55 protein-coding genes, 4 tRNA genes, 1 rRNA gene, 1 pseudogene and 1 riboswitch (1 of these 62 running past the window's edge) are annotated in these 57,671 nt (G+C 36.9%); of the genes and pseudogenes, 47 read left to right on the plus strand and 14 right to left on the minus strand.

Annotated elements, in window-relative coordinates:
- The 8 genes from G4Z05_RS11185 to dnaA form a co-directional block, all read right to left on the minus strand.
- Positions 1 to 86 (minus strand): 16S ribosomal RNA (locus G4Z05_RS11185); the annotation flags it as partial.
- A gap of 424 nt (positions 87 to 510) precedes the next feature.
- A complete protein-coding gene (gene gyrA, locus G4Z05_RS11190) occupies positions 511 to 2,982 on the minus strand; it encodes a DNA gyrase subunit A (RefSeq protein WP_038538182.1) in 2,472 nt (823 codons plus the stop codon).
- Between the two features lie 72 nt (positions 2,983 to 3,054).
- Positions 3,055 to 4,977: a DNA topoisomerase (ATP-hydrolyzing) subunit B gene (gene gyrB / locus G4Z05_RS11195; RefSeq protein WP_163252025.1), complete on the minus strand. Its 1,923-nt coding sequence runs from the start codon at positions 4,975 to 4,977 to the stop codon at positions 3,055 to 3,057.
- A 62-nt stretch (positions 4,978 to 5,039) separates the two neighbouring features.
- Entirely contained in the window at positions 5,040 to 5,288 is a 249-nt protein-coding gene (gene remB / locus G4Z05_RS11200) for an extracellular matrix regulator RemB (RefSeq protein ID WP_163251971.1), read from the minus strand.
- A gap of 8 nt (positions 5,289 to 5,296) precedes the next feature.
- On the minus strand, positions 5,297 to 6,415 hold the full coding sequence (gene recF, locus G4Z05_RS11205; protein ID WP_163251972.1) for a DNA replication/repair protein RecF: 1,119 nt from the start codon (positions 6,413 to 6,415) through the stop codon (positions 5,297 to 5,299).
- A gap of 16 nt (positions 6,416 to 6,431) precedes the next feature.
- A complete protein-coding gene (gene yaaA, locus G4Z05_RS11210) occupies positions 6,432 to 6,665 on the minus strand; it encodes a S4 domain-containing protein YaaA (protein WP_205597531.1) in 234 nt (77 codons plus the stop codon).
- Between the two features lie 138 nt (positions 6,666 to 6,803).
- Positions 6,804 to 7,940: a DNA polymerase III subunit beta gene (dnaN, locus tag G4Z05_RS11215; protein ID WP_163251973.1), complete on the minus strand. Its 1,137-nt coding sequence runs from the start codon at positions 7,938 to 7,940 to the stop codon at positions 6,804 to 6,806.
- 240 nt (positions 7,941 to 8,180) lie between these two features.
- Positions 8,181 to 9,527: a chromosomal replication initiator protein DnaA gene (dnaA, locus tag G4Z05_RS11220; protein WP_038538164.1), complete on the minus strand. Its 1,347-nt coding sequence runs from the start codon at positions 9,525 to 9,527 to the stop codon at positions 8,181 to 8,183.
- 691 nt (positions 9,528 to 10,218) lie between these two features.
- On the opposite strand from dnaA, the gene rpmH reads away from it, so the two are divergent.
- From rpmH to G4Z05_RS11275, 11 genes are all read left to right on the plus strand, one after another.
- Positions 10,219 to 10,353, plus strand: coding sequence for a 50S ribosomal protein L34 (rpmH, locus tag G4Z05_RS11225; RefSeq protein ID WP_038538161.1), 135 nt, complete (start codon positions 10,219 to 10,221; stop codon positions 10,351 to 10,353).
- A 121-nt stretch (positions 10,354 to 10,474) separates the two neighbouring features.
- Positions 10,475 to 10,822, plus strand: a complete 348-nt coding sequence (gene rnpA / locus G4Z05_RS11230; protein ID WP_163251974.1) for a ribonuclease P protein component — start codon at positions 10,475 to 10,477, stop codon at positions 10,820 to 10,822.
- Between the two features lie 165 nt (positions 10,823 to 10,987).
- On the plus strand, positions 10,988 to 11,728 hold the full coding sequence (gene spoIIIJ / locus G4Z05_RS11235) for a YidC family membrane integrase SpoIIIJ (protein WP_374718396.1): 741 nt from the start codon (positions 10,988 to 10,990) through the stop codon (positions 11,726 to 11,728).
- Positions 11,725 to 12,351, plus strand: a complete 627-nt coding sequence (gene jag / locus G4Z05_RS11240; protein WP_163251975.1) for an RNA-binding cell elongation regulator Jag/EloR — start codon at positions 11,725 to 11,727, stop codon at positions 12,349 to 12,351. Before spoIIIJ ends, jag begins: the two co-directional genes overlap by 4 nt.
- A 308-nt stretch (positions 12,352 to 12,659) precedes the next feature.
- Positions 12,660 to 14,045 carry a tRNA uridine-5-carboxymethylaminomethyl(34) synthesis GTPase MnmE gene (gene mnmE / locus G4Z05_RS11245; protein ID WP_163251976.1) on the plus strand — a complete coding sequence of 462 codons (1,386 nt, stop codon included), beginning with the start codon at positions 12,660 to 12,662 and terminating at the stop codon, positions 14,043 to 14,045.
- 49 nt (positions 14,046 to 14,094) lie between these two features.
- Complete coding sequence (gene mnmG / locus G4Z05_RS11250) at positions 14,095 to 15,984, plus strand: tRNA uridine-5-carboxymethylaminomethyl(34) synthesis enzyme MnmG (protein WP_163251977.1); 1,890 nt, start codon at positions 14,095 to 14,097, stop codon at positions 15,982 to 15,984.
- A gap of 21 nt (positions 15,985 to 16,005) precedes the next feature.
- Entirely contained in the window at positions 16,006 to 16,722 is a 717-nt protein-coding gene (gene rsmG, locus G4Z05_RS11255) for a 16S rRNA (guanine(527)-N(7))-methyltransferase RsmG (RefSeq protein ID WP_163251978.1), read from the plus strand.
- A gap of 120 nt (positions 16,723 to 16,842) precedes the next feature.
- Positions 16,843 to 17,706, plus strand: a complete 864-nt coding sequence (noc, locus tag G4Z05_RS11260; protein ID WP_163251979.1) for a nucleoid occlusion protein — start codon at positions 16,843 to 16,845, stop codon at positions 17,704 to 17,706.
- Positions 17,707 to 17,995: 289 nt separating this feature from the next.
- On the plus strand, positions 17,996 to 18,757 hold the full coding sequence (locus G4Z05_RS11265; protein WP_163251980.1) for a ParA family protein: 762 nt from the start codon (positions 17,996 to 17,998) through the stop codon (positions 18,755 to 18,757).
- On the plus strand, positions 18,750 to 19,601 hold the full coding sequence (locus tag G4Z05_RS11270; protein ID WP_163251981.1) for a ParB/RepB/Spo0J family partition protein: 852 nt from the start codon (positions 18,750 to 18,752) through the stop codon (positions 19,599 to 19,601). Before G4Z05_RS11265 ends, G4Z05_RS11270 begins: the two co-directional genes overlap by 8 nt.
- Positions 19,602 to 19,704: 103 nt before the next feature.
- Positions 19,705 to 20,418 (plus strand): DUF554 domain-containing protein, encoded by a 714-nt coding sequence (locus G4Z05_RS11275; RefSeq protein ID WP_163251982.1) that lies wholly within the window; start codon positions 19,705 to 19,707, stop codon positions 20,416 to 20,418.
- A 43-nt stretch (positions 20,419 to 20,461) separates the two neighbouring features.
- On the opposite strand, the gene yyaC is transcribed toward G4Z05_RS11275, so the two are convergent.
- On the minus strand, positions 20,462 to 21,079 hold the full coding sequence (gene yyaC / locus G4Z05_RS11280; protein WP_038538131.1) for a spore protease YyaC: 618 nt from the start codon (positions 21,077 to 21,079) through the stop codon (positions 20,462 to 20,464).
- Positions 21,080 to 21,297: 218 nt separating this feature from the next.
- Between yyaC and G4Z05_RS11285 the strand changes: the two genes are divergently transcribed.
- From G4Z05_RS11285 to rlmH, 27 genes and pseudogenes are all read left to right on the plus strand, one after another.
- Positions 21,298 to 22,149 (plus strand): mechanosensitive ion channel family protein, encoded by an 852-nt coding sequence (locus tag G4Z05_RS11285; protein WP_240465366.1) that lies wholly within the window; start codon positions 21,298 to 21,300, stop codon positions 22,147 to 22,149.
- A 13-nt stretch (positions 22,150 to 22,162) separates the two neighbouring features.
- Positions 22,163 to 22,357: a DUF951 domain-containing protein gene (locus tag G4Z05_RS11290; RefSeq protein WP_038538125.1), complete on the plus strand. Its 195-nt coding sequence runs from the start codon at positions 22,163 to 22,165 to the stop codon at positions 22,355 to 22,357.
- 85 nt (positions 22,358 to 22,442) lie between these two features.
- Positions 22,443 to 24,449, plus strand: a complete 2,007-nt coding sequence (locus G4Z05_RS11295) for a molybdopterin-dependent oxidoreductase (RefSeq protein WP_163251984.1) — start codon at positions 22,443 to 22,445, stop codon at positions 24,447 to 24,449.
- Positions 24,450 to 24,614: 165 nt separating this feature from the next.
- Positions 24,615 to 25,715, plus strand: coding sequence for a redox-regulated ATPase YchF (ychF, locus tag G4Z05_RS11300; protein ID WP_163251985.1), 1,101 nt, complete (start codon positions 24,615 to 24,617; stop codon positions 25,713 to 25,715).
- Positions 25,716 to 25,879: 164 nt separating this feature from the next.
- A complete protein-coding gene (gene rpsF, locus G4Z05_RS11305) occupies positions 25,880 to 26,167 on the plus strand; it encodes a 30S ribosomal protein S6 (protein WP_038538118.1) in 288 nt (95 codons plus the stop codon).
- A gap of 62 nt (positions 26,168 to 26,229) precedes the next feature.
- On the plus strand, positions 26,230 to 26,727 hold the full coding sequence (gene ssb, locus G4Z05_RS11310; protein ID WP_163251986.1) for a single-stranded DNA-binding protein: 498 nt from the start codon (positions 26,230 to 26,232) through the stop codon (positions 26,725 to 26,727).
- A gap of 60 nt (positions 26,728 to 26,787) precedes the next feature.
- Positions 26,788 to 27,027: a 30S ribosomal protein S18 gene (rpsR, locus tag G4Z05_RS11315; protein ID WP_321175697.1), complete on the plus strand. Its 240-nt coding sequence runs from the start codon at positions 26,788 to 26,790 to the stop codon at positions 27,025 to 27,027.
- 133 nt (positions 27,028 to 27,160) lie between these two features.
- A complete protein-coding gene (locus G4Z05_RS11320; RefSeq protein WP_327990077.1) occupies positions 27,161 to 28,105 on the plus strand; it encodes a YybS family protein in 945 nt (314 codons plus the stop codon).
- Between the two features lie 26 nt (positions 28,106 to 28,131).
- The gene (locus tag G4Z05_RS11325) at positions 28,132 to 30,105 is read left to right on the plus strand and encodes a DHH family phosphoesterase (protein ID WP_163251988.1); all 1,974 of its coding nucleotides are present in this window, start codon (positions 28,132 to 28,134) and stop codon (positions 30,103 to 30,105) included.
- Positions 30,102 to 30,551 (plus strand): 50S ribosomal protein L9, encoded by a 450-nt coding sequence (rplI, locus tag G4Z05_RS11330; RefSeq protein ID WP_163251989.1) that lies wholly within the window; start codon positions 30,102 to 30,104, stop codon positions 30,549 to 30,551. The genes G4Z05_RS11325 and rplI overlap by 4 nt, the downstream gene beginning before the upstream one ends.
- A 179-nt stretch (positions 30,552 to 30,730) precedes the next feature.
- Entirely contained in the window at positions 30,731 to 32,083 is a 1,353-nt protein-coding gene (gene dnaB, locus G4Z05_RS11335; protein ID WP_163251990.1) for a replicative DNA helicase, read from the plus strand.
- Between the two features lie 405 nt (positions 32,084 to 32,488).
- Positions 32,489 to 33,781 carry an adenylosuccinate synthase gene (locus tag G4Z05_RS11340; RefSeq protein WP_163251991.1) on the plus strand — a complete coding sequence of 431 codons (1,293 nt, stop codon included), beginning with the start codon at positions 32,489 to 32,491 and terminating at the stop codon, positions 33,779 to 33,781.
- Positions 33,782 to 34,267: 486 nt separating this feature from the next.
- Positions 34,268 to 34,343 (plus strand) — tRNA-Lys (locus G4Z05_RS11345).
- Between the two features lie 12 nt (positions 34,344 to 34,355).
- Positions 34,356 to 34,427, plus strand: a tRNA-Glu gene (locus tag G4Z05_RS11350).
- Between the two features lie 65 nt (positions 34,428 to 34,492).
- Positions 34,493 to 34,569, plus strand: a tRNA-Asp gene (locus G4Z05_RS11355).
- Positions 34,570 to 34,612: 43 nt separating this feature from the next.
- Positions 34,613 to 34,685: transfer RNA gene (locus G4Z05_RS11360), tRNA-Phe, on the plus strand.
- Between the two features lie 325 nt (positions 34,686 to 35,010).
- Positions 35,011 to 36,462, plus strand: coding sequence for a M23 family metallopeptidase (locus G4Z05_RS11365; protein WP_163251992.1), 1,452 nt, complete (start codon positions 35,011 to 35,013; stop codon positions 36,460 to 36,462).
- A 557-nt stretch (positions 36,463 to 37,019) separates the two neighbouring features.
- Positions 37,020 to 37,730 (plus strand): response regulator YycF, encoded by a 711-nt coding sequence (yycF, locus tag G4Z05_RS11370; protein ID WP_163251993.1) that lies wholly within the window; start codon positions 37,020 to 37,022, stop codon positions 37,728 to 37,730.
- Positions 37,731 to 37,736: 6 nt separating this feature from the next.
- On the plus strand, positions 37,737 to 39,566 hold the full coding sequence (gene walK / locus G4Z05_RS11375) for a cell wall metabolism sensor histidine kinase WalK (RefSeq protein ID WP_163251994.1): 1,830 nt from the start codon (positions 37,737 to 37,739) through the stop codon (positions 39,564 to 39,566).
- Positions 39,563 to 40,885 (plus strand): YycH family regulatory protein, encoded by a 1,323-nt coding sequence (locus tag G4Z05_RS11380; protein WP_163251995.1) that lies wholly within the window; start codon positions 39,563 to 39,565, stop codon positions 40,883 to 40,885. The genes walK and G4Z05_RS11380 overlap by 4 nt, the downstream gene beginning before the upstream one ends.
- Positions 40,872 to 41,669, plus strand: coding sequence for a two-component system regulatory protein YycI (locus G4Z05_RS11385; protein ID WP_163251996.1), 798 nt, complete (start codon positions 40,872 to 40,874; stop codon positions 41,667 to 41,669). The genes G4Z05_RS11380 and G4Z05_RS11385 overlap by 14 nt, the downstream gene beginning before the upstream one ends.
- A gap of 7 nt (positions 41,670 to 41,676) precedes the next feature.
- Positions 41,677 to 42,471: an MBL fold metallo-hydrolase gene (locus G4Z05_RS11390; protein WP_163251997.1), complete on the plus strand. Its 795-nt coding sequence runs from the start codon at positions 41,677 to 41,679 to the stop codon at positions 42,469 to 42,471.
- A gap of 138 nt (positions 42,472 to 42,609) precedes the next feature.
- A pseudogene (locus G4Z05_RS11395) lies at positions 42,610 to 43,136 on the plus strand (hypothetical protein).
- A 57-nt stretch (positions 43,137 to 43,193) separates the two neighbouring features.
- Positions 43,194 to 43,793, plus strand: a complete 600-nt coding sequence (locus tag G4Z05_RS11400; RefSeq protein ID WP_163251998.1) for a dihydrofolate reductase family protein — start codon at positions 43,194 to 43,196, stop codon at positions 43,791 to 43,793.
- A gap of 280 nt (positions 43,794 to 44,073) precedes the next feature.
- Positions 44,074 to 45,306: a S1C family serine protease gene (locus tag G4Z05_RS11405; protein ID WP_163251999.1), complete on the plus strand. Its 1,233-nt coding sequence runs from the start codon at positions 44,074 to 44,076 to the stop codon at positions 45,304 to 45,306.
- Between the two features lie 160 nt (positions 45,307 to 45,466).
- Complete coding sequence (locus G4Z05_RS11410) at positions 45,467 to 45,625, plus strand: CxxH/CxxC protein (RefSeq protein ID WP_163252000.1); 159 nt, start codon at positions 45,467 to 45,469, stop codon at positions 45,623 to 45,625.
- 101 nt (positions 45,626 to 45,726) lie between these two features.
- Positions 45,727 to 46,206, plus strand: coding sequence for a 23S rRNA (pseudouridine(1915)-N(3))-methyltransferase RlmH (gene rlmH / locus G4Z05_RS11415; RefSeq protein ID WP_163252001.1), 480 nt, complete (start codon positions 45,727 to 45,729; stop codon positions 46,204 to 46,206).
- A 62-nt stretch (positions 46,207 to 46,268) separates the two neighbouring features.
- Here rlmH and G4Z05_RS11420 read toward each other — a convergent pair whose 3' ends face one another.
- From G4Z05_RS11420 to G4Z05_RS11440, 5 genes are all read right to left on the minus strand, one after another.
- Entirely contained in the window at positions 46,269 to 46,583 is a 315-nt protein-coding gene (locus G4Z05_RS11420) for a DUF342 domain-containing protein (RefSeq protein WP_163252002.1), read from the minus strand.
- 217 nt (positions 46,584 to 46,800) lie between these two features.
- Positions 46,801 to 47,193 carry a hypothetical protein gene (locus G4Z05_RS11425; RefSeq protein ID WP_163252003.1) on the minus strand — a complete coding sequence of 131 codons (393 nt, stop codon included), beginning with the start codon at positions 47,191 to 47,193 and terminating at the stop codon, positions 46,801 to 46,803.
- A gap of 279 nt (positions 47,194 to 47,472) precedes the next feature.
- Positions 47,473 to 48,171: an ABC transporter ATP-binding protein gene (locus tag G4Z05_RS11430; protein ID WP_163252004.1), complete on the minus strand. Its 699-nt coding sequence runs from the start codon at positions 48,169 to 48,171 to the stop codon at positions 47,473 to 47,475.
- Positions 48,171 to 49,289, minus strand: a complete 1,119-nt coding sequence (locus tag G4Z05_RS11435; RefSeq protein WP_163252005.1) for an ABC transporter permease — start codon at positions 49,287 to 49,289, stop codon at positions 48,171 to 48,173. The genes G4Z05_RS11430 and G4Z05_RS11435 overlap by 1 nt, the downstream gene beginning before the upstream one ends.
- Before the next feature lie 174 nt (positions 49,290 to 49,463).
- Positions 49,464 to 49,982, minus strand: coding sequence for a PadR family transcriptional regulator (locus G4Z05_RS11440; protein WP_163252006.1), 519 nt, complete (start codon positions 49,980 to 49,982; stop codon positions 49,464 to 49,466).
- A gap of 1,058 nt (positions 49,983 to 51,040) precedes the next feature.
- Here G4Z05_RS11440 and G4Z05_RS11445 point away from each other — a divergent pair.
- The 9 genes from G4Z05_RS11445 to G4Z05_RS11485 all read left to right on the plus strand — a co-directional run.
- Positions 51,041 to 51,589: a flavodoxin family protein gene (locus G4Z05_RS11445; protein ID WP_163252007.1), complete on the plus strand. Its 549-nt coding sequence runs from the start codon at positions 51,041 to 51,043 to the stop codon at positions 51,587 to 51,589.
- Positions 51,590 to 51,826: 237 nt separating this feature from the next.
- Positions 51,827 to 52,393 carry a biotin transporter BioY gene (locus G4Z05_RS11450; protein ID WP_163252008.1) on the plus strand — a complete coding sequence of 189 codons (567 nt, stop codon included), beginning with the start codon at positions 51,827 to 51,829 and terminating at the stop codon, positions 52,391 to 52,393.
- Between the two features lie 54 nt (positions 52,394 to 52,447).
- Positions 52,448 to 53,914, plus strand: coding sequence for an AMP-binding protein (locus G4Z05_RS11455; protein WP_163252009.1), 1,467 nt, complete (start codon positions 52,448 to 52,450; stop codon positions 53,912 to 53,914).
- A complete protein-coding gene (locus G4Z05_RS11460; RefSeq protein ID WP_163252026.1) occupies positions 53,910 to 55,004 on the plus strand; it encodes an acetyl-CoA C-acyltransferase in 1,095 nt (364 codons plus the stop codon). The genes G4Z05_RS11455 and G4Z05_RS11460 overlap by 5 nt, the downstream gene beginning before the upstream one ends.
- Positions 55,001 to 55,396 (plus strand): hotdog family protein, encoded by a 396-nt coding sequence (locus tag G4Z05_RS11465; RefSeq protein ID WP_163252010.1) that lies wholly within the window; start codon positions 55,001 to 55,003, stop codon positions 55,394 to 55,396. The genes G4Z05_RS11460 and G4Z05_RS11465 overlap by 4 nt, the downstream gene beginning before the upstream one ends.
- Positions 55,393 to 55,740 (plus strand): MaoC/PaaZ C-terminal domain-containing protein, encoded by a 348-nt coding sequence (locus G4Z05_RS11470; RefSeq protein WP_163252011.1) that lies wholly within the window; start codon positions 55,393 to 55,395, stop codon positions 55,738 to 55,740. Before G4Z05_RS11465 ends, G4Z05_RS11470 begins: the two co-directional genes overlap by 4 nt.
- A 299-nt stretch (positions 55,741 to 56,039) precedes the next feature.
- Positions 56,040 to 56,141, plus strand: a riboswitch (TPP riboswitch).
- A gap of 146 nt (positions 56,142 to 56,287) precedes the next feature.
- Positions 56,288 to 56,974, plus strand: a complete 687-nt coding sequence (gene tenA / locus G4Z05_RS11475) for a thiaminase II (RefSeq protein WP_163252012.1) — start codon at positions 56,288 to 56,290, stop codon at positions 56,972 to 56,974.
- Entirely contained in the window at positions 56,971 to 57,567 is a 597-nt protein-coding gene (locus tag G4Z05_RS11480; protein WP_163252013.1) for an ECF transporter S component, read from the plus strand. Before tenA ends, G4Z05_RS11480 begins: the two co-directional genes overlap by 4 nt.
- Positions 57,545 to 57,671, plus strand: partial view of an ABC transporter ATP-binding protein gene (locus G4Z05_RS11485; protein WP_163252014.1) — the start only. It continues 1,463 nt past the right edge of the window; the window shows 127 of its 1,590 coding nt (coding positions 1–127); it begins with the start codon at positions 57,545 to 57,547; its stop codon lies off the right edge, out of view. Before G4Z05_RS11480 ends, G4Z05_RS11485 begins: the two co-directional genes overlap by 23 nt.

Below are 57,671 nucleotides of genomic sequence, written 5' to 3' on the forward strand. Positions count from 1 at the left end.
AGCAAGCTTCTATTGGTCCGCTCGACTTGCATGTATTAGGCACGCCGCCAGCGTTCGTCCTGAGCCAGGATCAAACTCTCCAAAAAAGTTGATTAGCTCATAAAATTAACGTTGGCTTCGTTTCGATAGAAACGAATGTTGTGATTTATTGACGTTTTTGGTTGTTTAGTTTTCAAAGATCAATTTTTTTATCGCTCAGAAGCGACTCTATTAATATATCACCGTTTCTAGTGGAAGTCAACATACTTTTTTCATTTTTTTTATTAAAATTAAACAAACACTTTTGCTGCCCTTCATATAGTACTTTCCAACTCAAATAAAGGAAAACAATTACATTCAATTTAAAAAATTATATGGTGAGAAGCCAAGGGCTGACGTCTCACCGCTAAGCCACTTGTATAACCATTTTCAAGTCGATGAGTTACTTTTCTAATCTTATAAAAAAAGGAACACTTAAAGTGCTCCTTTCAAATAAGCTCTCCACCCTCGGAAATACTGCGGTTTTCAATATTATTGGTCACTTGTGTTTTCTTGATCTTCTTCCTTCTCTTCCTTTTCTACCTTAGCTACTGTCGCGACAGATTCATTTTCACTTTCCTTCAGGGTAATAAGCTTCACACCTTGAGTGTTTCGGCCTAATTGAGAAATTCCCGCAACATCAATACGGATTAACACACCACTTGTGGTAATGAGCATTAAATCTTCTTCGCCCGTTACCGTACGTACAGATACAAGCTCTCCATTTTTCTCAGTTATATGGCATGTTTTTATTCCTTTGCCCCCTCTTCCTTGAATCCGATATTCAGAAGCAGGGGTCCGTTTTCCATATCCATTTTTCGTAACAATTAGTATATCATTATTTTCTTCTAATACTTCCATGCCAACAACTTCATCATCACTGTCAAGAGTAATCCCCTTGACTCCCGTAGCCGTACGGCCCATGGAGCGAACTTCTGTTTCAGCAAAGCGAATCAGCATACCTTTTTTAGTTCCAATAATGATATCCTTATTTCCATCTGTTAAGCGAACAGATATTAATTCATCACCTTCACGAAGATTTAGAGCAATTAAGCCATTATTACGGATATGAGCAAAAGATGACAATGGAGAACGTTTTGAAATCCCATCTTTAGTAGTAAAGAATAGATACCAATTATCAACAAATTCCTCAACTGGTATGATTGCGTTAACCCATTCTCCCTTTTCAATTCCAAGTAGATTTATAATCGGAATTCCTTTGGCTGTCCGGCTAAATTCAGGTATATCATACCCTTTGGAACGGTATACTTTTCCTTTATTCGTAAAGAACAAGATTGTATCATGGGTAGAAGTCGTGATTAAATGTTCAACAAAGTCATCTTCATTTGTTCCCATTCCCTGAACACCACGTCCACCTCGTTTTTGGGCACGATAAGTGGAAACAGGAAGACGTTTGATATAGCCGTTATGAGTTAGAGTAATGACAATATTTTCACGAGGAATTAAATCCTCATCTTCAATATTTTCAACTCCTCCTGCGGCAATTTCTGTACGGCGTGTATCATTATAACGCTCTTTTATTTCTAGCAGTTCTTCACGGATAATATCGAGAATTTTTTCTTCATCTGCGAGAATCGCTTTTAATTCAGAAATTAACTTTACTAGACTTTGATATTCTTCTTCAATTTTCTCTCTTTCCAATCCGGTTAAGCGCTGAAGGCGCATATCAAGGATCGCTTGTGCCTGTTTTTCTGATAAATTAAATTCTCTCATTAATCCTTCACGTGCAATATCAGTCGTTTGTGAGTTACGGATTAATGTTATCACTGCATCTAAATGGTCTAGTGCAATACGCAAACCTTCCAAAATATGTGCGCGCGCTTCCGCCTTACGCAATTCAAACTCTGTTCTTCTGCGAATAACAACCTTTTGATGATCTAAATAATGCAACAAACATTGCTTTAGAGTTAACACTTTCGGCTGACCATTCACAAGCGCCAATGTGTTAATTCCGAAACTAGTTTGCATGGCTGTTTGTTTGTATAAATTATTTAACAGCACATTCGCGTTTGCATCTTTCCGTACTTCAATAACAATCCGCATACCCCTGCGGTCGGATTCATCACGTAAATCAGTAATTCCATCAATTTTTTTATCACGGGCTAACTCAGCAATTTTTTCAATCAGCTTTGCTTTGTTGACTTGATATGGTAATTCCTTAACAATAATAACTTCTTTACCATTTGATTTTTGCTCTATTTCCACCTTGGCTCTTAATGTGATGGAGCCACGGCCAGTATCATATGCTTTACGAATACCGCTGCGTCCAAGGATAATCCCACCAGTAGGAAAGTCAGGACCAGGGATAATCTCCATCAATTCCTGTGTGGTAATCTCAGGATCACGGCTCACTGCTAAAACCGCGTCAATTACTTCGCCGAGCTGGTGAGGAGGGATATTAGTCGCCATACCTACAGCAATTCCAGTTGTTCCATTTACTAATAGGTTAGGGAATCTTGCTGGCAATACTACAGGTTCCTTTTCCTCACCATCATAGTTATCTTGATAATCAATTGTATCTTTGTTAATATCTCTTAATAATTCCATGGAAATTTTGGACATTCTCGACTCAGTATATCGCATCGCAGCAGCAGCATCACCGTCAACAGAACCGAAGTTTCCATGACCGTCAACAAGCATATACCGATAGTTAAAATCTTGGGCCATCCGAACCATTGTTTCATAAACAGCCGAATCACCATGAGGGTGATATTTACCGATAACATCCCCAACTATACGGGCTGACTTTTTATATGGTTTGTCTGCATGTATTCCAAGATCATGCATAGCATAAAGAATACGTCGGTGAACCGGCTTTAACCCGTCACGAACGTCCGGAAGAGCCCGTGAGACAATAACACTCATAGCATAGTCAAGGAAGGAAGACTTCATTTCCTGACTAATATTAATCTCTTTTATTTGAGAATTTGGTGTATCAGCCATATTTGGTACCTCCTTTATGGATTACCAAAAAGAAAAAGGAGGATAGAAAGCTCTACCCTTTTTTTCCCTTTGTTATATATCTAAATTCTTTACATATTGAGCATTCTCTTCAATAAAATTACGGCGCGGCTCTACCTTTTCGCCCATTAGCATATCAAAGGTTTCATCGGCCTCAATTGCATCCTCAAGACTGACCTGCAACATCGTTCTGTTTGCTGGATCCATTGTTGTTTCCCATAACTGTTCCGGATTCATTTCTCCCAACCCTTTATACCGCTGAATATTAGGTTTTGGCTGGCTAGGCAATTCAGCAAATATCCGTTCCAGGTCCTTTTCATTATAGGCATATTCAACTCTTTTGCCTTGTTGTACTTTATAAAGTGGCGGCTGTGCAATGTAGACATAGCCTGCTTCGATAATTTTTCTCATATAACGATAGAAGAATGTTAATAATAGTGTCCGAATATGGGCACCATCAACATCCGCATCGGTCATAATGACAATTTTATGATAACGTGCTTTAGAAATATCGAAATCTTCACCAATTCCTGTTCCAATAGCAGTTATCATAGCTCTTACTTCATTATTGGAAAGAATCTTGTCAAGTCGGGCTTTTTCTACATTGAGAATCTTACCTCTAAGCGGCAAAATTGCTTGGAATAAGCGATCACGGCCTTGCTTAGCAGAACCTCCAGCTGAATCACCCTCAACGATATATAATTCGCTTTCAGCAGGGTCTTTAGAAGTACAATCGGCTAATTTCCCTGGTAAACTTGAAACCTCTAAGGCACTTTTTCTTCTTGTTAATTCCCTTGCTTTTTTGGCAGCAATTCGGGCACGAGCTGCCATTAAACCTTTTTCAACGATCTTTCTTGCAACTGTTGGGTTTTCTAGTAAAAACTTTTCGAAAGAACTTGCAAAAATCGTGTCTGTAATGGCTCTAACTTCAGAATTACCAAGTTTGGTCTTAGTCTGTCCCTCAAACTGCGGATCTGGGTGCTTAATTGAAACAATTGCCGTTAATCCTTCGCGAACATCTTCACCTGATAAATTTGAATCATTTTCTTTAATGAGCCCATTTTTGCGGGCATAATCATTAATAACCCTTGTTAAGGCTGTTTTAAAGCCTGATTCATGGGTACCGCCCTCATAAGTGTGAATATTATTGGCAAAAGAATAAATATTATCAGTATAGCCATCATTATATTGAAGGGCTACTTCTACACTAATTCCGTCCCGTTCACCCTCCATGTAGATTGGTTCTTCATGGATAACTTCCTTCGTACGGTTTAAGTGTTCTACATAGGATTTAATTCCGCCCTCGTAATAATACTCATTATGTTTATTTTCCACTCTTTTATCTTCAATCGTAATTTTTATTCCACGATTAAGGAAAGCAAGTTCACGCAATCGAGTAGCAAGAATGTCATAATCATATACTAATGTTTCAGTAAAGATTTCTCCATCTGGCTTAAAATGAGTAATCGTCCCCGTTTTGTCAGTCTCTCCGATTACCTTCAAGTCGGTAACTGGAACTCCCCGTTCATATTTTTGATAATGAATTTTTCCCTCACGATGAACAAACACTTCCAAATAGGTAGAGAGAGCATTAACAACAGAAGCACCCACACCATGGAGTCCTCCAGATACCTTATAACCCCCGCCACCAAATTTACCGCCGGCATGAAGAACAGTCATGATAACCTCCACCGCAGGGCGGCCCATTTTTTCATGGATACCGACCGGAATCCCACGGCCATTATCTTTTACCGTAATGCTGTTATCTTCTCCAATTGTGACATTGATTTCGGTACAGTAACCCGCAAGAGCTTCATCAATACTATTATCTACAATTTCCCAAACGAGATGGTGGAGACCTTTACTGCTTGTTGACCCTATATACATCCCGGGTCTTTTTCGGACAGCTTCAAGCCCCTCCAACACTTGTATCTGATTAGCATCATATGCTTGTTCCTGTACGGCTTTTTGATCCATTGTCACTTATTTCACCTGCACTTTCTGCCTTATGAATCTATAGTTTTAAAAAAATAATCATATTAAAATTCTTGTAAATACATTTGGCTGGAACGTTTTTTTAACGTTCCTGAGGCAATCGGGGATAAATAGATCTTATCAACGGTAATCACAATTGATTTGGTTCTTTTTTTGGACAGGTTAATAACCTCTTTTTGGTGATAGTGAAAGAATTCTTCCATCGACTCTGAATTTTCCGTGCTATCTTTATCTAGTATAGCAATAATATCTTTTAACCTAATATTAAGATCTTCCCCGATATGAATATACATATAGCACCTCAATCACTTTTCTTAATATTGCCGGATGTAACTACAAATGTAGAGGCTTCTTTTAATGTTTGATGATCAATTCCGTCAACACTAGTCGTTGTAACAAAGGTTTGTACCTTTCCTTGAATCGTATTTAATAGGTGTGATTGGCGATAATCATCTAATTCTGATAATACATCGTCCAACAGAAGAATTGGGTATTCACCAATTTCCGCATGAATTAATTCAATTTCAGCTAGCTTAACAGATAGTGCTGTTGTTCGCTGCTGACCTTGAGATCCAAATGTCTGAACATCTCTTTCATTGACATGAAACACGATATCATCCCGGTGGGGGCCAAAAAGTGTGGTCCCACGTTCAATTTCCCTGAATCTAACCTTTTCAAATTTTTCTATAAAACTTGTTACCATTTTCGACAAATCTTGGCCTTCTAATACCTCAACAGACGGTTTATAGTTTATTTCAAGCGTTTCTAACCCTCTTGAGATTCCTTGATGAATGGGCTTTGCCCACTTTTCAAGTAATTGGAGAAATTCAAATCTTTTTGAAACAATTTTCACAGCCATTTGGATAAATTGTTCCGTTAAAACCTCAAGCATGGTTTGATTTGTTTCCCTTTTGCTTTGCAGCATTTTTAAAAAATGATTGCGCTGTTGTAGTACTTTTTGATATTGACTCATATCATGTAAATAAACAGGAGAGATCTGTCCGATTTCCATATCAATAAATCGTCTTCGGACCTGTGGGCTTCCTTTTACAAGGTTGAGATCCTCTGGAGCAAACATGACTACGTTCATATTTCCAACATATTGGCTTAACTTTTGTTGTTCAATATGGTTTAATTTTGCCTTTTTGCCTTTTTTGGAAATGACCAATTCTAATGGCAAGGCACTGTGATGTTTTTGGACCCTTCCCTCTATTTTAGCATAATCTTCATCCCAACGAATGAGATCTTTGTCATTTGAAGTCCGATGGGATTTGGCCATAGCTAAAACATAAATCGACTCCATCACATTTGTTTTTCCTTGAGCATTTTCACCTAGGATGACATTAACTTTATTCTCAAATTCAATCGACAATTCAGGGTAATTCCGGTAATTTTTTAAAACAAGTGATTCTATAAACATGTAAAGTCGTCCTTTATTAGTCAGTAATCAGAAACTCCCCAAAGCCAGGAATTTGGACTATATCTCCGGAACGTAGTTTTCTTCCTCTTCTTTGATCCTGTTCACCATTTATGAACACTTCATGTTCACTTAAAAACCATTTGGCCATTCCGCCAGTTTGAATCACATCTGCGAGCTTTAAAAACTGTCCCAATGTAATAAACTCGGTATCTAGCTTTATTTTCTCAGGCACTTTTTCACCCACATTCATCTAATAATTCTCGTAAAGTCTCAATACTTTATTTTACTAAATTTTCATCCTTAATTCAAAAATTAACAATAAAATTGCAAAGAATGCCGCCTAGAGTGAGGCGGCATATAAAAAAATTTATATAAATTTTATTTAAAATTAATAGGTTCTTACAGGCAAAATCAGCTGTAATATCGTATCATCATGTAGCGGACGGATTAGGAATGGACGCATAGCTCCAGTAAAGCTGATCCGGATATCCGTTCCTTCCAAAGCTTTTAAAGCATCCATCATATATTTCGCACTAAAGGATATTTTTAAGTCCTCTCCTTCAATTGCCTCACTTTGAATTTCTTCAACGACTTTCCCAATTTCAGGTGAATTAGAGGATATTTCGATAATACCATGATCAATTGTAGAAAGCTTAACGACATTATTTCTTCCTTCCCTTGCAAGGAGAGATGCACGATCAATCGCCTGAAGAAATTCCTTCGTATTTACGATTACGTCTGTTTTACTTTCTGTCGGAATTAATCTTGAAGTATCAGGGTAATTTCCTTCTAATAATCTAGAGAAGAAGAGCAAATGTTTCGCTTTAAATAGAATTTGATTTTCTGTAATGACAATATCGATTAATTCATTATTATCATCGATAATTTTGCTTAACTCATTTAAGCTTTTTCCAGGAATGACTACGTTATAAGATTCGTTATTTTCAGCTTCAATTTTTGCCTTTCGGAGGGCAAGACGGTGGCTGTCTGTTGCAATACAGGTTAATTCTCCATTTTCAATTCTCCAGTTTACACCTGTCAAGATTGGTCGAGTTTCTGAAGTAGATACTGCAAAATGAGTTTGACGGATCATTGCTTTTAATAAATCCGTTGGAATATGGAATTTATTATTTTCTTCTATTTGTGGTAGGTGTGGATATTCTTCTGCGTCAAGGCCAATCAAGTTAAACTCTGATTTACCAGAACGAATCACTGTTTGTAGTGAACCTTGTACTTCAATTTCCACTGTATCAGTAGGAAGCTTCTTTACAATTTCACTAAAAAATTTTGCTTGGAGAACAATTGATCCAGTCTCTTTAATTTCAACAATTTCATTGCCTTCTTCTTCTTTGGGAATAAATGATTCAATAGATATATCAGAATCACTACCAGTTAAAGTGACTCCTTCATTTGTTGTAGTAATTTTAATTCCTGTTAAGATCGGAATGGTTGTTCTAGTTGTGACAGCCTTCATTACATCTTGAACACTTTGAACCAGACGGTCTCGTTGGATTATAAATTTCATGTTTAAATCCTCCGTTTTTGGCATATTTTTTAGTGGAAATACATATAATAATTTTTTAAAAAAAGTAGAAGTACTAGTAGGAGTTGTTAACATGTGGATAACTCCTTTTTTTAACGGAAAGACAGCCTATCCACATGTGGACAGACTGTGCACATATCGAAAAAAGTTATTCACATGTTAAACAAATGAAAAGCGCCGTGGCTTTATGCTTCTAGTCGACAGCAGCCAGACACTTTATGATTAAATTTTTAACATCTCATTCAATTCTTTTAATTGTTTTTGTAGTTGGGCATCAGATTGAAGGAGCTTAGAAATTTTTTCATGAGCATGGATGACTGTTGTGTGATCACGTCCTCCAAATTCTTCTCCTATTTTAGGTAAAGAATAATCCGTTAATTCACGAGATAAATACATGGCAATTTGACGTGGAAAAGCAATCGACTTTGTCCGCTTTTTCGCTTTGAAATCTTCTAGTTTCACATTAAACAGTTCTCCAACAGCTTTCTGAATATCATGAATGGTAATAACCTTTGGCTTTGAACTTGGAATAATATCTTTAAGTGCTTCAGCTGCTAAATCTGCATTAATATCTTTGTTAATTAATGAGGAATAGGCAACCACACGGATAAGAGCTCCTTCAAGTTCACGAATGTTGGAATCAATTTGATTAGCAATATAAAGCATCACTTCGTTTGGAATATCTAAACCTTCTGCTTTTGCTTTTTTTCTTAAAATCGCAATTCTTGTTTCAAGGTCAGGAGGAGTAATATCCGTTATTAATCCCCATTCAAACCTAGATCGCAAGCGGTCTTCCAATGTAGGAATTTCTCTTGGTGGCCGGTCACTAGAAATAACAATTTGTTTGCTTTCTTCATGCAAACTATTAAACGTATGGAAAAATTCCTCTTGTGTTGATTCTTTTCCAGCTAAAAACTGAATATCATCTATTAGCAGGACATCGACATTTCGGTATTTATTACGAAAGCTTTCAGCTCGATTGTCACGAATAGAGTTAATGAATTCATTTGTAAATTTTTCCGACGATAAATAAACCACTTTAGCGGAAGGATTATGATCTAATACATAGTGGCCAATGGCATGCATTAAATGTGTTTTACCTAAGCCGACTCCACCGTAAATAAAGAGCGGATTATAGGCTTTTGCCGGTGCTTCGGCTACAGCAAGTGATGCTGCATGGGCAAAACGGTTTCCGGAACCAATTACAAATGTATCAAATGTGTATTTTGAATTTAATATATTTGAAGGAAATTCAATGTGATCATCATCTTTTTTTACTTTTTTCGGAGGAGTTGGGATATCAAATTCCTCCTCTTTTTGATTTTGCGGAATGATGAATTTTACAGATAATTCTTCCCCCGTAATATCATAAAGAATTCCAGAGATTAGCTTAGAGTATCGTTCCTCCAGCCAGTCACGTGCAAATTCATTTGGGGCTGTTATGACAAGCAGATCACCTTGAAGGGAATGAGCCTTGGTTGATTTTAGCCATGTATCAAAACTGGGCTTGCTTATTTTTTTTTCAATCTTTGCAAGTGCTGCATGCCAAAGATCCGCAATATTTTCCAACTAGTTTCCCTCCTTTTTTTAGCCTATAACAATATCTATTTTGTGTTTTCCGCTTTACTCCCTAGAAAATATGATTATTAATGGAGTTTTGCTTTTATCAATCATTTTATTCGATAAAAGTTATCCTAAAATAATATTACTATCTAAAGAGTAGAACCTATGAATTTATAAATATGCATAACAGTGATTGTGGAAAACATATAATAAGGAAATAATGTGGAGTTTCGACAATATCCACTACTTGTGGACAAGTTTTTACAGAACCTCGGAATAACTTACTAACACATTATCCACATTCTGTGGATATCGAAATTTTAGAATAAAGTTATTAAGAGTGAAAACACAAATATAATATCAAATAATAGTTAGGTACGCAATGGTTTTTCAAAGTTTATCCACAAGTGTCGCAACGTGTGAATAAAAATTGTCCACAGGTTGATAGTTTGTGAAAAACCTGTCAATATGTTGTGTGGATATTAAAAAATATGTCGATTTTTTATCCACATATTTTTTGAAGAATTTACATAGGGAATTGTTAATCAAAGAGCAGTATATTTTCTCTAAAAGGAAAACTTTGATAGTTAGATATGAGAGGGAACAAGGTTGACAATTTTAAGCAGACATCTTTATAATAAATAAGACTGTCAATTTGTAATGAATTGAGGGCTATTCCTCTAGGGAGGTGTCATATATGAAAAGAACGTATCAACCAAATAAGCGCAAGCATAGCAAAGTTCACGGTTTCCGTAAACGTATGAGCACAGCAAACGGACGTAAAGTTCTTGCGCGCCGTCGTCGTAAAGGAAGAAAAGTATTATCAGCTTAGACCACTGAAACGTCTCAGTGGTCTTTTTTCGCATTAGTACGTGTTATATATGGATTGTTTGCTAAAAATGTTGATTAGAGCAAAAAGTGTAGGACTCTAAATCGACTGAAGGTGTTTAAAGATGAGAAAAGAGTTGAGAATTAAAAAAAATCAAGACTTTCAAGCGGTGTTCCAAAAGGGACGTTCGTTTGCCAATCGACAATTTGTTGTCTATTCATTGGAAAAAGAGGGACAGGATGCTTTTCGAATCGGCTTATCAGTCAGCAAAAAATTGGGGAATGCCGTAACAAGGAATCGAATTAAAAGATATATTCGACAATCTATTTTTGAACTCAAGGATCAACTAAAACAAGGATATGACTATGTAATTATTGCCAGAAAACCAGCTGCAGAAATGGATATGTCAGAGGTAAAAAAAAGTCTGTCTCATGTACTGAAGGTTGGCAAGGTTTTAGAGAAAGATAAATAGGCGATAATTAGGATGAAAAACAAGTTATTTTCCTACTATAAAGAGACAAGTTTCTATATCACATGTTAAAATATTTTTGAAATTATTCTTACATAAACAGTTTTAATTATAGATGCAAGGAGGAAAAACTGGTTGAAAAAGCGAATATTACTTATATTTGGGATTATGTCAGTACTGCTTTTAGCTGGCTGTACAGAAGTAAATAAGCCAATAACGGCTGAAAGTACCGGGTTTTGGAATGAATATATCGTTTATCCATTATCTTGGCTCATTGTGAAGTGTGCGGAATTACTTGGAGGCAGTTTTGGCTTTTCGATTATCGTTGTCACAATACTTATTCGGTTAGCTATATTGCCTTTGATGATTAAGCAGACAAAAAGTTCAAAAGCCATGCAGGCTCTTCAACCGGAATTGCAGGCACTTCGTGAAAAATATAGTTCTAAAGATGCTAAAACACAACAAAAACTGCAGCAAGAAACGATGGCACTTTTCCAAAAGCATGGGGTTAATCCGATGGCTGGTTGTTTCCCTTTATTAATTCAAATGCCGATTTTAATTGGTTTTTACCATGCGATTATGAGAACGAGGGAAATTGCCGAGCATAATTTCTTATGGTTCGATTTAGGGGAAAAGGACCCACTCTTCTTATTGCCAATTATCGCTGGTATTACAACTTTTATCCAACAAAAAATGATGATGGCTGGCACGACAAACCAAAATCCACAAATGGCCATGATGGTTTGGATGATGCCGATTATGATTGTCATCTTTGCTCTTAACTTCCCGGCAGCCTTATCATTGTATTGGGTAATTGGTAATATTTTTATGATTGTTCAAACTTATTTTATTAAAGGTCCGGAGCTAAAGGCACAAGCTGCCGGCAAAGCGGGAGGAGCAAAAAAGTGAAACAGGTCACTGCTACAGGACAAACCGTCGAAGAAGCAGTAAAATCAGCTTTAGCTCAATTAAAAACGACGAAAGACCGCGCAGAAGTACACATTATCGATGAAGGGAAAAAAGGGATTTTTGGCATTTTTGGTTCACGTCCGGCTGTAGTCAAAGTTACACTCAGCCTTGATCCGATCGAAGAAGCGACGAAGTTTTTAAAACAAGTAAGTAGCCAAATGGGAGCGCCAGTTGAAATTGAAGTAAAACGTGATGGTAAACAGGTGCATTTTATATTAAGTGGTGAGAAAATTGCTCTTTTGATCGGAAAGCGTGGCCAAACGTTAAATTCGCTTCAATATTTAACACAGCTGGTTATCAATCGCCATTCCGATCAATATTTAACGGTGATACTGGATGCGGAAGATTATCGAAACAGAAGAAGTGAAACCCTTATCCAGTTAGCGAATCGCTTAGCTCAAAAGGCGATTAAAACAGGACAAGATGTTGCACTTGAGCCTATGCCATCCTATGAGAGAAAAGTGATTCATACTGCTTTAGCCGATAATAAACAAGTAAAAACCTTATCAGATGGAGTTGAACCGCATCGACATGTGGTTATCTCTCCAGTGAAAACGAAATGATATGAAACATTAAACATCCTATCGATCGATAGGATGTTTTTTTGTACTTTCTTAAAGTGAAATGAACCGAGGAAGATTGGCTTCCTGAAAGTTTATTAGAGAAATTACAGTCTGTGAATAACTTTTACTGCGTATTTTGTTTTATTGTTATTCACATGTGGATAAGTTAAAATAGTACAAGGAATTTTGTTCGTTGTGGATAGTCAAGGTTTGTTTGCTCCAAAGAGGAGAATTTTTATGGTATTCTATTTCTTTGAGACGAAAAAATCATTTATTATAGATAGATTGTTATATGTGAGGTGAAGAAAATGGACTTTGATACAATTGCCGCGATCTCGACGCCCATGGGCGAAGGAGCAATTGCGATCGTCCGTTTAAGTGGAGATCAAGCGATTCCGATTGCGGAGAAATTATTTAAAAGTAAGAGCGGCAAAAAGTTATCAGAGATGGCAACCCATACTATTCACTATGGCCATTTGGTCGATCCGAATAGTGGTCAAGTGATAGAAGAGGTAATGCTCTCTCTAATGAGAGGACCTAAGACTTTTACAAAAGAGGATGTAGTTGAAATAAATTGCCATGGTGGAATTGTATCAGTGAATCGTGTGCTTCAGCTGGTATTAAATCATGGCGCAAGGCTAGCAGAACCTGGAGAATTTACAAAACGAGCATTTTTAAATGGCCGAATAGATTTATCTCAGGCTGAGGCAGTTATGGATTTAATCCGTGCTAAAACAGACCGGGCAATGAATGTGGCACTAGGACAAATGGAAGGACGACTTTCGAAGCTCATTCAAAGACTACGGCAAGAAATCTTGGAAATACTCGCCCATATTGAGGTCAATATTGATTACCCGGAGTACGATGATGTAGAAGAAATGACCCATACGATGTTGTTACCAAAAGCAAATCATGTTCGTGAAGAAATAAAGAAACTTTTACAGACATCGCAGCAGGGAAAGATCTTGCGCGAGGGTTTATCAACGGTCATTGTAGGACGGCCGAATGTAGGGAAATCTTCATTATTAAACAGTCTTGTCCAGGAAAATAAGGCGATTGTGACGGATATCCCTGGTACAACCCGTGATGTCATTGAAGAATATGTCAATGTACGCGGTGTTCCACTAAGATTGTTAGATACTGCCGGGATTAGGGAAACAGAGGATATTGTTGAACGAATTGGCGTGGAACGTTCACGTCAGGTGTTAAAAGAAGCAGATTTAATTTTGCTAGTGTTAAATTACTCTGATGAATTGACAAAAGAGGATGAAAATCTTTTTGAAGCTGTTAAAGGAATGGATGTCATCGTCATTGTCAATAAAACCGATCTTCCTCAGAAAATTGATTTGGAGAGGGTAATGGAATTAGCAAGTGATTATAAATTGGTTACTACCTCGCTAAAAGAGGACCAAGGTGTGGATGAACTAGAAGAAGCTATAGCTTCATTATTCTTTGAAGGTTCGATTGAAGCAAAGGACGTTACCTATGTCTCTAATAGCCGCCACATTGCACTATTAAACCAGAGCTTAAAGGCAATTGAAGAGGCCATTGAAGGCGTGGAAATCGGCACTCCAATAGACATTGTACAAATTGATTTAACAAGAACATGGGAATTGCTAGGGGAGATTATTGGTGATAGTGTCCACGAAAGCCTAATCGACCAGCTCTTCTCGCAATTCTGTCTAGGAAAATAGGAAAAGTTTGATGTAATGCTTCCGATTTGGGCTAAAAAAGGAGGAAATTATGCAATACGAAGCAGGAAATTATGACGTCATTGTCGTTGGTGCCGGTCATGCAGGTTGTGAGGCTGGCCTTGCGGCGGCAAGACTTGGCGCTAAAACTTTAATGATTACCATCAATTTAGATATGGTGGCCTTTATGCCATGCAATCCATCCGTTGGCGGACCAGCAAAGGGGATTGTAGTCCGCGAAATTGATGCACTTGGTGGTGAAATGGCTAAAAACATAGACAAAACTTTAATTCAAATTCGGATGCTGAATACCGGAAAAGGTCCGGCAGTCCGTGCATTAAGAGCGCAAGCAGATAAGTTTGCTTATCAGCATGAAATGAAAAAAACACTAGAAGATGAAAAAAATCTGACATTGATTCAAGGCATGGTTGAGCAATTAATTGTTGAAGATGGAGTATGTAAAGGGGTTATTACTAAAACGGGTGCTATTTACCGCTCAAAAACCGTTGTTATCACAACTGGTACCTTTTTACGTGGAGAAATTATTATTGGAGAATTAAAATATTCGAGTGGACCGAACAATCAGCAACCATCTATCAAGCTATCCGAACATTTAGAACAGCTAGGCTTTGAATTAGTTCGTTTCAAAACAGGAACCCCACCTAGAGTAAATAGTAATACCATTGACTACAGTAAGACAGAAATCCAGCCTGGCGATGAAGTGCCTAGAGCTTTTTCTTATGAAACGACTAAATTTATTACTGACCAACTGCCATGCTGGCTAACTTATACAAATGAGAGAACCCATCAATTGATTGATCAAAATTTGCATCGTTCACCGATGTTTTCTGGGATGATAAAAGGAACGGGGCCGCGATACTGCCCATCAATTGAGGATAAAGTGGTACGTTTTAATGACAAGCCGCGCCATCAGATTTTCCTTGAGCCAGAAGGAAGAAATACGAAAGAAGTGTATGTCCAGGGCTTATCTACGAGCCTTCCGGAAGATGTGCAGCATCAAATTGTTAGAACTGTACCTGGACTTGAAAATGCACAAATGATGAGACCGGGATATGCGATTGAATATGATGCTATTGTGCCAACTCAGCTTTGGCCTACTTTAGAGACAAAAATTGTTAAAAATCTTTATACCGCTGGGCAGATAAATGGAACGTCCGGTTATGAGGAAGCGGCTGGACAAGGTTTAATGGCTGGGATCAATGCTGGATTAAATGCCCTTGGCCGTGATCAGGTAATATTAAGTCGCTCAGATGCCTATATCGGAGTCTTAATCGATGATCTCGTTACAAAGGGAACTAATGAGCCGTACCGTTTATTAACTTCAAGAGCGGAATACCGATTGTTGCTTCGTCATGATAATGCAGATTTAAGATTGACTGAAATTGGTCATAAAATTGGTTTAATTAGTGAAGAACGTTATCAAGCTTTTCTAGCAAAAAAAGCTGCTATTGAGACAGAAATTGAAAGACTTCGTTCAGTTATCATTAAACCAAAGCCAGAGGTCCAAGAATTAATTAGAAGCATTGGCGGAAGCGAATTAAAAGACGGTATCAGGGCTTCAGATTTATTAAAACGACCTGAGATGTCTTATGAATTATTGGAAACACTCACAAAATCTGAAGTCGATTTAGATGACGAAGTAAAGGAACAAGTCGAAATTCAAATTAAATATGAAGGTTATATAGATAAATCATTACAGCAGGTTGAACGAATGAAGAAAATGGAGGATAAAAAAATCCCCGAAAATATTGATTATGATGCCATTTCGGGATTGGCAACCGAGGCTAAGCAAAAATTAAAACAAATTCGACCATTATCGCTGGCCCAAGCCTCCAGAATTTCCGGAGTAAACCCAGCTGATATTTCGATTCTACTTGTTTACTTGGAACAAGGGCGGATTGCACGAATTGCCAACGATTAAATGAGTGAGGAAGAGTTCTTAATGAATGTTGAACAATTTGAAACTAGTCTAAGAGAAAAGGGGATTTCCCTTACCAGTACTCAAATGGTGCAGTTTGAAAAATATTTTGAGACTCTCGTTGAGTGGAATGAAAAAATAAACTTAACTGCTATCACTTCAAAACCAGAAGTTTATTTAAAGCATTTTTATGATTCTCTCTCAGCAGCCTTTTATTTTGATTTTGCCAAACCGTTACGTTTGTGTGATGTAGGGGCAGGTGCCGGGTTTCCGAGCATTCCCTTAAAAATTGTTTTTCCAGAATTGCAATTAACCATTGTTGATTCACTGAATAAACGGATTACTTTTTTAAATCATCTTGCGGATGTCTTATCCTTAAGTAATGTTCAATTCATTCATGACCGGGCGGAAACTTTTGGAGTAAACCCAGTTTATCGAGAAAGTTTTGATGTTGTTACAGCAAGAGCTGTCGCCAGAATGTCGATTTTAAGTGAATTTTGTCTTCCTCTTGTGAAGGTAGGAGGACACTTTGTAGCATTGAAAGCATTACATGCAGAAGAGGAGTTAAAAAAGGGACAAAAGGCGATTACAACTTTAGGTGGGAAAATAGAAAATAAATATACCTTTACATTGCCCATTGAAGAAAGTGAACGTACCATCATCGTTATTAAAAAGGAAAAACAAACACCGAAAAAATTTCCTCGGAAACCGGGGACACCGGCGAAGTCACCAATTGAGTAATTCTTACATTTGCGGCTTAGCAGTACTAACAATTTAGGGATAAAAATGTTATCCTAGGCAGGAAGAAACTATTTGAATAGAGAATAAGTATAAGGGAGTTTCCTTAAGGTGGTGTTGGGGATGAAAAATTCGTTTACACGCTTTTTTGGCTTTGGCGATAAGGGAGATCAAACAATAGAGCTAGAAGAAGAGCTGAATATAAAAAGAAACGACGAAATTAAGAAAATACCAATAAATCAAATAGTTCCTAACCGTTTCCAGCCTCGAACAGTCTTTGATGAAGAAAAAATTGAAGAATTATCACGAACCATTCATATACATGGAATTATTCAACCAATCGTTGTTAGAGAATTTGCTGCTGGCAAATATGAAATTATCGCCGGAGAACGCCGCTGGCGGGCTATGAAAAAATTAGGATGGACAGAGGTACCTGCCATCGTTAAAAATATGACAGATACAGAAACGGCTTCTGTCGCATTAATTGAAAATCTGCAGCGCGAAAACTTGTCCCCCATTGAGGAAGCCATTGCATACGGAAAGCTGCTGGAGCTTCATAACTTAACCCAAGAGGCGTTGGCTCAACGACTTGGGAAGGGACAATCTACAGTGGCAAATAAGCTACGTTTGTTAAAATTGCCGCAACCAATTCAAGATGCGTTATTAAATAAAGAGATTACAGAAAGACATGCCCGTGCTTTAATACCTTTGAAGGATCCGGAAAAACAAATAGCATTGTTAACGGAAATTATGGAGAAGAATTTAAACGTTAAGCAAACAGAAGAACGGGTTGCAAAGTTATTACAGCCAAAAAAAGAAAAGCAGAAACCGAAACGAAAGGCGTTCAGCAAGGATATGAGAATCGCAGTCAATACCATCCGCCAATCACTATCAATGGTATCAGACAGCGGAATTACGCTTGATTCTGAAGAAGAAGAATTTGAGGATTTCTATCAATTTACTATTCGAATTCCAAAGAAAAAATAAAAATAACGGAATCTATAAAGAGGCTGACAATGATGTCAGGCTCTTTTTTGTAAGGGAAATTAAAATAATTGCCTGAATTTACTCTTCTTTTTTATTTATTGGGAAATTCAACGGGTTTGTTGGATTATTTTTTGAAAAAAAACAACATCCTTTTTATTTCATGTTAAAATATAGGAATGGAATTTAAATTTTTTTACTAGATGGACATCGACCAATTTAGGAGTCATCTAAATGAAAATACAAGTTTTTGAGAATTATATTATGGAAGAATTAAAGGGTAGGTGACATCGTGGGTAAAATTCTTGCAATCGCGAATCAAAAGGGCGGAGTCGGCAAAACGACTACCTCTGTCAATCTGGGCGCCTGCTTAGCATATATTGGGAAGCGTGTCTTACTTGTGGATATTGATCCACAAGGAAATGCGACAAGTGGGGTAGGAATCGAAAAGGCAGAAGTAGACCAATGTATTTACGATGTTTTAGTAGATGATGTAGAAGCGAAGGATGTTATAAAGTCAACGGCAATAGAAAATTTATATGCCATACCGGCTACCATTCAACTTGCAGGAGCAGAGATTGAATTAGTTCCAACCATTTCAAGAGAAGTTCGATTAAAACGTGCTCTTGAAGAAGTGAAGGACCAATTTGATTACATTATTATTGATTGTCCCCCTTCTTTAGGTTTATTGACAATCAATGCGTTAACGGCATCTGATTCGGTGTTAATACCTGTTCAGTGTGAGTATTATGCATTGGAAGGGTTAAGCCAGTTATTGAATACGGTAAGACTTGTACAAAAGCATTTAAATCAAGAATTAAAAATTGAAGGCGTTTTATTAACCATGTTGGATGCTCGGACAAACCTTGGCATTCAAGTGATTGAAGAAGTAAAAAAATATTTTCAGGATAAAGTGTATAAAACCATTATCCCAAGAAATGTACGTCTAAGTGAGGCTCCAAGCCATGGGGAACCAATTATAAGCTATGATGCAAAGTCCCGTGGAGCAGAGGTATATTTAGATTTAGCAAAGGAAGTGGTTTCGAATGGCTAAAGGTTTAGGAAAAGGCTTGAATGCATTTTTTAATATGGAAGCCAGTAAAGAAGAGATAGTCCAAGAAATTAAATTAAAGGATTTGCGTCCCAACCCTTACCAGCCTCGAAAACATTTCCAAAAAGAAGCGATTGATGAGCTAAAAGCGTCCATCATAGAGCACGGTATATTACAGCCCATTATTGTTAGAAAAACGATAAAAGGGTATGAAATTGTGGTTGGTGAGCGACGCTACCGTGCAGCTAAAGAAGCGAAGCTTGAGTCTATTCCTGCCGTAGTACGTGAACTGTCAGAACAGCAAATGATGGAGCTAGCTGTCCTTGAAAACCTTCAACGTGAGGATTTAAATCCTATCGAAGAGGGGGCTGCTTATCAAGCGTTAATGGACAAGCTGAAACTGACCCAAGAAGAAGTGGCGAAGCGCTTAGGGAAAAGCAGACCGCATATAGCGAATCATATCCGTCTCTTGTCCCTCCCTCCTGCTGTTCAAGAATTAATTTCATCAGGCAAAATTACTATGGGACATGGTCGTGCCTTACTTGGATTAAGGCAAAAAAACAAGCTTTCTCAGGTAGTAGAAAAAACAATTAAGGAATCACTAAACGTACGGCAATTAGAAAAATTGATTCAGCAGTTAAATGAAAATGTTTCACGTGAAACAAAAAAGCCTGAAAAGAAAAAAGATATTTTTATTCAAGAACAAGAACATACTCTTCGTGAGCGTTTTGGTACGACAGTAAATATTAAAAAGAATAAAAATAAAGGAAAAATTGAAATTGAATTTTTCTCTGACGAGGATTTAGAACGCATTTTAGGTTTATTGGGGCAAAAGGAAAACGTATAAGCCATCTAATGGATGGTTTATTTTTTTTAGTAAATTTATTCATCATATATGACTATTAAACGTCTAAAAATTTTTGAAGGGTATAAGAAAAGGAGAAAATCCAATGTTTTTATTAGGGACGCTTGTAAATGGTTTATTCATTATTTTTGGAACGCTAGTCGGTAAATTATTTAACCGTATTCGGGAAGAGATGAAAACAACGGTGATGCATGCCATCGGCTTAGCCGTTATAGTGTTAGGATTACAAATGGGGCTTAAAAGTGAAAACTTTTTAATTGTCATTATCAGCCTCATTACTGGCTCTGTTATTGGTGAACTACTTCAGCTGGAAGATAAACTAAACAAGCTAGGAAAATGGCTGGAACAAAAGATTGGTTCCAAAGGTGAGTCACGGATTTCGGAAGGATTTGTTACGGCTACCTTAATTTTTGTGATTGGAGCAATGGCCATTATTGGGGCATTGGATAGTGGGATTCGTGGTGACCATGATGTGTTATATACAAAAGCGATTATTGATGGATTTACTGCCTTAGTATTAACAACTACATTGGGAATAGGAGTTATATTTTCATTTATCCCGGTTGTACTTTATGAAGGTCTCATTGCTTTATTTGCCACACAGATTGACCGAATTGTCCCAAAAGTTTTATTGGATCAGTTTATTTTGGAAATGACGGCTACTGGTGGAATTATGATTTTTGCTATTGGTTTAAATCTTACAGGATTGACGAAAATAAAGGTTGCAAATTTGCTGCCGGCGATTTTAATGGTTGGGATTATTGTAACCATTCTTTATCATTATCAGCTATATTTGTAAGTAAGACAAAAAAGAGCATTCGCTAAATGGTTGCGATTGCTCTTTAATTGGTATTTTCTTCTTCCACCCAGTTTATTTCTGCCCAGCGCTGTTTTTGGTATAGTAAACTAGCATGGTAAATTCCATTTGCAATTGTTTTTGCCATTTTCATCACTAGACTTAATCGGGTATTTTGTAAAACAAAAAATTCCATAAACCCGCTGACATTTACAATTCCGGTAATATGTATTTCCCCTACCGGCGGCAATTCTTTGTTTACTCCAGCACCAGGTCTTACAGGTCCATTCCCTAACTGAATGGCTCCTACATTTTTTAAACGACCAAGGCATGCATCAATGCCAATAATAAATGGATCATGGTGTTTGGCATGTATTTCTTTTAGTTTCTCTTCAAGGTTAACAGCATGGATTGGTTCATCTAATGTTCCGTATACATAAAAGGAGTTGAGCCTTTTCTCCTCCAGCAATGTTCCAATTAGTGGACCTAATGAATCGCCAGTTGAACGATCTGTTCCAATACAAACAAACACAATGGGACGGCTTGTAACAGATATAGGTAAATGAATGAGTAGCTCCTCTGCTAGATTCTCGGCCGCGTGGAGCTCATCGTGCATAATTTGTGTTTTTGTTTTCTTGTTAAAAACCATTGCTTTCAGATTCATTAAGCCCACTCCCTAAAAATAATTGCTAAATTATGCCTTAACAGTATACGGAAAAATTAGGGAAACTATACATGGTGGAGACAAAAAAGATAAAAAACAGATTTCTATCCACTGTTAAGAAAAATTGATACAATAATGGTTAAATGTAAAAGTAGAAAGTAGGTGTGTGTATGGTGTTATCTGAAAAAACTTTTACAGAGAAGGGCATTCAAAAACTGATGAATAAATTACAAGATGAAAACCTTTGGTTGAATATCGGTGAAGGTATTCTTAAAATTGTCATTATCTTGGTTATTGCCAATGTACTAATTCGTCTAGGAAAGGTAGCGATTCATAACATATTTAAAATAAGAAATCTTACCCCATTAAATACATCCACAAGGCGAGAGGATACACTGGCAAGACTTTTAGAAAATATCCTTACTTATGTGGTTTATTTTATTGCTTTTATGATGATCCTTTCTGTATTTCATATTGATGTTAAGGCATTGCTTGCCGGGGCTGGGATTGTCGGTTTAGCTGTTGGTTTTGGAGCACAAAGTTTGGTTAAAGATGTGATCACAGGATTCTTCATTATATTTGAGGATCAATTTTCTGTTGGTGATCATGTCAGAATTGGTGAGTTCGAAGGAACTGTTGAAACAATAGGTCTAAGGACGACAAAAATAAAAAGCTGGACAGGTGAGGTCCATATTATTCCAAATGGAAATATACTTGAAGTGACTAATTTTTCTATTAATAATAGTATTGCTGTGGTCGATATTAACATTCCATACGAAGAAAATATTGATGAGGTTCAAAGGATTATTAATGAACTATTGGACACAATGCCGGATCAATATGAAGAATTAGTTAATCGACCTGAGTTATTGGGTGTACAGATGCTTGGACCAACAGAAGTCACATTACGGGTAACTGCAGAAACATTGCCAATGCAGCACTTTGGGGTTGCGCGTAAAATGAGAAAGGATATTAGACTTTACTTAGACCAGCATGGAATTCAGATTCCTTATCCAAAGATGGTTATGTATTCTAAGGATTCAGTAGATACAAAACAAATGGGTGTATAAGGAGTGATCTTTAATGGAAAAGGAATTTGGTCTATATGATATCGTTGAGATGAAAAAGCAACATCCATGCGGAACTAATCGTTGGAAAATTATTCGTATGGGAATGGACATTCGAATTAAATGTGAAGGATGTCAGCACAGTGTATTGATTCCAAGAAAAGAATTTACGCGAAAAATGAAGAAGATTTTAGTAAAGCATGAAGGATAAGACTTCATGCTTTCTTTTTTTATGGAAATTGTATTATTCTTATTAGAAAAGTAAAGATTGATCCGTTTTTTATGGGGGTGGAGTTGTGGCTTATGTAAAGAAAGCGGCCTGTCCTTTGAATTGCTGGGATAGCTGTGGATTAATGGTAACTATAGAGAATGACCGAGTTATAAAAGTAGAAGGTGACCCAGACCATCCAATTACGAAAGGGAAAATTTGCGGCCGGGGGCGAATGCTGGAGAAACGGACAAATTCAAAGCTACGTCTTTTGCACCCTATGAAAAAAATAAACGGTACTTTCAAAGAAATTTCTTGGGAGCAGGCTTTAGACGAAATTGCTGATCGATTAAAAGAAATAAAAGAATGCTACGGCACAACAGCCGTTTTACATAGTCATGATTATGCGAATAATGGGATATTAAAAAATTTGGACCAGCGCTTTTTTAATTGCTATGGAGGAGTAACGGAGCTTTATGGTTCACTGTGTTGGGGCTCTGGAATTGAAGCTCAAAAATGGGATTTCGGGAATGCTTTAAGCCATGAACCGGAGGATATCTTTAACAGTAAAAATATTGTTGTATGGGGCAGAAACGTAGCCCGAACCAATATGCATTTATATGAAAAACTGTTGGAAGCCAAAAAAAGAGGCGCCAAACTGTTTGTCATTGACCCCATTTACCATGCCACGGCCAAAATTGCCGACCAATTTATTTCCATTAAACCAGGAATGGATGGAATTTTAGCTGCAGGAATTATGAAAGAAATGCTTCGGCTCGGCTTGGAAGATCGCACTTTTATTGAGCAATATACCTATGGATTTCAAGATTTACTGAAGCTCCTTCATAGTATTTCGCTCGAAACTGTCTCTGAAATGACAGAAGTGCCATTGGAAGTTATCACTCAATTAGCTGGTGTTTATGCTGATAAGCCTGTCTCCACTTATATGGGACTTGGGTTGCAACGCTATAAAAATGGTGGGAATACCATTCGATTGATTGATGCACTTGTTGCAGTAAGCGGAAATATTGGGGTTCCTGGAGGTGGAGCAAACTATGCGAATCTTCAGGTGGGACAAAGCTTTGCTTATGATCAATTAACCCTGCCGGAAAGGAGACAAAATCATCGCTTGTTTTCTATTATGAAGCAGGCGGAGGAAGTGCTCTCAGCTAGGGATCCTGAAATTAAAATGATTATGGTTACTTGTGGGAACCCCATCACTCAGGTTCCGGATTCGCGAATGGTCAAGAAAGCCTTCAAATCCGTAGAAACCCTTGTTGTCATGGACCAATATATGACGGACACAGCAAAACTTGCAGATTACATTTTACCAGTCACAACGGCGTTTGAAGAAGAAGATTTTTATTTCTCATCCATGTACCATCATTATGTAAATTATGGACCAAAGCTTGTGTCTGCTCCAGGAGAAGCAAAGCCTGATTTGTGGATTTGGACACAGCTAGCTAATCGTCTTGGTTTTGGGAAGGACTTTGATTTTTCTCGGGATGAATGGCTGAAAATGACATTGAAACCTTTAGAACAAATGGGACTTACCCTTGAAAAATTGAAACAAAAACACACATTCGAACTACCGGTTTCAAAAGTTCCATGGCAAGATCGAAAGTTTCAAACTCCTACAGGTAAATTTGAGTTTACGTCCATCCTTGGACAACAAAAAGGAAAAACAGGTTTATTAACATTGGCTGTTCCGGATGAATCGAAATGGTCTAATCCATCATTAGCAGAACAATATCCATATAACCTGTTGACCATCCATCCGATGAGATCTAATCATTCGCAGAACTATCATTTATTAAATGGTCATGTAAAGCTGAAGGTAGAAGTCGCTGAAAATATTGCTCAAAATCTTGGCTTGCAAAATGGGGACTATGTAAGGGTATGGAATGACCGTGGTGAAGTTAAAGGCTATGTCTCTGTTTTAGGAACGCTCCATCCTGATACAATTAATATTGATGAAGGAATTTGGGAGGAATTCGGGGGTCCTGTTAATAATTTGACATCTAGTAGAGAATCTGATAATGGACTTGGAAGTACACTATACGATTGTCTTGTCAATCTTGAAAAAGTGAACTAGACTGGTGCTGCTTGGTGCCAGTTTTTTTTCTATATCATAGACATGTTCCCATTCTAATTTTCCTTGTTTTTTTGGCCGCCAATGCCTATAATTGTGAAAGACTTGTATAGTTATGATTCGATAATCATTTTAAGATAGATTTATTTTTTCGAGGAGTGAACGTGAATGGCTTTAACAGCAGGTATTGTAGGTTTGCCGAACGTTGGCAAATCCACATTGTTTAATGCAATTACCCAGGCGGGGGCAGAATCGGCCAATTATCCTTTCTGTACGATTGATCCCAATGTCGGTATTGTAGAAGTACCAGATCCCCGCTTACAAAAACTAACAGAATTGGTTCAACCAAAAAAGACCGTGCCAACCACTTTTGAATTTACAGATATTGCTGGAATTGTAAAAGGGGCAAGTAAAGGAGAAGGGTTAGGAAATAAGTTTCTTTCTCATATCCGTGAAGTAGATGCTATCTGTCAAGTGGTTCGTTGCTTTGCTGATGAAAATATTACTCACGTAGCTGGAAAGGTTGACCCGATTTCCGATATTGAAACGATTAATTTGGAATTAATTCTGGCTGACATGGAATCGGTTGAAAAGCGTATAAGCCGTGTTGAAAAATTAGCCAAGCAAAAAGATAAAGATGCCGTTGCTGAATTTGAAGTACTCTCTATGTTAAAGGATGCTTTTGAAGCAGAAAAACCAGCACGGTCTGTGGAATTTACAGATGAGCAAATGAAAATTGTTAAAAATTTGCACCTTTTAACGATTAAACCTATGCTTTATGTGGCTAATGTCGGCGAAGAAGATGTGGCCGATCCATCTTCAAACGAATATGTGCAAAAGGTTCGTGAATATGCTGCGAAAGAAAATTCTGAGGTTATCGTTGTATGTGCAAAAATTGAAGAGGAAATTGCCGAGCTTGATGGAGAAGAAAAACAAATGTTCCTTCAAGAATTAGGTATTGAGGAATCTGGTTTGGACCAATTAATTCGTGCAGCATATAGCCTGCTTGGACTGGCTACCTACTTTACTGCTGGTGTACAAGAAGTTCGCGCTTGGACGTTTAGAAAAGGAATGAAGGCACCTCAATGTGCCGGTATTATTCACTCCGATTTTGAACGAGGATTTATCAGGGCAGAAACGGTTTCTTTTGATGATTTAGTAGCTGCGGGAAGTTATAATGCTGCAAAAGAAGCAGGAAAAGTCCGTCTGGAAGGAAAAGACTATGAAGTACAAGACGGCGATGTTATGCATTTCCGTTTTAATGTATAATTTTTTAAGAGCTGACAGATTTGTCAGCTTATTTTTTTCAAAACAGGGCAATCCTGTAATGAGCATTGCTTTTCCTATTATGTTATGTTATACTTTCATCTTGTGAGTAATGAAAATTGCTCCTTGCCCAATCGGGCCGTTTAGACCAAAAGGAGGTGACTGTGATGAATAAGTACGAAATCATGTACATCATCCGTCCAAACATTGAAGATGAAGCAAAGAAATCTCTTGTTGAGCGTTTCAATAACATCCTTCTTGAAAATGGCGCGGAAGCTGTTGAAACGAAGGATTGGGGTAAACGCCGTCTTGCTTACGAAATCAATGATTTTCGTGATGGATATTATCAAATCGTAAAGACTACTTCTTCTGCAGCAGCAGTACAAGAATTTTCTCGTCTTGCGAAAATCAACGAAGATATCATTCGTCATATCGTAATTAAAGAAGAAGAATAATTTGATGGATTTAAATAAATGTTTCACGTGAAACAGTTCCAAGGGAAAAGGAGTTGATTCTGATGCTGAATCGTGTCGTGCTTGTTGGCCGTTTAACGAGAGACCCTGAACTGCGTTACACACCGAATGGTGTTGCTGTTGCAACTTTTACATTAGCAGTAAACCGTACGTTTTCTAATCAACAGGGTGAGCGCGAAGCAGATTTTATTAATTGTGTTGTTTGGCGTAAGCCTGCTGAAAACGTGGCTAACTATTTAAAAAAGGGAAGTTTAGCCGGTGTAGACGGTCGTATTCAAACCCGTAACTACGAAGGACAAGACGGTAGGCGTGTATATGTAACAGAGGTTGTTGCAGATAGTGTTCAATTCCTTGAACCTAAAGGGGCATCCAGCGGCAATAGAAGCAACGATTTTTACGGTGCTCCTCCAATGGAACCACCGTTTGGTGAAGGCAGTCAGAATCAACGACAAACTTCAAACCAAGGTTATACAAGAGTGAATGATGATCCATTTGCTGGAAGTGGTCAAATTGACATTTCCGATGATGATCTTCCATTCTAAGTATTGGATAAATGATAGTTCGGTTTAAATATTTTTGATTTTATTATTAAAGGAGGGAATATCATGGCAGGACGTAAAGGTGGACGTGCAAAACGTCGTAAAGTATGTTACTTTACAGCTAACGGTATTACTCATATCGATTACAAAGATGTGGATTTACTAAAAAAATTCATCTCTGAGCGCGGTAAAATCTTACCACGTCGTGTAACTGGTACTAGCGCGAAATATCAACGTAAACTAACTGTTGCTATTAAACGTGCTCGTCAAATGGCATTACTACCATTTGTTGCAGGTGAATAATAAGCTGGATAAGATGAAAAGTGAAAAGGCAGTCGGGTGTTCCCGATTGCCTTTTTTACTTGTAATTGTTTGTATTTCAAATTTTATCTATACTAAAATAAAAAATAGGATACCTTACTATAGAGGTGAAGATGTGAAAAATGTTCGTAAGCTGACAGAAGGTGCGATGCTGTTGGCCGTTTTTACCGTTCTTTTATTATTAACCATTTACATACCAGTTGCCGGGGCGGTCGTCAATTTATTTCTCGCCATACCGTTTATTTTGTTTGCTACCAAATATGAGGGACAATGGACCATTGTATTTTTGATTGCATCCATCCTCCTTTCTACCATCGTTGGTTCCTTAATTTCCATTCCTTTGGTATTAATATATGGGATCACGGGGGCTGTTATTGGCTATTTAATTAGAAAAGGGAAAGATAGAAACATTATATTTATCGTAAGTACCCTAGTTGTACTGGTTAACATTATTGGGGGCTATGCTGTAAGTGTCGCTTTTTTTAATATTAATTTCATTAATGATATGATTCATATGATGAGGGAATCTTTGAATTCTTCCGCAGAAATATTAAAAAATTTTGGCCAAGAAAAAGAAGCGACAAAATTGATTAAGCGATTTAATGAAGGATTAGATTTTGTTCATACTTTGCTTCCAACCATATTTGTTGCGATAGCACTTTTCATTGCCTTATTGATTCAATTGGTCTCCTTCCCTATTATAAAAAGATTTGGGATAAAGGTAGAAAAATCTATATCTTTCAAGGATATATGCCTGCCAAAAAGCACGCTTTTGTATCTACTTATTACTTTGTTGGCTAGTATGTTAATCAGCCCGGATAAAGGAACCTTTCTTTTTACGATTTTACTAAATCTTACCTATTTACTGCTATTATTAATGATTTTTCAAGGATATACATTTTTGTTTTATTATTTTGATCATATAGGGATATCAAAGCCTATTGCTATTGTGTTAGCAATTGTCTCTTTCATGATACCGGTATTTCTTTATATAATAGGGATATTAGGTATAATTGATTTAGGTTTTAATTTACGAAAACAGATTGTAAAAAAAGAGTAATAACTATTGTTTTAGGAGATGAAATAATGCCTGCCTATTTAGAAAAGCGGTCTATCCGTTATCCCTTTTACGGGTTAATTTTCCTTACGATTGTACTGCTCATCGTTCTCTCTTACTATAATTGGATTATAAGCCTAGCAGGTCTATTATTAATAGTTCTCCCTGTCTATTACATGGTTACCATTGATAATCAACAAAGGAAGGAAATGGAGGAGTATATTTCTACTCTTTCTTATCGGATAAAAAAGGTTGGCGAGGAAGCTCTGCTTGAAATGCCAATTGGAATTATGCTAATTAATGACGAGTATGATGTTGAGTGGACCAATCCATATCTAGCTTCCTTTTTTGATGAGGATACATTGGTAGGAAAAACTTTATATGATGTGGCGGACAGTTTGATTCCGTTAATCAAGCAGGAAGTAGAAACGGAGATTATTACCCTTCATGACCGGAAATTTCGCGTCATACATAAACCGGAAGAGAGACTATTATACTTTTTTGATGTAACGGAACAAGCAGCAATAGAAAAAATGTATCAGAATGAACGGACTGTAATCGCCATTATCTTTTTAGATAATTATGACGACCTCACACAGGGCATGGATGACCAAATGCGAGGCAGCGTTAATAACCTTGTCACATCTATTCTTAATAAATGGGCTCATGAAAATGGAATTTTCCTAAAACGGATTTCTTCTGAACGATTTATAGCCGTTTTTAATGAAGAAATTCTCTATAGTCTCGAAAAAGGAAAGTTTACGATACTTGATGAAGTAAGGGAAATGACCGCCAAGCATAATGTTTCTTTTACCCTTAGTATAGGGGTCGGGACTGGAGTTTCCTCCTTGCCAGAGTTAGGTTTACTGGCTCAATCTAGTCTTGATTTGGCACTTGGTAGAGGTGGAGACCAAGTAGCCATTAAGCTCCCTAACGGTAAAGTGAAATTTTATGGTGGAAAAACAAATCCAGTGGAAAAAAGAACAAGGGTTAGAGCAAGGGTCATTTCACATGCACTAAGAGATTTAATTATAGCCAGTGATAAAGTCATTATTATGGGACATAAAAACCCTGATATGGACTCTATCGGTGCAAGTATTGGGATTTATAAAGTAGCAGAGCTGAATCAAAAAGATGCTCATATTGTGGTAAATATGAACGAAATAGATAACTCTGTGAAACGCCTGATGGATGAAATTCGTCATCAAGAAAAACTAATCTCACGATTTATAAGTCCTGAGGAAGCATTAGAAATTTCTACGGAGAAAACATTGTTAGTGGTAGTAGATACCCATAAACCTTCATTGGTGATGGATGAAAGATTACTAATGAAAATTGATAATAAAGTCGTCATTGATCACCATCGCCGTGGAGAAGACTTTATTTCAAACCCTCTGCTTGTGTATATGGAGCCTTATGCCTCCTCTACTTCGGAGCTTGTTACTGAATTTCTTGAATACCAGCCAAAACGGGGTAAAATTGAAGTGATAGAAGCTACCGCTCTTCTAGCAGGAATTATTGTTGACACGAAGAGTTTTACCTTAAGAACAGGTTCACGGACATTTGATGCTGCTTCTTATTTACGAGCTCATGGGGCAGATACGATACTAGTTCAAAAGTTTTTGAAGGAAGATGTAAATACATTTATTAAACGTGGTAAATTGATTGAATCTGTCTACTTTTATCATGAAGGAATAGCCATAGCTACAGGTCGTGACGATGAAGTGAATGATCAAGTGATCATAGCTCAAGCAGCAGATATTTTGTTAACGATGGATGGAGTTCTTGCTTCATTTGTTATTGCAAAAAGAGGCGAAGATGTAGTTGGTATTAGCGCACGCTCCTTGGGTAATGTCAATGTACAAGTGATTATGGAATCCTTGGAAGGCGGGGGCCACTTGACAAACGCGGCGACTCAACTGAACGGTCTAACCATTGAGGAAGCAGAAATGAGATTAAAACAAGCCATTGATGATTATTTAGAAGGGAGTAAAAAGGAATGAAAGTAATTTTTCTTAAAGATGTAAAAGGGAAAGGGAAAAAAGGTGAAATAAAAAATGTAGCCGATGGTTATGCTCAAAATTTTTTATTTAAGCAGGGTTTAGCGGTTGAAGCAACAAATGCTAACCTCAGCACGTTAGAAGCTCAAAAGAAAAAACAAGAGAAACTAGCGGCAGAGGAACTTGCAGAGGCAAAAAAACTGAAAGAAAAACTAGATAGCCTTACTGTGGAAATCTCTGCTAAAGCAGGAGAAGGTGGCAGACTATTTGGATCCATTACAACTAAGCAAATTGCTGAGGAATTGCAAAAGAAGCACGGTATCAAAATTGATAAGCGTAAAATGGAATTGCAAGATGCAATCCGTGCGCTTGGCCACACGAAGGTTCCAGTAAAGTTACATCAAGATGTAACGGCGACATTAACCGTCCATGTTAAAGAAACAAAATAAACACACAATCAAAAAGATCTGGAAAATAAACACCAGTTCGAAATTTATCATTACATGATAAAATAGAAAAAGTAATAGATGGAATGTGATCGGTCTAACTGGTCACATTTTTCTTTGTAAGATATGATAATTTTATAGGAATATAAATCATCCTCTATCTTTTAGGAGGTTTTGATAAGATGAGCGATTTATTTGCCGACCGTATGCCTCCGCAAAATATTGAGGCTGAACAAGCGGTATTGGGAGCTATTTTTCTAGAGCCCTCTTCCCTTACATTAGCATCGGAAATCCTGATCCCAGAGGATTTCTATCGTGCTGCCCATCAAAAAATCTTTCATGTAATGCTTAAACTTAGTGATCAAGGGAAAGCTGTTGACCTTGTTACGGTTGCTGAGGAACTGGCAGCGACGAAACTACTTGAGGATACAGGTGGGATTGTTTATTTAAATGAATTGGCAGGTTCTGTTCCAACGGCTGCCAATATCGAATATTATGCTAGAATCGTAGAAGAAAAATCGTTGCTTAGAAGATTAATCCGTACTGCAACGAATATTGCTTCTGATGGTTATACCCGAGAAGATGAAGTTGAAACTCTTTTGGCGGAAGCCGAAAAAAGTATTCTGGAAGTAGCACAGCGAAAAAATGCTGGTGCCTTTCATAATATTAAAGATGTTCTCGTCAGAACGTATGACAATATAGAATTTTTGCATAATCGGGTCGGCGATATTACAGGAATTCCTACAGGTTTCACCGAGCTGGACCGAATGACTGCCGGTTTCCAGCGAAATGACTTAATTATTGTAGGTGCCCGCCCTTCTGTTGGTAAAACAGCGTTTGCGTTAAATATTGCTCAAAATGTGGCCATTAAGGCTGGCGAGAATGTTGCGATTTTCAGTCTCGAAATGGGTGCCGAACAGCTTGTTATGCGTATGTTATGTGCGGAAGGAAATATTGATGCCCAAAGGCTTCGTACAGGAACTTTAACTGATGAAGATTGGGGAAAGTTGACGATGGCTATGGGTAGTTTAGCAAATGCGGGGATTTTTATTGATGATACACCTGGTGTCCGTATTAACGATATCCGCTCAAAATGCCGTCGCTTAAAGCAGGAACATGGATTGGGTATGGTATTAATTGATTATCTTCAACTGATTTTAGGAAGCGGAAGGCCTGGTGAAAACCGTCAGCAGGAAGTTTCGGAAATTTCTCGTGCGTTGAAGCAGCTGGCACGTGAATTGGAGGTACCTGTTATTGCTCTTTCTCAGCTATCTCGTGGAGTTGAGCAGCGTCAGGATAAACGACCGATGATGTCGGATATTCGTGAATCTGGAAGTATTGAGCAAGATGCGGATATTGTTGCCTTTTTATATCGTGATGACTATTATGATAAGGAATCGGAGAATAAAAATATAATTGAAATCATCATTGCCAAACAGCGTAATGGCCCAGTTGGTACTGTACAACTAGCATTTGTAAAAGAATATAATAAATTCGTTAACTTGGAAACTCGTTATGAGGTCCCTGGTGCATAAAATGAAATAGTAAGGAGTCTGTCATAGATAATGACGGACTCCTTTTTTGTAAGCAACTTTTTGTGACTTTGAGAATGGTTTAAAGAAAGCATCTGACGACGGCATGGCTTTGCTTTCCTCCCTACGATCAATTTACATTGAATCACGTCAGTCTCTTCGTGTTTCTTTGAAGTGAACAATTTAGCTCCATCATTCTTTGCATGACCAAAAGTGACTGAATTAGACTATGCATGGGTGACGAAGGAATTTGTGTATTTATTAATAGAGTCAGAGTTTTATACGAACATATTTTAATATAATCATATAAAATGTTCGTGTTTTATTGACTTTTTAGCAGGAGAATTGATAAACTTATGTAAGGAATCAATGAAATTATTGTCTGTTACATTATCGGAGGTGCCTTTCATGTCATCAGTAGTGGTTGTTGGTACACAATGGGGAGACGAAGGAAAAGGGAAAATTACGGATTTCCTTTCTGAGAACGCAGAGGTTATTGCCCGCTATCAAGGTGGTAATAATGCTGGTCATACTATTAAATTCAATGGAGAAACGTATAAATTACATTTAATTCCTTCAGGGATATTTTATAAGGAAAAGATTTGTGTTATTGGGAATGGAATGGTTGTTGACCCGAAGGCACTAATCAAAGAACTTAACTATTTACATGAAAAAGGAATTACAACAGATAATCTACGCATCAGTAATCGAGCCCATGTAATTCTTCCATATCATTTAAAATTAGATGAAGTAGAAGAAGAGCGAAAAGGCGCAAACAAAATTGGAACAACGAAAAAAGGAATTGGTCCTGCCTACATGGATAAGGCTGCGCGTGTCGGTATTCGAATTGCTGATTTGCTTGATCGCGAATTGTTTGAAGAAAAGCTTGTCCGTAATTTAGAGGAAAAAAATCGTTTATTTGAGCGGATTTATGGAACGGAAGGGTTTAAGGTAGAAGATATTTTGGACGAATACTATGAATATGGTCAGCAGATTAAACAATATGTGTGCGATACATCAGTTGTATTAAATGATGCACTTGATGAAGGACGACGTGTTCTTTTTGAAGGAGCACAAGGTGTTATGCTTGATATTGACCAAGGTACTTATCCTTTTGTCACTTCTTCCAATCCTGTTGCAGGTGGTGTGACCATCGGTTCTGGAGTTGGTCCGACTAAAATCAATCATGTAGTAGGGGTATGTAAAGCTTATACAACCCGTGTCGGTGATGGTCCATTCCCAACTGAACTACATGATGAAATTGGTGATCAAATTCGTGAAGTGGGCCGCGAGTATGGTACAACAACAGGTCGTCCTCGTCGAGTTGGCTGGTTCGACAGTGTGGTTGTCCGCCATGCCCGCCGTGTTAGTGGTTTAACCGATCTTTCACTTAACTCCATTGATGTGTTAACTGGCATTGAGACATTAAAAATTTGTACAGCTTATCGTTATAATGGAGAGATTATTACCGAATATCCGGCTAATCTTAAAGTATTAGCACAATGTGAGCCTATTTATGAGGAGATGCCTGGTTGGACAGAAGATATTACTGGTTGTAAATCATTAGATGAACTTCCTGTGAATGCGCGTCATTATGTAGAACGTATTTCTCAATTAACAGGGATTCCATTATCAATCTTCTCCGTCGGTCCAGACCGTAACCAAACAAACGTTGTCCGCAATCCTTGGAGACAGATTTAAAATAGCTTAAAATAAGAATGAGGGGCTCCTCTTCTAAAAGAAGAGCCCTTGTTCCTTTTCAAGGACAAAATTAAAGGAGTGGTTTTATCATTAGAATTAGGATGAAAAAGGTTATTTGTACAAAAAAGTATAGGTGTCTTATGAGAAAAAAATTTTTAAGAACAATTCATTTAGATTGAATTGTAAAAGAGCCTTCTAAAGAAATTTTTTCTCTTTGTTATATGGATATGAACGATTATCTAACAAAAAAACTACTAAACAAAAAAATTAAAAAAAAGTGTTGCCAAAGAGAAACTATCATGATATTATAAAAAACGTCGCAACGATAAGGCGTAAATGATCCATTAGCTCAGTTGGTAGAGCAACGAGCAAAGCCTCTATGAGATACAGCGAGTTGTACACGCCGAGCTGCTTCTTGAATAAGCATACCTGAGGCAGGGACATCTGACAAACGCTTTTCATAGATTAAGGGTTTATTTTAAATAGGAGCCATTAGCTCAGTTGGTAGAGCATCTGACTTTTAATCAGAGGGTCGAAGGTTCGAGTCCTTCATGGCTCACCATTTTCCTTAATTGGCCCCTTGGTCAAGTGGTTAAGACACCGCCCTTTCACGGCGGTAACACGGGTTCGAATCCCGTAGGGGTCATCGGCGAATGGCGGTCAGCAAAAGACAGGCAAGACCGGTCTACTTGTTGACTGCCATATAAATACGGTTTGGTAGTTCAGTTGGTTAGAATGCCTGCCTGTCACGCAGGAGGTCGCGGGTTCGAGTCCCGTCCAGACCGCCATTTTTCTTACATAGAATTTAAATTTAAAAAAATATATAAATATGGCTCAGTAGCTCAGTCGGTAGAGCAAAGGACTGAAAATCCTTGTGTCGGCGGTTCGATTCCGTCCTGAGCCATCCCTAAAGAAGCTTGTTTTATACAAGCTTCTTTTTTTTCAATTTTGGAAAGTATGGTTTAAATTTTGAGAAATGTCTAGCGCTAGTATGTATATTTTATGGGTATTTTTACCTGTATTTCAAAGATAAAACAGGTAAATGTAACTAACGTGTTTCAAAAAATGTAGGAACATGTCATTAATAATACACTTTTATTACATTATAAAGACTATGAATCTTTTTATATTAAACTATGATACATTATAAAAGGCTAAAATTCTGGTCAAACCCTTATACAATTGGAACATGAAATGGAAAGAGGTTTACCGTGGTTTAGGAGGATAATATGTTTTTCTTCAAGAGAGAAACAAAAGCAAAGAAATTTTTCTGGCTTAAAACAATGGTCGCTTCAGCAGTGCTAGCGTCAGTTATTACTTTTACCAATGGGCCTACCGCTTTAGCTGACTCGGCTGATGAGTCAACGATCTACCATGTCTACCTTAATGGTACATATATTGGTAAAGTTACAGATAAAAAAGTGATTGAACAAACGATTGCTGAAGGAGTAAATACAAGTAATGATCTGAATAAATTTTTGGATAGTAAACTTAGACAGCAAATAGAGTATATCCCTGAACAAATTTTTAGTTTATCTGTCAATAACAATGAAACGGTACAGACTTTAAAAGATAGTTTTCAAATTCAAGTTGAGGCTGCCGCTATTTTGATTGATGGCCAGCCTGTAGTATATTTGGAAGATCAAAATCAGGCAGAAGAAGCCATTAGGAATCTTAAACTTCAATATGTATCTGAGGATCAGTTGAAGGAGTATGAGGAGCGCAGTGGCTTGGACAAAAATACAATGCCTCCATTGGGAGAAAATGAAACGCGCATTTTAGACATTCGTATATCGAAAGAAGTTTCAATAGATACACGAACGGTTAAACCGGAAAAAATTATGTCTCCACAAGATGCCGTTACCTTTTTACAAAAAGGTGCGTTAGAAGAGATAAAATATGTGGTTCAAGAGGAAGATGTTCTTGATTCTATTGCTCAAAAGCATGGCTTGGAAATGGAACAATTACTAGCACTAAATCCGGGAATAACAGAAGAAACCACTTTGCAAATCGGACAAGAATTGAATGTTACTGTACCGAAACCTTTTGTCGACGTAATTGTGGAAAAAGAAACAAACTTGATTGAGGAAGTACCATATCCTCAAGAAATACTTGAGGATTCATCCCTTCCAAAGGGACAGACGATAATTGAGCAGGAAGGTCAAAATGGATCACGATCTGTTAACTATTTAATTTTTGAGCAGAATGGGGTAACTGTTAAGAAAGATGTTACGTATGAAAAAATTCTCCAGCAGCCTATAAAAAATATAGTAAAAAAAGGAACGAAGGTCATTTCTTCTCAGGGTGAGGGAAACTTTGCTTGGCCGGCAGTCGGCGGCTACATTTCTAGTAAAATGGGGCAACGTTGGGGAAGATTGCATAAAGGAATCGATATTGCAGGACCAAGCGATCGAACGATTAAAGCGGCAGATAATGGTGTGGTAGTTTCTGCAGGTTGGAGCGGAGGCTATGGAAATAAAATTATTATTGATCATAAAAATGGCTTCCGTACGTTATACGCTCATTTGTCTTCTATTAAAGTTAGTGTTGGTCAAACAGTTTCAAAAGGATCTTCAATTGGAATTATGGGTTCAACAGGGAATTCAACAGGAACCCACCTTCATTTTGAAGTTTATAAAAACGGTCGTCTAGTCGATCCGCTAAACTACGTCAACCGATAATGGTCTCTAGTTACAACTAGAGACTTTTTCTTATGAGAAAAGACAATCTGTGTTCAACTTGATTAAATAGCTAACAACGGAGAGCACATTTACTCTCTTTTCCATGATTGGTTATTTTTAGAGTTTTTAATATCTCAGTTGGAGATCACACAAGGAGCATTAACATCGCACAACCGAAAGCGACAGCTTTTGGGAGGAGGCTTTACGCCGCTGGACAGGGTGCTTCCGCTTTTCTATTAAGATAAGAATGTGTATTTAGGACTTAGAGAATTGTCTAGCTTCAGCACCCTAGCGGCTAGAATCCTTCGGTCTCCGCCCTACGATAAGTCAACATCGAATCGCATACGCTTTTCGTGTTTCCTATATCTCAGTTGGAGACCTCCATGCTTTACGCCGCTGGACAGGGTGCTTCCGCTTTTCTATATGACATAGACGATTGAAAAAGACAAATACTAGTAGATGAATTTATGATATAACAATGGTAAAGTAAAATAGAATACGTGTGAGATTCAATTACTTTTTCATAAAATAGATTTATTAAAAAAGGAGCAATGGTTATGGATAAGAAAATTCTCGTTATTGATGATGAAAAACCAATTGCGGATATTTTACAATTCAACCTGAAAAAAGAAGGTTATGATGTATATTGTGCTTATGATGGAAACGAAGCTCTCCGTTTAGTAGAGGAAATACAACCTGATTTAATTTTATTAGATATTATGTTGCCGCAAAGAGACGGAATGGAAGTCTGCCGTGAAGTCCGTAAAAAATATGATATGCCTATTATCATGCTGACAGCAAAAGATTCCGAAATTGATAAAGTGCTTGGGCTGGAACTTGGGGCAGATGATTATGTGACCAAGCCATTTAGTACAAGGGAATTAATTGCCCGTGTAAAAGCGAACTTACGCAGGCATCAGCAAGTTACTACGCAACCAGAAACAGAAAATGAAACAAACGAAATTGTCGTTGGCTCACTTGTGATACATCCGGATGCCTATGTCGTATCCAAGCGTGGAGAGACTATTGAATTGACACATCGTGAATTTGAATTACTTTACTATTTGGCGAAACATATTGGCCAGGTAATGACAAGAGAGCATTTGCTTCAAACCGTTTGGGGGTATGACTATTACGGTGATGTTCGTACTGTAGACGTAACAGTTAGACGACTTCGTGAAAAAATTGAAGACAATCCAAGCCATCCAGCATGGATTGTAACACGTCGAGGTGTCGGTTATTATCTACGGAATCCTGAACAGGAGTAATGACTGGTGAAAAAAGTTGGTTTCTTTAGCTCGATACATGTAAAGTTTGTCATCATCTATGTCCTCCTTATACTTGTGGCCATGCAAATTATCGGTGTTTATTTTGTCCGACAGCTGGAGGAAACATTAAGGACCAATTTTCAAACATCTATAAAAGAACGAGTGAATTTGCTTGCCTATAATATAAGAGAGGAAATGGAAAAGCAAAGAACACAAGATGATCCCACACTTGAAGAAGATATTAGAAAAATTCTTAGGGATTTTGATGATGCTGGGGATATATCGGAAGTTATGGTCATTGAAAGCAGATCTCTCAAAATACTGGGAACTTCTCATCCAGGAAATCAAGGAGTCGTTGGTCAGAAAACAACTGAGCTCCGCATTAAGCAATCAATGGTATTAGAAGAGGATTTAAGTGCCATTGAAATGGAGCCCCATGGAAGAAATCGGATTTGGGTCCTTTCTATCCCGATAAAATCTGGAAAAAAAGTGATAGGGGCTATTTATTTAGAGGCAAAGATTGAAACGGTGTTTGAACAGATGAAAACCATAAATGGAATTTTTGCCACTGGAACAGCTATTGCCTTATCCATTACGGCACTTCTTGGCATTTTACTTGCCCAGACTATTACTAGACCGATTGCTGATATGAAAAAACAAGCGATGGCCATGGCGAAAGGAAATTTTTCTCGTAAAGTTAAAGTGTATGGAAATGATGAAATCGGAACATTGGCAATCACTTTTAATAATTTAACCAGAAAGCTTCAAGAAGCGCAGGCAATGACAGAAGGAGAAAGAAGGAAACTTTCCTCTGTTCTCTCTTATATGACGGATGGTGTTATTGCTACTGATCGAAAAGGACGAGTCATTTTGATTAATGAACAGGCAGCAGAAATGCTGAATGTTTCACGTGAAACAGTCCTGTCCCAACCGATTGTGTCTTTATTAGATTTAGATGATACGAATACCTTTGAAGACTTGTTGGAAGAAAAGGATTCTTTAATTTTGGATTATAGTACGAAAACGAAAAATTATATTCTTCGGGCCAATTTTTCCGTCATTCAAAAGGAAACAGGGTTTGTTAATGGTTTAATCTGTGTCCTTCATGATATTACAGAGCAGGAGAAAATTGATGCCGAAAGAAGAGAGTTTGTGGCCAATGTTTCTCATGAACTTAGGACTCCATTAACAACGATGAGAAGCTACCTAGAAGCATTAGCGGACGGAGCTTGGCGAGATGAGGAGCTTGCTCCAAACTTTTTGGAAGTAACAAGGACAGAAACGGAACGTATGATTCGACTGGTTAATGATTTGCTCACCCTATCAAAAATGGATAGTACGGATTATCAAATGAAAGTGGAATGGGTGAACTTTATCAAATTCTTCCATCGAATTATTGACCGGTTCGAGATGACAAAGGAACAAAATGTCACCTTTCAACGAAATCTTCCTGATCAAGCGATGTTTGTAGAAATTGATGAAGATAAATTGACGCAGGTTTTATACAATATTATTTCCAATGCTCTTAAGTATTCTCCGGAAGGCGGTCAGGTCACCTTTTCTGTTGAAGAACGAGGAAAATGGATGGTTGTCAGTGTATCAGACCAAGGAATGGGGATACCTAAAAAAAGTATTGGGAAAATATTTGATCGATTTTATCGCGTAGATAAAGCAAGAACCCGAAAAATGGGTGGTACGGGGTTAGGACTTGCTATTGCGAAAGAAATTGTGGATGCTCATGGAGGAAACATCTGGGCGGAAAGTGAGGAAGGAAAAGGAACGACGATTTCTTTTTCTTTGCCATATGAGCGAGCTGAAGAGGATGAATGGTCATGAGATATGAAAATATTAAATCCGTTATCTTAACCATATTAGTATTGGTCAGTATTTTATTAACATGGAATCTATGGACCTATCAGCCTAATTACGATACGATTGAAAACCGTCCGTTTGTCGAATCAGTTACGTTAAGTGATGCAAAAGAAATTGATAAAATTATCCGCCCTGACCGTATTTTATACCATATGAAAAATGAGCATTACGGTACGAATAATACACAGAAACTTGATGCCGTCATCAAGGAATTAACGAAATGGACATTTTTTGATGTGAAAAATTATACGGAGAAGGTAGAAAATATTGACGATCTCATTCATTTAACTGGAAATGCTGAAATTATATTTCCAGGTGAAGTTCCTATTGAATTATATCGAAGAGTACTGAATATTGAGGGGAAAAAAGTTCCTTCCTTTAATTTTAATCGAATTATTATTAGTGTAGATAATTCAGGAGGAGAGAATGGGGTTGTCTACTTTGTTTCTACAGAAAATCAGGAAGTCTATATCAGCCATATATCACCCGCTAATTTAAGCGAGTTTAACCGTAATTTTTATAAGAAAGCGTACCAGTTGCCCCGTTATTTTGCGTACAAACTTTCTGAGGAAACAACATTATTCCTACCAGAAAGTGAAAAGGAGATGTTAATTTATAAATTCTTGCCTGTTACTCTAAATTCAGAGGAATTTAAGGAGGCACTTTTCAGAGATCCAAGTTTTGTTCAAAAAAACACAACTGGACAAATAGAAGAATTTACGAATGATTCAAGTAAAATGACTGTTGACAGTGATAGTAACATTCTTTCCTATGTCAACCCTACTGCTGATGATGATTATGTAGAAGATTCCTATGAATTAGTCAAGCGGAGTATTGATTTTGTCAATGAACATGGTGGGTGGACAGACTCTTATCGCTATGTATATAAAAATGAATATAGTGCAATAACCATATTTCGGCTCTATACCGATGATGGATACCCTGTTTTTCATGACCACGGACTTTCGGAAATCACTGAAGTATGGGGGCGAAATGAAATTTGTCAATATAAACGACCCAATATTTCGCTTGAGCTTCCATTAACTACGGAAATGCAAACGGTGAAACGTCCTTCAGGGCACAAGGTTTTGGAATTTCTTAAGAACCAACGTAACTTTAAATCCGAACTTTTAGAAGACATGGTTTTAGGCTACCGGATGGATAGGGATTCTAAGGATAATCGATTAATCGTTTTGGAGCCTGCCTGGTTTTATCGTTATGATGGCACTTGGAGACAAATTACGATGGAAGACCTAGGAGGTCTTAAACATGGATTGGAGTAAAATAAAAACAATATTTATTATTACTTTTCTTATTTTAGATGTATACCTCCTCTTTCAACTCATGAAAATCCGGGATGCCAATAAATACGAGATTATGACCCCAACTTCTATTGAGGAAAAGTTGAAGAATGATGAAATTAAATTTAAGGATCTTCCAAAGACGGACATTAAAGCACAATACTTTAGTGCAAAACCCAAAATTTTTAATAAAGAAGACTTGACCAAGTTAAAAGGACAAGTAGTCAAGATTAATGAAACAGGTACATCCATTAATTCCGAACTGGAAAAACCCATACAGTTAGGTGAAAAATTTGAACCGGCTGAGCTTGCTTCTTTTGTAAAGGAAAATATCCTTTATGGCGACCAATATCAATTTGGGGAAAGAAACGAAAAAAAGAACACGATCATTTATTATCAGCAATACGACAATGTTCCTTTGTATAAAAATATTAACGGAATGATTGTATTTTATTATAATGCCGACAATCAGATCGTTTCTTATCAACAAACCTATCTGGAGGAATTTGAAAAGCTGACAGAAAAGGAAGTGGTTCTTCCACCTTTAAAAGCGATGGAAACTTTACATCAAAAAGGGGAGCTACAGCCTAAAAGTGAGATTACAAAAGTTGAACTTGGGTATTCTACCCGGATTCAGTTGGCTGCATCGCAAGTATTGGCACCAACGTGGCGTATTGTGGTTAATGATGAAAAAAGCCTTTTTGTTAATGCATTTGAGGGCAAGATCATTGATTTTAATAGTGATGAAAATATAAATGTGGAGTGAATAATGTATGTCTTTACGTTATAGCATTCTGGCAAGTGGGAGTACGGGAAACGCACTGTATGTTGAGTCTGACGAACACTCCTTCCTTGTGGATGCAGGTTTAAGCGGCAAACAAATGGAGCAGCTTTTTCAGCAAATAGATCGGGATATCAGCAAGCTTTCTGCTATATTTGTCACTCATGAGCATAGTGATCATATTAAAGGAATTGGTGTCTTGGCCCGAAAATATAAATTGCCTGTATATGCAAATGAAAAAACATGGAAGGCGATGGAGAGCTCAGTAGGCGTAATACCGACTGAACAGAAGTTTGTTTTTAATATGGAAACTGTTCAAAGCTTCGGATCCGTAGATATTGAATCATTTGGTGTCTCCCATGATGCGGCTGAACCAATGTTTTATATTTTCCATCATTCCGGAAAAAAGCTTGTTCAAATTACGGATACCGGTTATGTAAGTGACCGAATGAAAGGCATTATTTCCAATGCGGATGTTTATATTTTTGAATCTAATCATGATGTCCATATGCTACGGATGGGAAGATATCCTTGGAGTATTAAACGACGTATTCTTAGCGATGTTGGACATGTTTCCAATGAAGATGCTGCACTGGCAATGAGTGATGTGATTGGGGACAGGACAAAACGAATCTATCTTGCCCATTTAAGTCTTGATAATAATATGAAAGACTTAGCGAGAATGTCGGTAACGCAAACATTAAAATCCCGTGGGATTATTGTTGGTGAGCAATTTGAGTTATATGATACCGATCCAAAGATCCCAACTATTTTAACAGCAGTTTAGTAGAAAAAGTGAGCAGATGAATGAATATCTGCTCACTTTTTTTGTTATGGTTCTGTTAAAGGTAAATGTTGATATTTGTACCTTTCCCTAATCTTGATATAATCTACATAGGAACAAATATTCGGGGATGTAGTCTAGGTGAGCAAAGCGTTTAGCCACTTGTTAAAGTATATCGACAAATTCCCACACACTAAAAAAGAATAAGTATATTAATGGGTTAAACGCTATGTTGAACCTTCTTCTTCTGCTAATGGTCCGTTAATTAATGTAATGAGAGAAACTCGTTTTAAGGAAGGGTTCGAGCGCCCACGGAATCGTATATGTTGTGGCAAAACTTTCATTGACACAACCAACAATGTCTTTGTACCGTACATGAAAAGGCAACGAATGGATTCCATTCGTTGATGGTATGTTCAAAGGATGTTCCCTGTTGCTGATATCGTAGAGGTTATTTGGGTTACGCTTTTCTATTGGAGGCACAAACTGTTAACGCCATTTTGAAGGGATCGTTGAAATTTAAAGGTGTGGCTACAAAATATCTCGATAATTACCTTGCTTGGTTTTTATTTGTTAATAGTCGTATTAATGAAAACATATTAACGCCTTTTGTTTTTGAAATGAAAGATACTTATAATAGCCTACGATTATCTAAATTCGTTGAGTAATTCTTATTCAACGGGGCAGAAGAAACAAAAATCTAATTGATAAAAGGATGAAGAGCTTTGACAAATAACGTAAAACAGAGAAGAATCATTTTAGATTTAGCCGTTTCTTTAGATGGATTTATTGAAGGGAAAAATGGAGAAGTTGATTGGTGCATTATGGATCCTGATATGGGGTTCACTGATTTCTTGAATCAAATTGATACTATTTTATATGGGAGAAAAAGCTACGATTTATGGGGACAATATGTTCCAAAAAATGAAGAGTCTGATACCGAAAAGGAAATTTGGAAATTGATTCATAGTAAAGAGAAATATGTGTTTTCCAGAACACAAAAAGAGTCTGATAATCAAGCAATATTTATAAATGATAATATTCTTGAAGAAATAAATAAATTGAAGAAAAAGTCTGGTAAAGACATCTGGCTATATGGTGGAGCAAGTCTCATTACAACTTTTATAAATTTAGGGCTTGTTGATGAATTTAGATTATCTATTCACCCTGTTGTTTTGGGAGAAGGAAAACCGTTGTTTATTGATATAAAACAGAGGATAAATTTAAAAATGGTTAGTACAAGAACGTTCTCTTCTGGAGTTGTTCAAATAATTTATCATTGGAATAGTAAAAATAATATCTATCATTCCAAAGATATAATGTAATAAATATTATAAGGCAATACTCGACAGTAGTTGTCGCTTATTCAAACAAAGGGGAAACCCATTATTTGTGGCTTTCCCTTAATATTATAGAATTGAACAGAGCCTTTGTTATAAAAAGAGAAGGAAGAACATGTCAATTTATTAAAAATATATGAACAATCTCGTAAGTTTTATGTAAAAAAATGCAATTTTTAAGTATTTTGTTTAGGAATGAGTATAATTGTAGGTATAAGGCCAAACTAAAAATTAGTCATTGTTTCAAAAGAGAGGAATGATTCAAATGGGGTATTATGATGATCATTCACCTAATCGCTATGAGGAGAAAAAAGGGAAAAAGGGAGGCTATCTAATTGCCAGTTTAGTTGGAGCTATTCTTGGAGCTTTGCTTGTTATCCTATCAATACCTGCTCTTTCCAAAATAGGAGTGATTCCTTATCACGTGGAACCGGATCAATCAGAAATAGTATCAAATACAAATACGAACCAGCCAGGTGTAGTAAAGCAGGTAGCCTATGATGTAAAAACAGATACAACGACTGCCATTGATAAGGCAGCCGATGCTGTTGTCGGAATTAATAATATCCAATCATCTAGGTTTTGGTTTGATAATAATACAAATTCAGAAGAGGCTGCTGGTACAGGTTCAGGAGTTGTTTATAAAAAAGAAGGAAAAGAGGCGTTTGTTGTTACCAATGCTCATGTAGTGGAAGGAGCTACTAGATTGGAAGTAAGCCTCTCAGATGGTACCAAGATTCCTGCCGAGCTACTAGGTAGTGATATTTGGACAGACTTGGCTGTACTAAAAATAGATGCAAGTAAAATTAAAAAGGTTGCTGAATTTGGTGACTCGGATACATTAAATATGGGTGAACCAGTGATTGCTATAGGAAATCCACTTGGACCAACATTCTCAGGTTCCGTCACTCAAGGGATTATTTCTGGACTTGAACGGGCTATTCCTGTGGACATTAATCAGGATGGGGTTGTCGACTGGCAGGCAGAAGTTCTACAAACAGATGCGGCCATTAATCCTGGGAATAGTGGCGGTGCCTTGATTAACATGGCTGGTCAGGTTGTCGGTATTAACTCCATGAAAATTGCTCAGAATGCAGTGGAAGGTATCGGTTTATCCATTCCGATAAATTCAGCAAAACCCATTATTAGTGACCTTGAAAAGTTTGGAACGGTTAAGAGACCCTATATGGGAGTCGATTTAAAATCTGTAGATGAAATACCAGCCTATTATCAGAAAGAGGCATTAAAACTTCCAGATGACGTTACTTATGGGGTCGCCATTCGTCAAGTTGTTCCAGGATCACCAGCTGCAGCGGCTGGATTGCGGGAACTGGATGTAATGGTTGAATTGGACGGGAATAAAATAAATGATGTGATTGAGCTTCGTAAGCATTTGTATCAGAAGAAAAAAATTGGAGAAAAAATGGAGGTTAAATTTTACCGAGACGGTAAGCTCCAAAAAACGACTATCAAATTGGCAAGTGATCAAACAGAATAACGTGATTGACGGGGAAGGTGATTCACTCACTTTCCTTTTTTCTTATGGTATGATAATGAGGTTCATGTTAAGTGTATGACCTATCAGTGAGTCGTTTAAAATATTAAGCAAATACAACAGATAAAGTATGAAAGAGTTTGGTTGTTTGGAGGGATGGAAAATGATTTATTGTTGTGAGGAACATGTAGGAGAAGCATTAGATACCATTGTGGAGCAATATGAAACTTTTCCAGTTTTAAATAAATTGGATGTGGATAATTTATTCACAAGCTGTGAATATTGCCAAAGTAGGGCTATATATATTGTGGCGAACAAGTGATTTCATACAATATGTGGACAAAAAATGTGAATATGTGGATAACTATTGTGGATATGTTGTTTGTAAGCTGTTTGTAACAAAAAAATAAAGGGTTGTGGATTGTGAATATCTCTATTATTACCGTTGGAAAATTAAAAGAAAAATATTTAAGGCAGGGAATTGAGGAGTATTTAAAACGGCTATCTTCTTATGCCAAAGTTGAAATTGTGGAAGTGGCGGATGAAAAGGCTCCGGAGGAACTGAGTGATCTAGAAATAAAACAGGTCAAACAAAAAGAAGGCGAAAGAATTTTAGCGAAGATTAGTCCTGATTCGCATGTTATTGCTCTTGCGATTCAGGGGAAAATGCAATCATCTGAAGAATTAGCAGAGACATTGGATAAACTGGCCACCTACGGAAAAAGTAAAATTACTTTTGTCATTGGCGGATCATTAGGGTTAAGTGATGAAGTAATAAAAAGGTCAAACGAGCAGCTATCTTTTTCGAAAATGACTTTCCCTCATCAATTAATGAGACTTATCTTGGTTGAGCAAATTTATCGGGCTTTTCGAATCAATCGAAATGAACCGTACCACAAATAGAGGTAAAAATTGTTGAAGATAAGGTGGTAATTCTTTATCGGAAGCGGGTATTGATAACCGTTTCAAGATATAACAAATGGATAAGTTACCTTTGAATCTATAGAACCAAATTGGATTGCAATCTCATTTTTTTCTGATTCTAATTCTCCTTTTTCATTGGAAACTTTCTGTAAACTTTCTTGCAGCATACCCACAGGGAGAGTGTTTTTCTCAAAGGCTTCCATATACTTTGCCTGTAATTGTTCAATTTCCTTTAACCGTTTTTCAATCTCTACTAGTTCTTTATTAAGTTGGCTTATCAAATGAGCGGAAAAGATTGTTAAAATATTTTTGTAGTAGTCAAAAGATTTACATATTTTGGTGAAAGTTAAAGACACTGGTATTAATAAACCAGTGTCTATTTTTTTGCCTTTTAAATCACTACGGAGAACCGTATCATAAGTAAATTCGATTTATAAAAAACACTTAGAACGTCTATAAAATAACGTTCTAAGTGGTCTTATGTTTAATCGTTTTGTTTAGATAAGGATCATTTACTAAGCTTATCTTAGCAATAGGATTCTCTAAGCTTCTTGACTCGCATTTATTAACAAGTTAATCTTCTTTTTCCACAAAAAATGTCACTAAAACAAATAGTAAAAATGCGAGTAATAGAAGCGTTCCGCCAATGATAAATAATATCATGACAAAAGTGTCGTTTAGGTTCAATGGATTTAAGTTGTACATCCACATACCAAACGTTAAGCCAAAAGCACCGAGCATGGATAAAATTGCATGTGCTGTTACTAACTTTTTATATTTTACACGGTATACTTTATAGAAAATTCCCCAGGCAAAAACTGATAGCCAGCAAACAAGTAACATGTGTGCGTGAATAGGTCGCAATGAATAATCCATGTTGCCTGACATTTTTGAGCCTAAAAATACACCGATTAAACCAAAGATCGCCGCAAAGCGAATTAAACGAATACTCCATTTTTGTTCCATTATTAATATCCTCCTATGATTGAGTATGTATCTGTTCTAAGCGTTAATATAATAGGTTCCAGCTGGTAAGTCTCTCTGTTTTATGACTATATAAGAGGACTTAAAAATGCTTACTCTTTCCCCTTTCCCCATTTACAAACAACCCCCTACTAATTAAAAGCAGGGGTATTGTTAAAAGTAAATTATTATTCATTTGGTGCTAAAGTCGAATCAACCTCTGAAATATTGATTACTCTCCCCAAGACCGGGGATTTTTGTTCAGTGTAATTTGGATCTGTATTAGCCTCTTGATAAACTGAAAGAATCATCAAGTTTAAGTTTGCCATCTTCCATTTGATACACTTTATCGCAGTATTCCAGCATCCGTTCGTCATGGGTGACCATAATCGCTGCTTTGTTTCTTGTTTTTGCTTCTTTAGCTATGAGTTGAACCACTTCATGGGCGTTTTTCGAATCAAGACTTGCTGTTGGTTCATCTGCCAGAATAATAGAAGGATTGTTTATAAAAGCTCGAGCAATTGCGACTCGTTGGCGTTCTCCTCCAGATAATTGTTCAGGTAATTTTTCCAGCTTTGCTGCTAATCCGAGGCTTTGTAATAATTCTTTAGCGTATTCCTTATCTTCCTTTACAAGTTTTCCTGACATTCTTTTCACTACAAGTAATTGTTCCAGAACATTTAAATAAGGGACAAGATTACTGGTTTGTAGGATAAAGCCTATTTCCTTCAGTCGTAATTGTGCTAAATCCTTAGGCCTTAATTCATTAAGGCTCTTACCATTAATGACGACCTCGCCTTTGGTTGCATGAAGTAATGCACCTGCAATCGCTAGAAATGTACTTTTACCTGAACCTGATGGGCCAATGACAGCAATAAACTCGCCTTGTTTTACCGTTAGGGAGACATCATCAAGGGCAAGAACTTGATTTTCACCCTGTTGATACAGTTTAGAGACATTCTTGAATTGTATTACTGACATTATTCCATCCTCCCAATCGCTTGAAGCGGATCTATTTTTGTAATTTTTCGAACGGAAACCAAGGAACTTAAAATCGAAACTACGAGTAATAAAAGGGCATAAAGGACAACTAATTGAGTATTAAGTGAAAATGGCATTTCATCCGGAAGAATAAGGGCTGTCCCATAGGTTAACAAGATTCCTGCCACAATACTAATTGATGATAAAAGAAATACTTGGGATACAATAGCTTTTCCGAGAAAACGATTGCTGGCACCAATGGCTTTTAAAATGCCAAACTGATTGGACTTTTGTAAGGTAAGTACATAAAAGAATACTCCTATTACAAATGCCGAGATGGCCAAAAGGAAGGTAAGCATCATCATAATCGTGCCATTCTCTTCTTTATAACCAGGCATTCCCTGTATGGCTGCGGCTTTGGTTACTGTTTCCGTATTCTCGAAGTGCTGATTGATTTTCTTTGGGTCAATTTTTTCCCCTTGCAGCATAATTGCATTTACAGGTTTCTCAATTCCTTTATCAGAACCTGGTGCTGCAAATTGAATAGAGCGCCATTTATCAAGAGTAGTAAAAATAGCAGGTAAATGGTTGTATGTTTCATTTTTAACAAACCCTACAATTTTTATTTTTTCTAATGATCCTTCTATTTCCAGTGTATCACCAATCTTAAAGCCTTTTTTCTTTAACGTATCATTGGCTATAACCTCTAAAGGCTTATTTGCTTGAAGTGGCTTACCTTCAATCACACTCGGCTCTAGAAAACTGCCAGGTGTTATTCCCAAGATGGCAATATCTACTTTTTCTTTACCATCAGAAGCCGAATAAAATACGGTTCCCATGGTTGCACCCATTGCTGATGCAGCTGTAACATTCGTTTGGTGTTCCAGTTTTTTTACCAATGATTCACTCAATAATGATCGGCTCATAGAGGCTCTTGATCCTTCTTCAAAAGTTACATAATGGACATCCATATTTTTAAATGTTGCCGCACTAAGAGTGGAAAGGCCATTACCCAGTCCAGAAAGAATAAATACCAACCATGCAATCAGGACAGTAATAACACCAATCATTGTAAATCGTAATTTCCCATGCTTTAACTCTCTTATCGCAAGAAACAATGTATGCCACTCCTTCTATGAAAAAATTTTAGTTGTATTTGACTATTAAAGTTTATTAGTTTTTTGTGATTAGTCAAATGTGACTATATGCATAAAAAATTATTTGTTTATTGTTTTTGCGTTTTATAATAAAAAAAAGAACCCTTAGTGGTTCGATTGATACCTAAATATATATTAATCCGAATGAAGAAGACGTTGAATGGTTTTTTCAAGAAAGGAAATTTCTGCTTCCAACATTGTAATTTTATGTTCAACTGCAAGATTAACACCAGTTTGATTTACATGGACCGGAGTTTGTTTAAATTGATCAATTAGTTTTTTGTTTTTCTTTAATCGTTCTTTCAAGGCTGGTATTGCTTGGTTCATAGGAAGAAAATCAATAAACATTAACCCAATATCCCCTTGATAATTAACATTTTCAGCAGAAGACAGATTATCCAATAGTAATTGGTAAAAATACTTTCGGCCGCTTTCATTTATAGAATACACTTTGCGGATGGGTCTATTTCCTTCTTGCTCTAACTTAATATCAATAAAGCCCTTTTGATTTAGTTTATCTAGCGTAGCGTAAGCAGTAGGCTTTTTCATATCAGTAACTATACTTAAGTTTTTTTCAATGAATTCATTAATCTGATATCCGTGTTGACTTTGTCCCATTAGTAACCCAAGTAGAATAAGTGAGCGATGTTCCAACGATATCTTCCTTTCTTTCACACTCTTTTATATTCTCTCTTATATTTTATAGGTAGTCAAATTGAGTGTTAATCTAGTTCTTTATTAGTAACTTATGGAGAGCTATACCATTTATGTCGTAAAGATGATAAAACTGAGCACTGTTAACGCAGAAGAAGAACCAACTAGTACTGTAATAATTGGTGCTGGAGAGTCAGTGCACCTATTGTCTGTTTCTATTTCTTAAAGAGTTCAAGACTGCCTTTCCAAAAGTTAAGTTTGTCTAGTTTAAATTGGAGCCCTGCTCCTGTTAAAATCAATCACTTTCCTAGATGTTCACATAAGGGTTTGCTAATTTCATTTTTAGAGCTTTAATTTGTGTAGGCACATTTGATTGGACAAGTTTTAGATCTTCTGCGGCATTTTTAAAAGTTATTAATTGTTTACTATCTATATTAACAGGACCCCATAATCGTTTTTTTGATTTATTTAATCGGAATAATCATCTTTATTGATTTTTACATCCATTATAAGGTATAAGCAATTAAGGAACAAATAGTTAAATGGATTGATGGCCATAAACATTAAGAGACCGGAAAAGAGTAAGATGACTACATTTTTGATTTTTGGGGAATAAAATTTACCGGTTATATTCTTGGAAATGGAAATAAACCTGAAAAAGTATTGCAAGACAAACTAGTATTTTTCGCAGCAACATAAATGTGAAATCAATTAACTGAAACATTTGAAATTAACGATCAAAATGGGTTCATAGAGAAGGAAGAAACTTGCGAGACCTTGGGAACATGGGAATAAGTATTTTTATTGGTTTAGATATCTAAGATTCTGCAGGAGTGCCAACCGATTGGGGTAATAATTAACCCAATCAATTTGTATATTAGGAAATTTAAAATACCATTTAGGTGTGATACAGTAAACTGTATCATAAGTGAATGATTTTTTTAGAATCAAAAGGAGAGGACCTAATTATAAATATAGGATTTTTCACGACTAGTAAAAATCCTTTTAGGACAAATAAGTAGTAAATTCTCAATTTAAAGGAAAAGGAGAAATGAAAAATGTCAATAGCAGTTATATATGGTGGAACCCGTCCTAATGGAAATTCGGAGAAACTGACAGAATTAGTCATTCAAGATATAGCTACAGAAAAAATTTATTTAAGAGATTTTAATATTCAACCCATTATAGACATGCGTCACTCGGAAGATGGTTTTCAGGAAAGAAATGATGATTATAATTCAATCATTGATCGTATACTCCCACATGACATTTTAATATTCTCTACTCCAATTTATTGGTATAGCATGTCAGGAACAATGAAAAACTTTATTGATCGATGGTCGCAAACTTTAAGGGACCCAAAATATCCTGGTTTCAAGAGTAAAATGGCTTCAAAAAAAGCATTTGTTATTGCTGTTGGAGGAGATGCCCCTTACATTAAAGGACTGCCTATGATTCAGCAATTTCAATACATTTTTGATTTTATTGGAATGGAATTTGCTGGATATATTCTTGGGAATGGAAACAAACCTGAAGAAGTACTACAAGATAAAGTAGCACTTTTCGCAGCAACTCAAATGCGAAATCAATTAATTGAAAACATTTGAAATGAACCATCAAAATGGGCTCATGGAAAGGTTAAAACATATTATGACACAAAAAAGTTAAATTTGCTTATATGAAAAAAGACTTGGAATACCAAGTCTTTTTTTTATTCTTGGAAGTATTTTTCTTTTTAAAACGAAATATGTTAACCATATTTATTATTTGGTTGACTTTTAACGTGAGTTTAGAATATTATTGTAATTAATTTAATCGATATTTATTACGAGGGAATGAAAAGAATGAAACTTAAAGAAATTACCTTTATAGCATTGTTTGCTGCTTTTATGGGGGCTCTAGGTATTGTACCACCTATTACTCTTTCGTTTACACCTGTACCTATTACATTGCAAACATTAGGTGTACTCCTTGCAGGGGGAGTATTAGGAGCAAGATTAGGAGCGATCAGCCAAATTGTCTTTTTACTGTTAGTTGCGGCTGGTGTACCTCTTTTATCGGGAGGCAGAGGCGGTTTAAGTGTGTTTGTTGGACCGAGTGTTGGTTACTTAATTTCTTGGCCCATTACAGCATTTGTTATTGGATATTTATTATCGTTTATAGCAAATGTAAAACTGCATCATGTTTTATTAATTAATCTAACAGTTGGAATCCTACTTATCTATTTAATTGGTATACCCGTTCAGGCATTGATGATGCACATTTCAGTATTAGATGCGGTAAAAATAAGTTTAGTTTACCTTCCTGGGGATGTTTTAAAAGCAGTACTAGCTTCCATTTTAGTTTACAGACTAAGAAAACACCCGGTTTTTTCAAGTTCACTAGCAACGATTTATCCCAAATGTAATTAAAATTTTTTTAATGAAAAGAGGCATATTGATAAGTCTTTTATAGAGGCGATATTAATGGGTAATATAACTGAATCTTATGAATTTTCCGCTAAAAATTTTCCAAACAAAATAGCCATCCAAACTGATCATCAACAAATTAATTATAAAAATTGGAGTGAATTGGTCAATCAAACGGCAAATTGGCTTTACTCACTACATTCCGAAAATAAAATAATAGGAATCCATTTGCCTAATGGAATTCCTTTCCTACAGCTCTTTGCAGGGGCTGCTAAGGCCGGATGGATTGCAGTTCCATTAGATTTGAAATGGAAAACCATTGAGTTAGAAGAGAGAGTAAAAATTTGCAATCCGTCAATTATTGTCACAACAAAAGAAATTTTCTATCGGAATAAACATATGATTCCAAATTTAAAGAGTTTGGATGACATTTTACAGGAAATCTCCCAGTTTGAAGTCAATATCATTAGGGATACTCAAGAAGACTTACCTTTTTACATAGGATTTACATCTGGTACAACTGGAAAGCCAAAGGCATTTGTTCGCTCCCAGAAATCATGGCTGGCAAGCTTTGAGTGTAACCGTATGGATTTCGAATTAAATGAATTGGATCATATTTTCATTCCTGGAGCATTAATTCACTCCCATTTTCTTTATGGAGCCATTAGCACCTTATATTTAGGGGGGACTGTCTATCTATTAGACAAATTTTCGCCGATTAAGGGACATTTATGGATACAATCTTACCCGATTACAACGATGTATGTCGTTCCAACAATGCTAGAAGCCTTTCAGAAACAAGGAATTCTAATCAATCAACCGATAAAAGTCCTTTCATCGGGTGCAAAGTGGTCTGAAAGGTTGAAATTGGAGATTCGTAATCATTTCCCCAAGATGACCATGTATGAGTTTTATGGGGCTAGTGAATTGAGTTTTATTACTGTACTTTCTGAAAGAGATGGGTTCAAGAAGGCTGCATCTGTTGGGAAGCCTTGTTCTGGTGTAGAGGTACAAATTCGGCTAAAAGATCAAAGCTTAGCAAGGCCCAATGAGATTGGAAAGGTCTATGTAAGGAGTGAACTGATAATAACCGGATATATGGATTCTGATGGAAGGACTGTTCATTCGATTCGGGATGAAGAAGGATGGGCTACTGTCCATGATATGGGTTATTTTGACGAAGATGGCTATTTATATATTACAGGCCGTGAACAAAATATGATTTTATATGGTGGAATTAATATTTTTCCTGAAGAAGTAGAAAAAGTGATTTCTTTGCATCCGGACGTTGAGGAGGTTGCCGTAATAGGTTTACCAGATTCGTATTGGGGTCAGGTTGTGACTGCTGTAGTAAAAGGGAACGGAAGCTCATTAGAGTTAAAAAGACTATGTAATAAGTATTTATCTTCTTATAAAATTCCCCGCAAATGGTTTTTTTTATCTGAAATGCCATATACAACGAGTGGAAAGATTGCTCGTGCGGAGCTAATAAAACAATTGGAAAGAAAGGTGACCAGTAATTAAAAGAGCAGTCATTGTCCTTGCGAAACGTACACCAATTGGAAAAGTAAAAGGAATTTTGCGAGATATTCAGCCGCATGAACTTGTCGCTCCACTCCTCCAGTATTTAGCAAATAGATTGGAAGATAAGATAGATGACATTATTTTGGGGAATGTTGTTGGACCAGGTGGAAATATAGCTAGGGTCGCAGCCTTGGAAGCAGGATTACCTCTTTCTGTAACAGGGCTTACCATTGATCGTCAATGCAGTGCGGGATTAGAAGCTATTCGAATGGCATGTTACTATATCCAAGGCGGAGCCGGCTGTTGTTATATTGCTGGTGGTGTAGAAAGCGCGAGTACTTCGCCGTTTCCATCCAGAGCAAGATTCTCACCTGTACAAATTGGCGACCCTGATATGGGTGTTGCTGCGGAAAATGTAGCAGAAAAATATGCTATTTCAAAAGAATTACAAGATAAATATGCACTTTTAAGTTACGAGCGCACTTGGGTGGCGTACGAAAAGGGGTATTTTACTCAAGAAATCATTCCGATTAAGGAAAACCACCAGGATGAAGAATTACTTAGAAAAAGAAAGCTAGAAACTCTACTAAAAAGGGCGAAACCAATATTTAAAAAAAACGGTACGGTTACTGCAGCGAACAGTTGCGGTATTCATGATGGTGCTTCAGCTGTTCTTGTCATGGAAGAAAAAGTAGCTTTAAAACATGGTTACCAGCCTATCCTGAGATTTTTGGACAGCGAAGTCTCAGCTGTACATCCTAATTTTCCCGGGGAAGCCCCTATTCCAGCTATCCAAGCCTTATTAAAAAGAAATTTGTTAACCGTTGCGGATATAGATTTAATTGAAATCAATGAAGCATTTTCTTCGAAGATAGTCGCCTGTATGAAAGAACTTTCTATTCCTTGTGACAAAATAAATGTTCATGGAGGAGCTTTAACATTAGGACATCCTTATGGGGCTTCAGGAAGTATTTTGATCACGAGGCTTTTCTATGAAGTCCAAAGACGAAAGAATACTAAATATGTACTAGCGGCACTAGGCAGTGCTGGAGGAATCGGAGAAGCAATCCTATTCGAGGTGGTAACATGAAATCGAAGGAATTTGAAGTAATCTTTACCCAAGAAGATGTGAGACAATTTGTCCAATTAATTGGTGATCAAAATGTTATCTATCAATGTCCTGAAAGGGTTCAAGATGATCATTTCGAAAAAATCCCACTTCCTCCAACCATGCCAATGATAGCTTATAAATGGCTTAAAATCCCATGGGAACTTCAACAGCCTATTATTCATCGGAAACAGAAAAGCACTCAACATCAAAGAATGTATACAGATGAGATCTATAGGGCAATAGTGGAAGTGACAGAACCATTTCAACGTCAAAATTTTACTTTTATTAAACAAACTCTTTATTTATATAATGATGAAGGTCAACTTTGTTTTGAAGGAGAATCAGATTTGATTTTGGAAGATTTGACATGAAAAACTTTACCTTTCATATTACTGAAGAAGAGGTTAAACAATATGCTAAGATTTCAGGTGATAACAATCCCGTTCATTTAGATATAGAAGTGGCAAAACAACAAGGGTTTTCAAATAAAATTGCCCATGGGATGTTAACAGTAGCCAAAGTGTTAGGGATAGTTTCAAACGAAATTCTCGCTCCACAAGAGTGGGTGTATAGGCATGAATTTACCTTTACCTCACCAGTATATTTGGGAGATCAAATAACTTTGAGTATCAAACAATTGGATAATAAAATTATAGTAGAAGGAAAGTGCAGGAAACGAGTAGTCATAAAAGGATGGTTGATAGTAACTAGATGAAATCCCCGATGAACATAAAAAACAAATGATAAATCGTGCAATCATATGGGATCGCACGATTTGTTTCATAATGTAGAAGTTAAAAGTTACATAGATAAGCTGAATCTTATTTTGATATGTTATGGTGAACCATACCAAAAATAGAGAAAGTTCTTTTATATTCATTTGCTTTAAATATACTAGAATTAAACTGTTTTTTTATTTTTTTTCAAATATAATCGTGTGGCCTATGAATAAATTTTATTGACTTTAATGAAAAGTGTGTGTAAAGTGGTAATTGAACTAAATAGGAAATTAAAGGAAGACACTAGGGGAGCCTTTTTTGGCTGAGACGGGAATATCCCGGACCCTTTGAACCTGATCTAGTTCATACTAGCGTAGGAAAGTGGAGTCCGTGCATGAGTATATGTATACATGGGTATATTTATACATAGTATATTTATATTTATTCTGCCGCTCCATTTTTGGAGCGGTTTTTTTTGTTTCACTTTAAAGCTGCTTCCTAACTAGCGTCTTCCGATTACAACTAACTAAGGAGGAAATTGGTATGAGTTTTTCTGCAGAACTAAGAAAAGAAGCAAATCCTATTTTTAATGCTATTTTTGAACATCCTTTTGTTCAAGGTATTGCAAATGGAGATTTGAAGAAGGAGCAACTAATTCATTATGTCAAACAAGATTTTGAGTATTTAAGTTCCTTTATACGAATCTATGGAATTGCTATTTCAAAGTGTGAAAATCGCGAGGATATGGAAATGTTTAATAAGCAAATTTCCTTTATCTTAAACAGTGAAACACATCCTCATAATAACTTTTGTCAAGTTGCAGGAGTTTCCTACGAAGAATTACAGGGATTTCCTTTGGCTCCCTCTGCCCATCAATACATTCGTCATATGCTAACGGTTGCTCATGAAGGAACATTGGGAGAAATTATCGCTGTCTTATTACCATGCCCGTGGACTTATTGGGAAATTGGAAAACGGCTATTAAAAGAAGTAAATCCAGACCGCTCTCATCCATTTTATGAATGGATCAATTTCTATGGCAATCGTACAGATTCCATTACAACGAAGTTTTGTGAGCGTCTCGATGAATGGGCAAAGGATGCGACAAGCAAAGAAAAAGAAAAAATGAAGGAACATTTCTTACTTAGCTGTCAGCTAGAATATATGTTTTGGGATATGGCTTTTAAACTCGAAGAATGGCCTGTAAAAATGGAGGTAGTACCTTCATGACTTGGAAGATGAAAGAAGTGGTTCTAGCCGTTATTTTATCCGTAATTTGCGGTGTGATTTATCTAGGATGGTCTACACTGTGGCTTCCTATTTCTTCTCTTGTAGGTCCTGTCGGTGCTGGTTTCATGTTTGGCATCTGGGTAATTGCCAGCCCTATTGTTGCCTACATTATCCGTAAACCAGGTGCTGCATTTGTAGCAGAAGTTGCGGCAGCAGCAGTGGAATTATTAACGGGGAGCCATTTTGGTTTATCTGCCTTGTTAGTAGGGGTCTTTCAAGGAATGGGTTCTGAAATTGCTTTTGCCATATTTAGATACAAGCGGTACAACCTTCTAACCTTAATGCTATCTGGTGCCTTGGCGGCCGTTTTTGCAATGATTTATAACTTGTTGGCAAATGGTTTTGGATACTACTCTACAGGTTTATTATTGACGACGTTAGGAATTCATGTGGTAAGCGGCATCATTCTTGGCGGTTGGTTAGCAAAGGTAGTGGTGGACGCACTGGCCAAAACAGGTGTATTAGAACAATATGCCATTATGAAAGAAAGAAGAAAAAAGGGAGACATCAATGGACATGTTTCTGGGCTGTAAAGATCTTTCTGTCCGCTTTTATAACCGTTCTGAAAAAATACTTAATAATATTACGCTATCCATCCATAAAGGGGAAAAAGTATTAATACTTGGGCCTAGCGGGA

Origin of the sequence: Neobacillus thermocopriae, from assembly GCF_010975035.1 — a bacterium.
In the GTDB taxonomy this organism is placed as follows: Bacteria; Bacillota; Bacilli; order Bacillales; family Cytobacillaceae; genus Neobacillus; species Neobacillus thermocopriae.

Excerpts from the sequence above, each read along its gene's own strand:
- gyrA (WP_038538182.1), bottom strand. The coding sequence starts at position 2,982 with ATGGCTGATACACCAAATTCTCAAATAAAAGAGATTAATATTAGTCAG.
- gyrB (WP_163252025.1), bottom strand. The coding sequence starts at position 4,977 with ATGGATCAAAAAGCCGTACAGGAACAAGCATATGATGCTAATCAGATA.
- remB (WP_163251971.1), bottom strand. The coding sequence starts at position 5,288 with ATGTATATTCATATCGGGGAAGATCTTAATATTAGGTTAAAAGATATT.
- recF (WP_163251972.1), bottom strand. The coding sequence starts at position 6,415 with ATGTTTATAGAATCACTTGTTTTAAAAAATTACCGGAATTACCCTGAA.
- yaaA (WP_205597531.1), bottom strand. The coding sequence starts at position 6,665 with ATGAATGTGGGTGAAAAAGTGCCTGAGAAAATAAAGCTAGATACCGAG.
- dnaN (WP_163251973.1), bottom strand. The coding sequence starts at position 7,940 with ATGAAATTTATAATCCAACGAGACCGTCTGGTTCAAAGTGTTCAAGAT.
- rpmH (WP_038538161.1), top strand. The coding sequence starts at position 10,219 with ATGAAAAGAACGTATCAACCAAATAAGCGCAAGCATAGCAAAGTTCAC.
- rnpA (WP_163251974.1), top strand. The coding sequence starts at position 10,475 with ATGAGAAAAGAGTTGAGAATTAAAAAAAATCAAGACTTTCAAGCGGTG.
- spoIIIJ (WP_374718396.1), top strand. The coding sequence starts at position 10,988 with ATGTCAGTACTGCTTTTAGCTGGCTGTACAGAAGTAAATAAGCCAATA.
- mnmE (WP_163251976.1), top strand. The coding sequence starts at position 12,660 with ATGGACTTTGATACAATTGCCGCGATCTCGACGCCCATGGGCGAAGGA.
- mnmG (WP_163251977.1), top strand. The coding sequence starts at position 14,095 with ATGCAATACGAAGCAGGAAATTATGACGTCATTGTCGTTGGTGCCGGT.
- rsmG (WP_163251978.1), top strand. The coding sequence starts at position 16,006 with ATGAATGTTGAACAATTTGAAACTAGTCTAAGAGAAAAGGGGATTTCC.
- noc (WP_163251979.1), top strand. The coding sequence starts at position 16,843 with ATGAAAAATTCGTTTACACGCTTTTTTGGCTTTGGCGATAAGGGAGAT.
- G4Z05_RS11270 (WP_163251981.1), top strand. The coding sequence starts at position 18,750 with ATGGCTAAAGGTTTAGGAAAAGGCTTGAATGCATTTTTTAATATGGAA.
- G4Z05_RS11275 (WP_163251982.1), top strand. The coding sequence starts at position 19,705 with ATGTTTTTATTAGGGACGCTTGTAAATGGTTTATTCATTATTTTTGGA.
- yyaC (WP_038538131.1), bottom strand. The coding sequence starts at position 21,079 with ATGAATCTGAAAGCAATGGTTTTTAACAAGAAAACAAAAACACAAATT.
- G4Z05_RS11285 (WP_240465366.1), top strand. The coding sequence starts at position 21,298 with ATGAATAAATTACAAGATGAAAACCTTTGGTTGAATATCGGTGAAGGT.
- G4Z05_RS11290 (WP_038538125.1), top strand. The coding sequence starts at position 22,163 with ATGGAAAAGGAATTTGGTCTATATGATATCGTTGAGATGAAAAAGCAA.
- ychF (WP_163251985.1), top strand. The coding sequence starts at position 24,615 with ATGGCTTTAACAGCAGGTATTGTAGGTTTGCCGAACGTTGGCAAATCC.
- rpsF (WP_038538118.1), top strand. The coding sequence starts at position 25,880 with ATGAATAAGTACGAAATCATGTACATCATCCGTCCAAACATTGAAGAT.
- ssb (WP_163251986.1), top strand. The coding sequence starts at position 26,230 with ATGCTGAATCGTGTCGTGCTTGTTGGCCGTTTAACGAGAGACCCTGAA.
- G4Z05_RS11325 (WP_163251988.1), top strand. The coding sequence starts at position 28,132 with ATGCCTGCCTATTTAGAAAAGCGGTCTATCCGTTATCCCTTTTACGGG.
- rplI (WP_163251989.1), top strand. The coding sequence starts at position 30,102 with ATGAAAGTAATTTTTCTTAAAGATGTAAAAGGGAAAGGGAAAAAAGGT.
- dnaB (WP_163251990.1), top strand. The coding sequence starts at position 30,731 with ATGAGCGATTTATTTGCCGACCGTATGCCTCCGCAAAATATTGAGGCT.
- G4Z05_RS11340 (WP_163251991.1), top strand. The coding sequence starts at position 32,489 with ATGTCATCAGTAGTGGTTGTTGGTACACAATGGGGAGACGAAGGAAAA.
- G4Z05_RS11365 (WP_163251992.1), top strand. The coding sequence starts at position 35,011 with ATGTTTTTCTTCAAGAGAGAAACAAAAGCAAAGAAATTTTTCTGGCTT.
- yycF (WP_163251993.1), top strand. The coding sequence starts at position 37,020 with ATGGATAAGAAAATTCTCGTTATTGATGATGAAAAACCAATTGCGGAT.
- G4Z05_RS11380 (WP_163251995.1), top strand. The coding sequence starts at position 39,563 with ATGAGATATGAAAATATTAAATCCGTTATCTTAACCATATTAGTATTG.
- G4Z05_RS11385 (WP_163251996.1), top strand. The coding sequence starts at position 40,872 with ATGGATTGGAGTAAAATAAAAACAATATTTATTATTACTTTTCTTATT.
- G4Z05_RS11390 (WP_163251997.1), top strand. The coding sequence starts at position 41,677 with ATGTCTTTACGTTATAGCATTCTGGCAAGTGGGAGTACGGGAAACGCA.
- G4Z05_RS11405 (WP_163251999.1), top strand. The coding sequence starts at position 44,074 with ATGGGGTATTATGATGATCATTCACCTAATCGCTATGAGGAGAAAAAA.
- G4Z05_RS11410 (WP_163252000.1), top strand. The coding sequence starts at position 45,467 with ATGATTTATTGTTGTGAGGAACATGTAGGAGAAGCATTAGATACCATT.
- G4Z05_RS11425 (WP_163252003.1), bottom strand. The coding sequence starts at position 47,193 with ATGGAACAAAAATGGAGTATTCGTTTAATTCGCTTTGCGGCGATCTTT.
- G4Z05_RS11430 (WP_163252004.1), bottom strand. The coding sequence starts at position 48,171 with ATGTCAGTAATACAATTCAAGAATGTCTCTAAACTGTATCAACAGGGT.
- G4Z05_RS11445 (WP_163252007.1), top strand. The coding sequence starts at position 51,041 with ATGTCAATAGCAGTTATATATGGTGGAACCCGTCCTAATGGAAATTCG.
- G4Z05_RS11450 (WP_163252008.1), top strand. The coding sequence starts at position 51,827 with ATGAAACTTAAAGAAATTACCTTTATAGCATTGTTTGCTGCTTTTATG.
- G4Z05_RS11455 (WP_163252009.1), top strand. The coding sequence starts at position 52,448 with ATGGGTAATATAACTGAATCTTATGAATTTTCCGCTAAAAATTTTCCA.
- G4Z05_RS11465 (WP_163252010.1), top strand. The coding sequence starts at position 55,001 with ATGAAATCGAAGGAATTTGAAGTAATCTTTACCCAAGAAGATGTGAGA.
- G4Z05_RS11470 (WP_163252011.1), top strand. The coding sequence starts at position 55,393 with ATGAAAAACTTTACCTTTCATATTACTGAAGAAGAGGTTAAACAATAT.
- tenA (WP_163252012.1), top strand. The coding sequence starts at position 56,288 with ATGAGTTTTTCTGCAGAACTAAGAAAAGAAGCAAATCCTATTTTTAAT.
- G4Z05_RS11480 (WP_163252013.1), top strand. The coding sequence starts at position 56,971 with ATGACTTGGAAGATGAAAGAAGTGGTTCTAGCCGTTATTTTATCCGTA.